Below are 57146 nucleotides of genomic sequence, written 5' to 3'. Positions count from 1 at the left end.
ATCATCGCGCGGATCATCGACCGGCCGAGCTTTCCGGCGGCGAACAGCAGCGGGTGGCGATCGCCCGGGCCTTCGCCAATGCGCCGCGCCTCCTTCTCGCCGACGAACCGACCGGCAATCTCGATCCGAAGACGTCGGACCATGTCTTTGATGCCTTGACCCGGCTCGTGCGTGAGACGCGCCTCGCCGGGCTGGTTGCGACACACAATCTCGCTCTGGCAAAGCGGATGGATCGCACTGTCACGCTGAGAGACGGCAAGATCGTGCCTTACGAGGGCGCCTGAGGCGGCCGGCCATCGCAAGGCGCATGGCTGAACGACGTCGTGCCGTTTCGGCAGCACGTCTTGCCGACGAGTTCAAATCCAAACGACTCTCTCCGGACATCGCCGATTGAGCGCGCATGCCACTGGGCTTTTGCGCCCTTGGCGCATCGGCAGCCTGCACATGCTCTCCTCGGGCGGCTCCTGTCACAATCGGCGCCGCGCGCCTCCGTGCGTTCAGTGTCCAAACGTTGGCCTGAGGGTCGCGACGCCTCCGCTGACGGGCGTTCTGTGCCAGTGCCCTGACTTTTCATCTGCGGAAGTTCTGCGGCTGCGAGCCTTCCGAAAGAGCAGAAGCGCACGCCGTGAAAAGCCCAACAGGCACCGGGGTTGACAGAAATCAAAAAGCAGAACAAGATGAGAACAAAGAGGGAGTATACGATGAATATGTTCGCTTCTGAGCTTCTGTCTTTCGCTGCGACCGTGGTGCTGACGGCCTCTTTATACGTTCTGAGCCTTGGGTTGTTCGCGCCCCTTTGAGGCCTTTTCCGCGCGAACGGCGGCACCGGTTCGTCGGCTGCGATTCCGCAGGGACGTGCGGTTGCTGGTGAGCAACCGGTGGCTCCTTGGCCGGTCTCATGATGTTGGTCTCGGGTTGGGTGCGGGACGGCCGAGTGGGACGCGATGGCCGTGTCGACCAGGGGCAATCAATCCGCGGTGCCGGATTTTCGCTGCGACACGGGGAGACCACCTGACGGCTCTGTGTCCGGAATGGCGTTCGGCGCCGTGAAGGTGAAGAGCAGGAATTGTGTGACCTGGCCAAGCGGGTTGAAATTGTCGTCTGAGGCAAGGACGAGCGAAGGCTGGCCGTCGATCATCGGGCCAAAGCTCGCAGCCTCGATGTTGTCGAGGTCGAGGCCGAAGGTTCCTTCATCGAGGATGAGCCAGGGCGTCTTTCGCACCGCGCGGACATCGCGATCCGCAATGCTTTCGAGGCTGGAAATGTCGTCCGCCTCGTCGAGGTCGACGACATAGAGGGCGATGTGGTTGCCGACGCCTGCCGCATAAGCGCGTTCGACGACGAGGAGCCGACCGTCGGCGAGTGCGAGAGCTTCTGAAACGCCGTTGTCGGCGCCGCCGAGCGGGAATGCGGGGGCGCGAAAAATGGGATCGGTCTCGTAGACATACTCTGCGGCGACGTTGCCGGAGGCGAGGTCGAAGACGATGATGCGCGACGGGCTTCCAACGTAGAGCGTCGCCTGGCTGCCGTCCTGAATGAGCGCGTTTTCGGTGATGGCGTAGAGGCGTGTGTTGTCGGGGGAGAGGGCGATCGCCTCAAAGCCGAGATTGTCGCGCACACCCTGGGTGCCGTCGGGGCGGGTGACATCGTGGTGGGTGCCCGTGGGATTGGGCAGATAGGCGTCGGGCAAAGAGAGCTGGCCGCTCGCGCGGCCGTCGAGGTCGGAAATGAAGATCGCCGGAGTGCCGTTCTCGTCGCCTTCGCTCGACCAGTAGAAATGTGTACCGTCGGCGGCGAGCCTCAAAGCCTCTGGATCGATTTCGCCTGCAGAGAACTGGCCGCCACCCGGCGGCCTGAGGACATGCATCGACGTGACGTCCATTCCGTGGATGCCGTCGGCGTCGAGGGTCAGGCGGAGCGTGTAATATCGTGCCAGTCCACGCTGCGCTCGGTCGTCTGAGAGTGCGTAAAACGTGTCGTTCGCCGCATCGTAGTCGAGGCCGGAGATTCCCCCAAAAGGCGTTCCTTCGACCTCAAGGTTTTTCGGCAATGTCAGGGCCCCGCGGAAGACGGGTGGGGGCAGGCTGCCGGCCTCTTCTGCCTCTCCCGGGCTCAACGCCGCGATGGCTCCGAGAATGACGAGGAGGAGAGGGAGGCGGGAGAGAGGGGAGAGTGAGGGCACGATAGATCTTCGGGCGATTCGTACTGTTCCTAGGAAATGCAACTTGGCGACGGATCCATGACGGGACCATCGCGGGTTGGCTGACGTGGCGTCGCAGCGGGGTGGGGCGGAACGGCGACTGAGAGAGATGGGTGGGGACGAGGGTCGCTCGTGCCTGTCGCTCGGTCGCCAGCGGCGATAAAAGAGGCGTGGAGGAGTTCACCCTTGGCACCGCATTTTATCCATCTCAATTGTCATTCGGCCTTTTCGCTGCTGGAGGGCGCGCTCCCGGTCGCAAAGCTCATCAAGCTCGCCAAGAGTGCGGGCATGCCCGCTGTGGGCGTGACCGATTCGGCCAATCTTTTCGGCGCGCTCGAATTCTCTCAAAAAGCCTCCGGCGCGGGGATCCAGCCGCTCATCGGCTGCAAATTGCCCGTGGCGTTGTCGGAGAACATCGAGCGGCGCGCCGAACCGCACTTCCGGGCCGCCGGGCGTGAACATCTCTTCCTGCTCTGCGCCAACGAAACTGGCTGGCAGAACCTCGTTCATCTCGTCACCGCCTATTATCTCGGGGAAGATTCCGCCGGGCTGCCGCTGACGGCGCCGCTCTTGCAGGCGTATGGCGACGGGCTTCTGGCGATGACGGGTGGCCATGACGGCGTGCTTTATCCCTCGATCTTCGCCAATCGCCCGGAGGATGCCGCCGGGCGGCTGACGGCGCTTCAGACGATTTTCCAGGACCGGCTTTATGTGGCGATCGAGCGCCATGGAATGCAGATCGAGACAGCTGCCGAAGCGGGTGTTCTGGACCTTGCCTATGCGCGCGACGTGCCGATCGTTGCGACGAATGAACCGTTCTTCGCCAGCGAGGACGATTACGAATCGCATGATGCACTGCTGGCGGTCGCGGAAGGCCGCGTCGTCTCCGAAGACGATCGCCGGCAGCTCACCCGCCAGCACGGCTTCTTGTCGGCCGAGGCGATGGCCGAGAAATTCGCCGATCTCCCGGAGGCGATAGAAAACACCGTCGAAATCGCCATTCGCTGCCAGATGCGGCCGAAGACGCGCCGTCCGATCCTGCCGCGTTTCGTCGGCGGGGCGGCTGCCGATGCCGAGACGGCGGAGGCGCACGAGGCGGCCGAGCTGCGCGAGCAGGCCGAAGCGGGCCTGAAGGCGCGTCTCGCCAAGCATGGCTGCGCGCCGGGCCTCAGCCTCGAAGACTACGAGAAACGTTTGAGTTTCGAGCTCGGCATCATCGAGAAGATGAAGTTCCCGGGCTACTTCCTGATCGTTTCCGACTTCATCAAATGGGCGAAGGAACACGGCATTCCGGTGGGGCCGGGCCGCGGCTCGGGCGCTGGTTCCGTGGTCGCCTGGTCGCTGACGATTACCGACCTCGATCCCTTGCGGTTCAATCTCCTCTTCGAGCGCTTCCTCAATCCGGAGCGTGTGTCGATGCCGGACTTCGACGTCGATTTCTGTCAGGAGCGGCGCGACGAGGTCATCACCTATGTCCAGGAGCGCTACGGCAAGGCGCAGGTAGCCCAGATCATCACCTTCGGAACGCTGCAGGCGCGCGCTGCGCTGCGCGATGTCGGCCGTGTGCTCGAAATGCCGTACGGCCAGGTCGACCGGCTCTGCAAACTGGTGCCGGCCGATCCGTCAAACCCGGTCACTCTGGCCCAGGCCGTCGCCGACGAACCGCGCTTTCAGGAAGAGATCGAGCGCGAGCCGGTGGTCGGTCGTCTGATCGACATCGCCACGCGGCTCGAAGGGCTTTATCGCCACGCCTCGACGCATGCCGCAGGTATCGTGATTGGTGACCGCCGGCTCGAGGAGCTGGTCCCGCTTTACCGCGACCCGCGCTCCAACCTGCCCGTCACCCAGTTCAACATGAAATGGGTGGAACAGGCCGGTCTCGTCAAATTCGACTTCCTCGGCCTCAAGACGCTGACTGTGCTCGACAAGGCGGTGCGCCTTTTGCGCAAGCGCAAGATCGATTGCGATCTCGCGGCTTTGCCTCTCGATGATCCGACGACTTTCGCCATGCTCGCCCGCGGCGAAACGGTTGGCGTGTTCCAGCTGGAAAGTCAGGGTATGCGCCGCGCGCTCGTCGGGATGCGCGCCGACCGCTTCGAGGACATCATCGCTCTCGTCGCGCTCTACCGGCCGGGACCGATGGACAACATCCCGACCTACAACCGGCGCAAGCATGGCGAGGAAGAGCCGGATTACCTCCTGCCGGAACTCGAGCCGACGCTGAAGGAGACCTACGGCGTCATCATCTACCAGGAGCAGGTGATGCAGATCGCCCAGCTCCTGTCGGGCTATTCACTCGGTGAAGCCGATCTTCTTCGTCGTGCCATGGGCAAGAAGATCAAGGCGGAGATGGACGCCCAGCGCGAGCGCTTCGTGGAAGGCGCCAAGGCGCATGGCGTGAAGGCCGCCGATGCTGCGATGGTCTTCGACCTCGTGGCGAAATTCGCAAGCTACGGCTTCAACAAATCCCACGCCGCAGCCTATGCCCTCGTGGCCTATCAGACGGCCTATCTGAAGGCCAATCATCCCGCAGAATTCCTGGCGGCGTCGATGACGCTCGACATGGGCAACACCGACAAGCTCAACGAATTCCGGCTGGAAGCGAAGCGCCTCGACATCCAGGTGCTTCCGCCCGACATCAACCGCCCACGTACGTTCTTCGACGTGGAGGAGGGCGCCATCATCTATGCTCTGTCGGCCTTGAAAGGCGTCGGCCAGCATGCGGTCGAGCATATCGTCGAAGCCCGACGCGACGGGCCTTTCGCCGATCTCGCCGACTTCGTCGCGCGCACGGATCCGAGAGTGATCGGTCGACGCGCGATGGAATGCCTGGTCCAGGCGGGTGCATTCGATTCGCTCGGCCTCGATCGCGCGACCGTCTTTGCCAATGTCGGGCGGCTTCTGCGGTCGGGGACCGAGCATCATGCGCGCCAGGAGGCGGGCGTGGTCGATCTCTTTGCTGCGCCGACCGATGCGCCCGAACTCAACCTTCTGCCGGCCGACCCTTGGATGCAGTCGGAAAAGCTCATGCGCGAGCTTGCCGCTGTCGGAGCCTATCTGTCCGGGCATCCGCTCGATGCCTACTCCGACATCGTCAGAAAGAAGGGCGGCAGTTCATGGAAGGATTTTGCCGACAAGGTGAGGCGGCTCGGCGCGGAGGCCGGCCTCGTCGCCTCGACTGTCGTGCGCAAACAGGAAAAGCGGACGCGCTCCGGCGGGCGCATCGGCATTCTGACTCTGTCTGATCCCTCGGGACAGTTCGAGGCGGTGCTGTATCAAGAACAGCTTTTCGAATGGCGCGACAAGCTCGAGCCGGGCCGCTCTTATCTCTTCCGCCTGACCGCAGAAATGGAAGACGAGACGGACGATCTCAGGGTGCGTATTGTCGGCGTGGAGCCGCTTGAGGAGATGGCCGCACAGCTCAGCATGGCGTTGACGGTTTATTTGAACGACAGCGATCCCGTCGAACGTCTGGCAAGCCGGTTGAATGGGCCTGGCCAGTCACAGGTGTCACTGGTGCTGCTGCGGCGGGACGAAAATCGGGAAATCGAGATCCGATTGCCCGGGCGCTATCAGGTCACACCGCAAGTCGCAAGCGCAATCAAGGCAGTACCGGGTGTCGTTCACGTTGACCTTCAATGATGTGAGAGCGTGCAGGAGAGGGCGGCGCGTCCTCTCCTGACCGCACGAGGTGCGGTTTTAGACTTTTTGTTCGCAATCGCGCGACGCTGCTGGACCCTCTTCAACTTGCGAAGCGCGTCTCGCATGCCCATTTGGGCGTTGCAAAAAAGCCGCCCGCCCCTTATAGGGCCGGCCATCACACACGCAGGGTATTTGCTTTAGAGGCATCCGGTGGCGGTCTGCCGTCCGTCCCTGCGGAGGTACAACCGGAGACGAAAAATGGCGCTTCCTGATATTTCTATGCGCCAGCTGCTCGAGGCTGGCGTTCATTTCGGTCATCAATCTCACCGCTGGAACCCGAAGATGGCTCCGTACATCTTTGGTGAGCGGAACAATATCCACATCATCGATCTCGCCCAGACGGTGCCGATGTTCTATCGCGCTCTGCAGGCCGTGAGCGATGTGGTCGCGCAGGGCGGTCGCGTGTTGTTCGTCGGCACGAAGCGGCAGGCGTCTGAGGTCGTGGCCGATTCGGCACGCCGGTGCGCCCAGTATTACGTCAACTCCCGTTGGCTCGGCGGCATGCTCACCAACTGGAAGACCATCTCCAATTCCATTCAGCGGCTGAAGACGCTGGAAGGGATGCTCGAGGAAGGCGTCCAGGGCCTTACCAAGAAAGAGCGTCTGTCTCTGACGCGCGAACGCGACAAGCTTGAGCGCGCGCTTGGCGGCATCAAGGACATGGGCGGTATTCCAGATCTCCTCTTCGTCATCGATACGAACAAGGAATCGATCGCCGTCGCTGAGGCACGCCGGCTCAACATTCCGGTCGCCGCAGTCGTCGACAGCAACAGCGACCCCCAAGGCATTTCCTACCCGATCCCGGGCAACGACGACGCGGGTCGCGCGCTCGCCCTTTACTGCGATCTTGTCACGCGGGCAGTCCTCGACGGCATTTCGCGTGGCCAGGGCGACATGGGCGTCGACATCGGCGCCTCTGAAGAGGTGAACGAGGCTGCGCTGGAAGATGCCAGCTTCGGCGGTGAAGTGCCCGAGGCCGGACCGGTGACCGAGGAAAGCGCCGCCAACCGCGATGTGCTCGTCGCGGCGGAAGCCGAGGCCGCCAATCCGGATCCCGAATCGAACGTGCAGACAGACAAGGCGCCGCCGTCGCCGGGCAAGGCCGGTGAAGTCGAGCCGCTGTTTGCGCGCCCTGAGGGCGACGCGGACGATCTGAAGAAGATCAATGGGGTCGGCCCGGTTTTGGAGCAGAAGCTGAATCAGCTCGGAATCACCCGCTACGCGCAGATCGCCGGTCTCGATCAGGCGGACACGGAGCGTCTCGACGCTGCGCTCGGATCCGCCGGCCGCGTCGAGCGCGAGGACTGGATCGCGCAGGCGACAGCGCTGGTGAAAGAACAGGAAGCCGCGGCCTAAGGCTGCGCACACGCAAGAGAGGACATGATCGATGGCTGTAACGGCCCAGATGGTCAAGGAGCTGCGCGACAAGACCGGCGCCGGCATGATGGACTGCAAGACCGCGTTGCAGGAGGCGGATGGCGACATGGATGCCGCCGTCGACTGGCTGCGCGCAAAAGGTCTGGCGAAGGCTGCGAAGAAGGCAGGCCGCGTCGCCGCGGAAGGTCTCATCGGTATCGCCGAGGCGGACGGTAAGGCCGCCATCGTCGAGGTGAACTCCGAGACCGATTTCGTTGCCCGCAACGATCAATTTCAGGCGCTCGTGTTGAAGGTCGCGGAAGCGGCCCTCTCCACCGACGGCTCTGTCACCGCAGTCAAGGCAGCCGATATGGCAGGTGCCGGAAAGAGCGTCGAAGGCGCTCTGACGGACGCCGTCGCCACGATCGGCGAAAACATGGTGCTGCGTCGCTCGGCGGTTCTTGAGGCTAATCCGGGTGTCGTTGCCACCTACGTGCACGCAGCTTCCGCGCCGGGCCTTGGCAAGATCGGTGTCCTGGTCGCGCTGCAGTCGAACGGCGACAAGGAAAAGCTTGCCGCTCTCGGCCGCCAGATTGCGATGCATATCGCGGCTGCTAGCCCGCTTTCCGTCGATGTCGATGGGCTTGATGCGGACGTAGTTGCGCGTGAGCGCGCGGTTTTCGCTGAGCAGGCACGCGAATCCGGCAAGCCGGCCAACATCATCGAGAAGATGGTCGATGGCCGGATGCGCAAGTTCTACGAGGAATCGGTGCTTTTGAAGCAGGCTTTCGTCATCGACCCGGACAAGTCGGTCGAGCAGGCGATTGCCGATGCTGAGAAAGACGCCGGCGCTGCGATTGCTCTGACCAACTTCGTTTGCTTCCGCCTGGGTGAGGGCGTGGAGCGCGAAGAAGAAGACTTCGCCGCCGAGGTTGCCGCTGCTGCCGGCAACCGCTGAATAGGCCCGCGCACTCTTCGCGCGGCGCAAAGAGACAGGGGCGCGAACGTGTCGGGCCGCAAACCGAGTAAGGAATGCAGGCATTTATGAGCGAACGTCCGCGCCCCAAAAGAATTCTTCTGAAGCTTTCCGGCGAAGCGCTGATGGGCAATCAGCCCTTCGGCATCGACGACAATGTCGTCCGCGCCTTCGCCACGCAGATCGTCGCTGTCCACAATGCGGGCACTGAGCTTGCGATCGTCATCGGCGGCGGCAACATCTTCCGCGGAGTGGCCATTGCCGCAGGCGGCGGAGACCGCGTCACGGGCGACCATATGGGCATGCTCGCGACGGTGATGAACGCGCTTGCCGTTGAAGCGGCGATCGAGCGCTTGGGCGTTTCAGCCCGCGCCATGTCGGCGATCGAAATGCCCTCCGTCTGCGAAACTTACGTGCATCGGCGTGCCGCATGGCACATGGACGAGCGACGTGTGGTCGTGCTTGCGGGCGGTACAGGCAATCCCTTCTTCACGACGGATTCCGGTGCGGCGCTGAGAGCGCTTGAACTGGAGTGCGATGCGCTCCTCAAAGGCACCCAGGTCGACGGTGTCTATTCGGCTGATCCACGTCTGGATCCGACCGCGACCCTCTACGAGACGGTCAGCTACCAAGAGGTCATCGCCAAGGATCTCCAGATCATGGACACGGCGGCTTTCTCGCTTGCTCGCGATAACAGCTTGCCGATAATTGTATTCAACATTCACCAGCCGGGGGCACTCGCCCGCATCGTTGCTGGGGAGGCCGTCGGAACCCTCATTTCCGGCGACGGCAAAAACGAAATCCGGGGAAAACCATGAGTGAAGGCGTCGATTTCAAGGACATCAAACGACGGATGGACGGGGCCGTCTCCGTGTTGCGCACCGAGCTTGCGGGTCTGCGCACCGGCCGGGCTTCTCCGAACCTTCTCGATCCGATCACTGTGAATGCTTACGGCTCGCAGATGCCGATTTCGCAGGTCGGCACGGTGAGCGTTCCTGAATCGCGCATGCTTTCGGTGCAGGTGTGGGACCAGTCGCTCGTCGGCGCAGTCGATAGAGCGATCCGGGATTCCAACCTTGGCCTCAACCCGATCATGGAAGGCACTCTTCTGCGCATCCCGATCCCCGAGCTCAACGCCGAGCGCCGGCAGGAGATGGTGAAGGTCGCCCACAAATATGCCGAGAACGCGCGCGTAGCCGTCCGCCATGTCCGCCGTGACGGCATGGAGGTGCTGAAGAAGTCCGAAAAGGACGGCGAGATCAGCCAGGACGAGAGCCGGGGCCAGTCTGACCGTATTCAGTCCCTTACGGACGAGCATATTGCCGCAATTGACGACATGCTCGGCCATAAGGAAAAGGAGATTATGCAGGTCTAAAGACGGTTGCGCCTTCGCGCTGGCCACCGGACCTCTGGTTGCGTTAGCCTCTCGCGATAGCACTCGTTCAGCCGGTAGGGGCACTGGCTTTACGTTTTCCGCTTATGATTGGCGCAACTGGAGCGCGAGCACGCAGGCGGCACAGAGGCATGGGCACACTAGCGCAGATCGATCCGGTGCCGCGCGCGCGGTCCGGCGGGGAAATTCCCGCGCACGTTGCCATCATCATGGATGGCAACGGCCGTTGGGCAAGCGCCCGTGGCCTGCCCCGGATCGAAGGTCATCGCCGTGGGGTCGAATCCGTTCGCCGGACAGTGCGCCATGCGGGCGATCGCGGTGTACGGGTCCTGACCCTCTTCACATTCTCCTCAGAAAACTGGTCGCGACCGCGCAGCGAGATCAACGACCTTTTCAATCTTCTGCGCTTCTTCATTCGCAACGATCTCGCCGAGCTGAAGAAGAACGGCGTTCGCATCCGCGTCATCGGGCGCCGCGAAGGCCTGCCGAAGGATATTGCCGCTCTCGTCGAGAAGGCTGAGACGGAGACGCGAGGGAATGACGGTCTCGTGCTGCAGGTCGCCTTCAATTATGGCGGCCGCGACGAGCTGGTGCGCGCCATGCGGCGGATCGGCGAGAAAATGGTTCGTGGCGAGATCGACCCGGCCGACTTCTCAGAACGCGTCTTTGCCGAGCATCTCGATACGGCCGGCATCTCAGATCCGGATCTTCTGATCCGCACGTCCGGTGAAGCGCGCATCAGCAACTTTCTTCTCTGGCAGCTCGCTTACACGGAATTCGTCTTTCTCCCGGTCTACTGGCCGGATTTCGACGAGAACGAATTCGACGCTGCAATCGCCGAGTTTCACAGTCGCGATCGCCGTTTTGGAGGGCTGACAGGTGTCTGAGAGCAGGGGCATTTTTTCATTCGACAAGAGCGATCTTCCGACGCGGGTGGTCTCCGCGGCGATCCTGCTGCCGCTCGCGATCCTGCCGACATGGTTTGGCGGCATTGCCTTTCTTCTTCTCGTTCTCGTTCTGGCGCTCCTCGTTTTCTACGAATGGACGCGCATGAGCGAATGCGAGCAGCCTCAGGCCTGGCGGATCGGTGAGGGGCTGCTTTTGGCTTTCGCGCTTCTCGTCACCTTCGGTGGCTTGCCGGGGGGTGGGATCCTGCTTCTGTTGCTGCCGCTCGTGGCGGTCCCGCTCGTCGCCTCAGGGACGGTTCTGTTCGATCAAGGCGTAGCGAGCGGCCAAAGCGCCGGCGCGCGCGACCGGCGGCCGCTTTGGCTCGCTCTTGGCGTTCTTTATGCCGGCATTCCGAGCGTGGCCCTCTTGGCTCTGCGCGCAGATGCCGAAACGGGCCGCCTCGTGCTCTTCTTTTTGCTGTTCGTCGTCTGGGTCACAGATATCGCGGCTTATTTTGGTGGGCGCGCCCTCGGCGGGAAGAAGCTCTGGCCGCGCGTGTCGCCGTCGAAAACCTGGTCGGGCGCTGCGACCGGCGCGGCCGGCGCGCTCGTCGTGGGTATTTTGTTCGCGGTTTTCACCGAATCTCGATGGCCATCCGCGATCGGCGCCGCATTGATCCTGTCGGTCGCGGCGCAGCTTGGAGACCTCGGGGAATCGGCGATGAAACGTCGGTTCGGCGCCAAGGATTCCGGCCGTCTTATCCCGGGGCACGGTGGTCTAATGGACCGGATCGATGGGCTTTATGCGGCGGCCGTCGTCGGCGTCCTGCTGGCGCTCAGCGGTTTCGCCGCCCCCATTCCAGATTGGACACAGTAAAATGGCACGTATCGTCACCATTCTCGGCGCCACAGGTTCCATCGGAAAGAGCACTGTGGACCTCATGGAGCGCGATCTCGCGCGCGAGGGCGGCCCCGCGTTCAAGGTGCGTGCGGTGACGGCGGGGACGAAGGTCGACGAGCTTGCGGATGTCGCCCGTCGCGTCAAAGCCGAAAGCGCCGTCATCCGCGACAAGAGCCGTTATGGCCGCTTGAAAGAAGCGCTGGACGGGTCGGGAATCAGGGTGTCGGCCGGTGATGACGCCGTCTGCGAGGCGGCGGCCGAGCCTGCCGATCGGGTCCTGTCCGCGATTGTAGGAGCGGCTGGTGTCGCGCCCACGGCAGCGGCGATTCGCGCTGGCAACGACATTGCCCTAGCCAACAAGGAATGCCTCATCTGCGCTGGCTCGTCGTTCATGGCGCTGGCGCGCGAAAAGGGTGTGCGCATTCTGCCGGTCGATTCGGAACACAACGCCATTTTTCAGTTGCTGGTCGACGTCGATCCGGCGTCGGTCGATCGGCTCGTCCTGACCGCTTCGGGCGGGCCGTTCCGCGCCAAGACCGCCGACGAGCTTGCCAAGGTGACCGTCGATGAAGCTCTGCATCATCCGACGTGGTCGATGGGGCCAAAAATTACCGTCGATTCGGCAACCTTGATGAACAAGGGGCTGGAATTGATCGAGGCGCGGCATCTCTTCGGCTTCCCGCCGGAGCAGCTTGGCGTCCTCATTCATCCGCAATCCAAGGTTCATGCCTTCGTCGTCTTCAGAGACGGCTCCTGGCACGGTGAGCTTGGCGCGCCCGACATGCGCCGCCCGATCGACTACTGTCTCAACTGGCCGGACAGGGCAGAGCGGGCGACAAGCCATCTCGATCTCGCCGAGGTCGGGATGCTCTCCTTTGAAAAGCCCGATTCGGAGCGCTTTCCCGCACTGAGGATCGCCCGCGAGGCCATGGTCGCAGGCCGCGGCGCGCCCACTGTGTTGAATGCGGCCAACGAAATTGCCGTTGCGGCCTTTCTCGATCGGCGCATTGGGTTCGTGACGATCCCGCAGCTTGTGGAGCGCGTGCTGGAAGAGGCCGACAAGGCCGGGCTGATGCACGAGCCGGAGACGGTCGAGGCGGCACTTGTTCTTGATGGCCAGGCGCGCGATCTCGCTGCCGGGCGTCTGCTGGCGGCCTGAGCCCGCAACGAACGGCGCGTCAGACGAGGCGATGCCGATCAACGACACGGATAAGGAGGAAGCACACACATGCTAGAAACCCTGATTTCGGCTGGTGAGGTCGCTTTCTTCTACGTCGTGCCGGCGCTCGTCGTGCTGACGGTTGTCGTGTTCATCCATGAGCTCGGGCATTTTCTCGTCGCGCGCTGGTGCGGGGTAGAAATCTCGACATTCTCCATCGGCTTCGGGCGCGAGCTTTTCGGTTTCGATGATCGACACGGCACGCGCTGGCGGGTGAGCGCGATTCCCTTGGGCGGCTATGTGAAGTTCGTCGGCGACGAGAACGACGCGAGCTTCCCGGATCCTGAGGTTTTGGCGGCGACGACGCCTGAAGAACGCGCGGGCCTCTTCCATTTCAAGCCGGTCTGGCAACGGGCGGCCGTCGTGTTTGCCGGACCATTTGCGAATTTCATTCTCGCCGTCGTTCTCTTTGCGGCCGTTTTCGGCACGATCGGCAAGCCGGTGACGACGCCTCTGGTGGAGATCGTCAACCCGGGCAGCGCCGCGGAAGAGGCAGGCTTCGAGCCCGGCGACACGATTGTCGCGATTGACGGAAGTCATGTTGAGACGTTCACGGACGTTCAGCGCGTTGTCGCGCTCGCCTCCGGCGAGACGCTTCATTTCGCGGTCGAGCGCGATGGGCGTGAGATCGAACTGACTGCCACTCCGCAGCGTCAGGAAATTCCTGACGGGCTCGGTGGGACGCAACGCATCGGCGTCTTGGGCGTCTCCCGGGCGGCCGATGTGAAGCTGGAGCGGTTTGGCCCGATCGGTGCGATCGGCGAGGGCATGCGGGAAACCTATGTGGTGGTAGAACGCACGCTGACCTATGTCGGTCGTATCTTCAGGGGGCGTGAAAACGCCGACCAGCTGAGCGGTCCGCTGCGCGTGGCGCAGGTCTCTGGCGTGGTGGCCGAATCGGGCGGCATCCCGGGCCTCGTTCATCTCGCCGCGATTCTCTCCGTTTCGATCGGTCTCTTGAACCTTTTCCCTGTTCCGATGCTCGATGGTGGGCATCTTGTGTTCTACCTGATCGAGGCGATACGCGGCCGGCCGCTCGGGCCACGAGCCCAGGAGATGGGTTTTCGCATCGGCTTCGCGCTCGTCATCATGCTTTTCGTCTTCGTCACCTTTAACGATATCGTAAGGATGACCGGGATTTGAGCGCCGTTGCCGAATGGCCACTTGACCATCAAAAACGGCCGTATCGCTTGGGTTGCCAGTTGCTTCGCGCCGGTATCCCTGCGATACGAACGGCACAATCCGCGGCCCTTCACGCGTATCTGGGCGGCTCCGCAGACAAGAGACCGGGCAAAACGGCACATGAAACATAGATCCTTAGCGGGCTTCATCCGCGGCGCAGTTTTCGCCGCACTGACGATCATGGCGACGGGGCTTGTCTCCGGTCCCGGCTTCGTCTCTCAGGCTGAAGCTGCTGTCGTCAGCTCTGTTGCAGTGAATGGAAATCAGCGTGTCGATGCTGACACCATTCGCGCCTACCTTCTCGTCAAGCCAGGTCGCAGCTTCTCGGCGGAAGACGTCGACGAATCGCTGAAGGCGCTGTTCGAGACGGGGCTGTTCTCCGATGTTCAGATCAATCAGCGCGGCAGCACCCTGGTGGTGAGCGTTGAAGAGAATCCGATCATCAACCGCATCAATTTCGAGGGTAACAAGAAGTTCAAGGACGACCAGCTGAAGGGCGTCGTGAGCTCCCAGCCGCGCGGCGTGTTCACGCGCGCCAAGGTGCAGAACGATGTTCAGCGCATCCTCGAGCTCTATCGCCGGTCTGGTCGTTTCCAGGGCTCCGTGACGCCGAAGGTCATCGACCTGCCGGAGAATCGCGTCAACCTCGTCTATGAGGTTTCGGAAGGCCCGAAGACGGGCGTGTCCCGCATCACCTTCATCGGCAATCAGCATTACAGCGACGGGCGTCTGCGCAACGTCGTTCAGACGCGCGAGAGCGGTCTTCTCAGCTTCCTGCGCTCTGGCGACACGTATGATCCCGATCGTCTGTCTTCGGATGAGGAGCGGCTGCGCCGCTTCTACCTCAACCGTGGCTTCGCCGATTATCAGCTCGTCTCGTCCGTCGCCGATCTCGACCGCGAGCGGAATGCTTTCTTCGTGACCTTCACGATGGATGAGGGCCCGGAATACCGGTTCGGCCAGATCCAGGTCGACAGCATCATCCCGGGTATCGATCCGCAGTCTCTTATGCGTCTGGTTTCCACCGACGAGGGCGATGTCTATTCGAGCGAGAAGGTCGAGAAGTCGATGGAGGCGATCACCATCGAACTCGCCAGCTCGGGCTATGCGTTTGCCCAGGTGCGGCCGCGTGTCGATCGCGATCCGGTCAACCATACGATCGGCATCACCTATATCGTCGACGAGGGGCCTCGCGCTTATATCGAGCGCATCGAAATCTCTGGGAACGACCGCACCCGCGATTACGTCATCCGCCGCGAGTTCGATATCTCCGAGGGCGACGCCTACAACCGCGTTCTCATCGACCGGGCCGAGCGTCGCCTGCGCAACCTCAACTACTTCGACAAGGTTTCTGTCGGCGCACAGCCGGGCAGCGCGCCTGACCGGGTCATCGTGACGGTCGAGGTCCAGGAAAAGGCGACCGGCGAGCTCTCCTTTGGTGCCGGCTATTCGACGAGCGACGGCATCCTTGGCGACATTTCGCTCACCGAACGCAACTTCCTGGGTCGCGGCTATTTCGTCCGTGCGGCGGTCGGCGCTGGCGAGTCTTCCAAGACCTACGAATTCGCGTTCACCGATCCGTACTTCCTCGGACGGCGTGTCTCCGCTGGCTTCAACGTCTATCGCAAGGACTACGAGGACAACGACTACCGCTCGTACGACTACACCACGACGGGTGGCGGTATCACTTTCGGCTTCCCGATCACCGAGGACTTCACTGTTCAGCTCGGCTATAAGATCGAGCAGCAGGAGATCGATGTTCCGAACTTCGATATCGACACGGATCCTATTTCGGAGTGCTCGAGCTCCTCGAAGGCCGTGTGTTTGGCCGAGGGCGACACGTTGGTGTCTTCCGCGGTGTGGAGCATGATCTATGACACGCTCGACAACCGCCTCGATCCGCGTGACGGCGTGTATGGCAAGCTGACCCAGGAAATCGCGGGTGTCGGCGGTGATGTGAGCTTCGTTCGTACGACCGCTTCTGCCTCGCTCTATCGCGAGCTTCTGGTTGATCAGGAAGTCATCGGCATGCTGCGTGTCCAGGGTGGCAACATCACGGGCCTTGGCGAGGATGTGCGGTTGCTCGACGCCTTCTATAAGGGCGGCGAGACCATTCGCGGCTTCGAATCCTCCGGCATCGGTCCTCGCGATATCGCCTCTGATGATCACGATGCTCTCGGTGCGAAGTACTTTGCAGCGGCGACTGCTGAAGTCGTCTTCCCGTTCCCGGCTCTGCCGCGCGAACTCGGGCTGCGGGCGGCTCTCTTTGCCGACGCGGGTACCGCTTGGGACACCGACATCAGCGAAGCCGACGTTCCGGGTATCGATGTCGTCGATGAAAATGGCATCCGCTCATCGGTCGGCGCCTCGCTTCTGTGGGCCTCTCCGCTTGGTCCGATCCGCGCCGACTTCGCTTATGTGCTGAGCAAGGAAGACTACGACGAGACGCAGTTCTTCCGCATCGGCGGCGGCACCAAATTCTGATCCCAAGGCCGGCCTTGTGCCGGCCTAACCTTTTTTGACCATGACAGATCGCACGCGCTTCTTTCCGCCCTTCGGGCCGCTCCGCCTCGGTGACGTGGCAGAGCTTTCCGGCGCCACGCTGTTGCGTGGCGATCCGGAGTCAGAGATCACTGGTTTTGCACCAATCGAGATGGCCGGGAGAGGGGATCTGACCTTCCTCGACAATCCGAAATATGTGCGCCATCTGGACGGGACGCATGCGACCGCCTGCCTCTGCGCGCCGCGCTATTCCAGCAAGGTTCCCGAAGGTGTCGCGATCCTCGAAACCGGTGAGCCTTACCGCGCTTATGCGCGCATTCTGGCCGCCGCTTTTCCCGAGGCGGTTGCGCCCAAAAATTTCGCCAGCACGTCGGATGAGCCGCTTATTGCCGGCACCGTTCATCCCACTGCGCGTCTTGAAGAAGGCGTGCGGGTGGAAGTTGGTGCGATTGTCGGTCCCAACGTCGAAGTCGGCAGTGGCACCGTCATCGGGGCGGGTTCCGTCCTTGCTCATGATGTGGCCATCGGACGCGACTGCATCATCGGGCCGAATGCCACCGTGCAGCATGCGCTTCTCGGAAATCGCGTGCGTCTCTATCCGGGCGTCCAGGTCGGCCAGGATGGCTTCGGTTTCGCCATGGGCGCCGGTGGCCATATGAAGGTCGCGCAGATCGGGCGTGTAATCATCCAGGATGACGTCGAGATCGGCGCCGCGACCACCATAGACCGTGGTGCGAACCGCGACACGGTGATCGGCGAAGGCACCAAGATCGATAATCAGGTTCAGATCGGCCACAATGTCGAAATCGGGCGGCACTGCGTCATTGTCGCCCAGGTGGGGATTTCCGGCTCTGCCAGGATCGGAGACTTTGTTGCGATTGGCGGAAAAACCGGCATAAACGGCCATGTCACGATCGGCGATGGAGCGCAGATTGCCTCCGTGAGCGTCGTCCATGGCGACGTTCCTCCGGGCGCGCGTTTTGGGGGTGTTCCTGCGCAACCGGTCAAGGACTGGTTCCGCGAGGTGACGATTCTGCGCCGTATCGCTCGGCGTGAATTGGGGCTGGACAAAGACTGACGACGCCGAAGAGAGGGCGTCGTAATCGGAGAAGATAATGAACGAGATGCCGACGCAGTTGGAGGCGACAGACATCCACGGGATTCTGCAGGCCTTGCCGCATCGCTACCCGTTTCTCATGGTCGATCGAATTCGCGACATTCGTGGCGATGAATCGGGTGTCGGCATCAAGAACGTGACGATGAACGAGCCGCATTTCCAGGGGCATTTCCCTGGATATCCGATCATGCCGGGCGTGCTCCTGATCGAAGGCATGGCGCAGACCGCGGCAGCCCTTTGCGTTCTCTCCTCAGAGACGAAGGCGCCGAAGCGCGTCTTCTTCATGACCATCGACAAAGCGAAGTTCCGCCACCCTGTCACGCCGGGCGACACGGTCGAGTATCACGTCAACAAGCTGAAGCGCCGCGGTACGATCTGGAAATACGCGGCCGTTGCGGAAGTGGCGGGCAAGAAGGTGGCCGAGGCGCAGGTGAGCGCCATGGTCCTCGACGAGTAGCGCGTGGCTTCCATCCATCCAAGCGCGATCGTCGCCGACGGCGCGAAGCTCGCCGAAGACGTCGAAGTCGGTCCGTTCTGCGTGGTCGGGGCCGGGGTTGAACTCCGTTCCGGTGTCGCGCTGCGCTCGCATGTCGTCGTCGACGGTGCGACGACGATCGGCGAATGCACCACAATCTTTCCCTTTGCGTCGGTCGGCATGCCGCCGCAGGACAAGAAATTCCAGGGTGAAGAAAGCCGGCTAGAGATCGGTGCGCATTGCGTTATTCGCGAGCACGTGACGATCAATCCCGGGACGGAGGGTGGGGGGCTCGTCACGCGCATCGGCGATCGCTGCCTGCTTCTTGTCGGAGCGCATGTCGCCCATGATTGCATCATCGGCAACGACGTAATCCTGGTGAACAATGTGCTCCTCGGCGGGCATATCTCGATTGCTGATTTCGCCATCATCGGCGGCGGCGCGGCTCTGCACCAGTTCGTGCGTGTCGGCGAACATGCCTTTGTCGGAGGAATGTCGGCAGTCGAGAACGACGTGATCCCCTTCGGTTCCGCCATCGGCAATCGCGCGAATCTCGGAGGGCTGAATATCGTCGGCCTGAAGCGGCGCGGTTACGAGCGTGAGGCCATTCATTCGTTGCGGCGGGCCTACCGGCTCCTGTTCGCGCAGGAAGGTACGCTGCACGAGCGCCTGCGTGATGTGGCGCAGGAATTCGCCGACGATGCCAATGTCCAGAAGATCGTCTCGTTCATCGAGGAGGGCGGAAGCCGCGCCATCTGCACGCCGCGCGGAGGCCGCGAGGTCTGAACGTGGTGGAGATGTCCAAGGGCGGCCCGCTTGGTATCCTCGCCGGCGGCGGGGGACTTCCCAGCTTGGTGGCGCAGGCGGCCGCGCGCGCAGGGCGTCACCCGTTGATCTTTGCCCTTGCCGGAGATGCTGAAGAGCGCAAGACGACCGGCTTCCCGGTTTTCCGCATCCGGTGGGGTGAGATTGGCCGCCTGGAGCGTTTGCTCAAGGAGCACGATTGCAAAGAGGTGGTGATGGTCGGTGCTGTGAAGCGGCCGGAGATCAAGGACATCCGTCCAGATTTCGGCGCTTTGCGGCTGATGCCGCGCATCATAAGTGCCATTCGCTCCGGCGATGACAGCGCGCTCAAATCTGCAGCCGGCATCTTCGAGGAGTACGGCGTAGAGCTTCTCGATCCCCTTTCAGTTGCACCTGAACTTGCCTGCCCGCCCGGTCTTCTCGTCGAGGGAAGGGTGGCGCTCGATACCGATGAGCTTGCCAAGGCTGCAGAGGCCGCGCGCATGATCGGCGATCTCGATATCGGGCAGGCGGCGGTCGCATGCGGGCGCCGCGTGGTTGCGCTCGAAGGTGCGGAAGGCACCAACGGCCTCTTGTCACGCGTGCGGGAAATGCGGCTGACGAAGCGCATCCCGAGGCATGGTGGGATTCTGGTGAAATGCATGAAGCCGAGCCAGGACCCGAGGCTCGATATCCCGACCATAGGCCCGGAGACGGTGGAAATGGCTCGTGAGGCGGGCCTTGACGGAATCGCATGCGAGGCGGGCCGCACCATGCTCGTTGGCCGCGATGAGACGTTCGCGACCTTTCGTGCGGCCAGGCTCTTTCTCTACGGCATTCGCCGACGCCCATGACCGCGCGTCCGCTTCGCATCGCCCTCGTCGTTGGTGAAGCTTCGGGCGATCATCTCGGCGCCGCTCTGCTGAAAGAGATCCGCTCCCGGCATCCCGAGACGGTGTTTTTCGGGGTCGCGGGTGAGCGTATGACAGACGCTGGCGTCGAGAGCCTGTTCCCGCTCGGCGATGTGGCCGTGATGGGCTTTGCCGCGGTGGTTGCACGCCTCCCGCGGATCATCGGCCGCGTTCGGGAAACTGTCGCTCATATCGTGGCGGAGCGGCCGGACGTTCTCGTCATCATCGACAGCCCAGGTTTTACGCAAAGCGTCGCAAAGCGCATCGCGCGCCAGCTGCCAGATCTTCCGATCGTCAATTACGTATCACCCTCAGTCTGGGCCTGGCGGAAGGGGCGGGCGCGCAAGATGGCGCGTTACATCGATCACGTGATGGCCCTGCTGCCGTTCGAGCCGGAGGTCCACAAACGCCTGGGCGGGCCGCCTTGCACCTATGTCGGCCATCCGTTGATTGAAAACCGTGAGAAACTTCGCCCGGCGTCTGGAGAAAGGGCCGGCCTCGATGCCAAACCGCACGTTCTCATTCTGCCGGGCAGCCGTCTCAGCGAAGTGAAGCGGCTGATGGAGCCGTTCGGTGAAACGGCGCGCTTGATCGCGCAGTCAAAGCCCGACGTGCGTTTCGTGTTACCGGCCGTCACCCATCTGCGGCCGGAGATCGAAAGACGTGTGGCGGATTGGCCTGTGAAGGTGGACCTGGTCGTCGGCGAAGAGGCAAAGCTCGCGGCCTTCCGACAGGCGAGCGCCGCGCTCGCGGCCTCTGGAACCGTGACGCTCGAGCTTGCGCTCGCCAAAGTGCCGATGGTTGTCGCCTACCGTGTGGAATGGCTGGCGCGCAGCCTCAAATGGCTTTTGAACGTGCACTCGATCGTGCTCGCCAATCTCGTGCTCGGCGACAATACGGTGCCTGAGTTCCTGGACGACGCCGGCTCTCCCGAAATGCTCGCCCGAGAGATTCTTGCGCTGTTGGAAGAGGGGCCGGCACGTGAGGCGCAGATGTCCGGTTTCGCGCGCCTCGATGCGCTGATGGAAACGCCGGATGGCCAGACGCCGAGCGAGCGAGCTGCGGATATCGTTCTCGACTATGCGCAAAAAGGAAAGGCGGCCAGTGGCCGCCCTTCCAGCATTTCGCAGTGAGGCGAGGAGGCCTCAGGCTTTCCGGTCGGACAGATTGACGTAATCGCGCTTCGGCGAGCCCGTGTAGAGCTGACGCGGACGGCCGATGCGCTGGCTTGGATCCTCGATCATTTCCTTCCACTGGGCAATCCAGCCGACGGTGCGAGCGACGGCAAAGAGAACCGTGAACATCGTCGTCGGGAAGCCGAGGGCCTTCAGCGTGATGCCCGAATAGAAGTCGATGTTCGGGTAAAGCTTCTTTTCCAGGAAATACTCGTCGGTCAGCGCGACGCGTTCGAGCTCCATGGCCACATTCAGAAGCGGATCGTCCTTGACGCCGATTTCTTCGAGAACCTCGTGGCAGGTGCGCTGCATGATGCGCGCGCGCGGGTCGTAGTTTTTGTAAACCCGGTGCCCGAAGCCCATGAGCCGGAACGGGTCGTTCTTGTCCTTCGCACGACCTACGAACTCCGGAATCCGCTCCGGCGTGCCGATCTCCTGCAGCATGTTGAGGGCGGCCTCATTGGCGCCGCCATGCGCCGGGCCCCAAAGGCAGGCAATGCCCGCAGCGATGCAGGCGAACGGATTGGCGCCCGAGGAGCCGGCAAGGCGTACCGTCGAGGTGGACGCGTTCTGCTCGTGATCGGCGTGGAGGATGAAGATCCGATCCATGGCGCGCGACAGGATCGGGTCGACCTCGTATTCCTGGCAGGGAACCGCGAAGCACATCCGGAGGAAGTTCGACGCGTAATCGAGGTCATTCTTCGGATAAACGAACGGCTGGCCGATATGATATTTGTAGGCCATCGCCGCGATGGTCGGCACCTTGGCGATCATTCGCAGCGATGCGACCATGCGCTGATACGGATCGGCGATATCGGTGGAGTCGTGATAGAAGGCCGACATGGCACCGACCATGGCCACCATGATCGCCATCGGATGCGCGTCGCGCCGGAAGCCCTGGAAAGAGCGGGACATCTGCTCGTGCACCATCGTGTGGTGCGTGACGCGGTAGTCGAAGTCTGCTTTCTGCTCCTTCGTCGGCAATTCACCGTAGAGAAGCAGGTAGCAGGTTTCGAGAAAATCGCCGTGCTCGGCAAGCTGCTCGATCGGGTAGCCGCGGTAAAGAAGGGTACCTTCGTCACCGTCGATGTAGGTGATTTCAGATTCGCAGGCGGCCGTTGAGGTAAAACCAGGATCGTAGGTGAACCGCCCTGTTTCTCGATACAACGATGAGATGTCGACGACCGATGGCCCGATTACTCCCTCGCGAACCGGGAAGTCCCAGTTCTCGTTACCGATGCTCAAGGTCGCCTTGGAGTCGCTCATACACTTCACCCCTTTGTGGATCGACACAAGACTCCAGCATGCGCAACTTGGGCTGCGCCTCCCCCCGGAAGAGTCCGCGTCGTGGATGTTTAGCTGTCCGAGTGCTATCGGCTTTTGCGCTGCACCGCAAGATGAGAGCAGGCGCTGAGCTTACGTGAAGGGCAGGGCGTTGCCTGAGGTGGCAGCGCCCCACCATGAAGCTTACGCAGCGCTCGCCTGATCGCCGATGCGGGCGAGCGTCTCGTCGCGTCCAAGGGCGAGCATCACGTCGAAGATCCCTGGCGAGGACGTCGAACCTGTCAGTGCAGCGCGCAGCGGCTGTGCGAGCTTGCCGAGCTTGACGCCCTCAGATTCTGCGAGATTACGCACCGCTTCTTCGAGGGGATCGGTTTCCCATGCGCAATGGCTGAGGGCATCGCGCAGAAGACCGAGGCGACGGCGAGCATCGTCGTCGAGAAGGCCTGCTGCCTTGGTGTCGAGCGTCAATGGCCGCGCCGCAAACAGGAAGGCCGCGTTGTTGGCCAGTTCGACCAGCGTCTTCGCACGCTCTTTGAGACCCGGCATGAGTTGCATGAGCTGCGAACGCTGCGCCGCACTCAACTCTGCGGGAAATGCCGGCGGCGTCTCCATCTCGGGGAGGATCTTGAGCATGTCGGCAACGAGCCGCTCGTCGTCCGCCTGGCGGATATAATGGCCGTTCAGATTTTGCAGTTTGACGAAGTCGAAGCGCGCCGCGCCCTTGCCGATCGCGTCGAGATCGAACCATTCCGTCGCCTGCTCGGAGGAGAAGATCTCCTCGTCGCCATGGCCCCAGCCGAGGCGTGCGAGATAGTTGCGGAGCGCCTCGGGCAGGTAGCCCATCGCCCGATACGCTTCGACGCCGAGCGCCCCATGACGTTTGGAGAGTTTGGCGCCGTCCGGACCGTGAATGAGCGGGATATGCGCCCATTGCGGCACCTGCCATCCGAGCGCTTCGTAGATGATGCCCTGTCTGGCGGCATTGGTGAGATGGTCGTCGCCGCGAATGACGTGCGTGACACCCATATCGTGATCGTCGATGACGACGGCCAGCATGTAGGTGGGCGTTCCGTCCGAGCGCAGGATGATGAAATCGTCGAGGTCGCGGTTCGGGAACGTGACGCGGCCCTGAACGTGATCTTCGATGACCGTCTCTCCGTCCTGCGGAGCCTTGATGCGGATGACCGGCTTGATACCTTCCGGCGCTTCGGACAGATCGCGGTCGCGCCAGCGCCCGTCATAACGGGGCGGGCGACCCTCGGCGCGTGCCGTCTCGCGCATCTCCGCCAGCTCTTCCTGGGAGGCATAGCAGCGATAGGCGTGGCCGCTCTCAACGAGCTGCCAGGCCACCTCGGCATGGCGGTCCATGCGGGCGAATTGTGAGATCGGTTCACCGTCCCAATCGAGGCCGAGCCAGGAGAGCCCGTCCAGGATGGCCGCAATGGCGGCATCGGTCGAGCGCTGGCGATCGGTGTCCTCGATCCTGAGCAGCATTTTACCGCCGCGGCCCCGCGCATAGAGCCAGTTGAAGAGCGCCGTGCGTGCGCCGCCAATGTGCAAAAAGCCGGTTGGCGAGGGAGCGAAGCGGGTAATCGGATGAGATGACATGGTGGTTTTGGCTGGCAAAAGGGCGGGGCGATTGGTGGATGCCCGGCCCGCGTGTAAGATGGCCTCGGTCTAGCCACAGCGCCGGGTGCTTGCAAGCATGGAACCGAGCGGCGGACAGTCAAGCGCGGCGGATGGGGAGCGGCCTTCGCAGGACGATCGCCGTATCGAAGGCTTCGTGCCGCCTGGCCGGCTCAGGCGCTTCCGCTACGGCGTGGCGTCTCACACCGCGCATCTCAGAGCACTGGCTGCCCGCGATTTCGAGGAGCGGCGCGGCTTTCTCTTCCTGGCGGTTGGCTTTTCTTGTGGCGCGGCCGCCTATTTCATTTTGCCGCGCGAGCCTTTGCTTTCCGCGCTTCTGCCCGCAGCCCTGGCTGCGGCGAGTGCCGCATGCCTCGCGTGGTGGCGCGGTGGCGGCGCCTATCCGTTGGTGCTCCTCGCCTGTTTTCTGGCCGGGATGTCCGCAGGCAAGCTTCGCGTTGAAAGCCTTCGCGCGCCGGTGCTCCAACATCCGCTGAGCACTGAAGTGACCGGCCGGGTGGTGGCTGTCGAAACCCGCGCTGAACGAACGCCGCGGGTCGTCCTCGACCAGGTGCGCATTGAGCGTCTTTCGGCCGAAGAGACGCCGCACAGGGTCCGGCTCACCTTGCGCACCGATCTGCCGCCGATTGGCGCAAGGGTGAAGGGGGCGGCGCGGCTGGCACCGCTGCCGGGCCCGGCGATCCCTGGGGGCTACGATCCTGCTCGGGCGGCGTTTTTCGATGGGATCGGCGCGTCGGGTTTCGTCTTCGGCACTCTGACGGTCGTCGAACCACCGAGCGGCGTCCATGTGTTCCTGGCGATTGCGGCCATCCGCCGAGCGATCGCAGAGCGGATCACCGACGCGGTGGCAGGCCCGCCCGCCGCAATCGCGGCAGCACTTCTCGTCGGCGATCGTGGCCAGATCGCGGATGCGGACGTCGACGCTCTGCGGATCGCGGGGCTTGCGCATATCCTCGCGATTTCGGGCCTGCATATGATGCTGATTGCCGGCACGGCCTTCTGGCTCGTGCGTGCGGTGCTGGCGTTGTCGGAACATATGGCGCTCGTTCTCCCGATTCGAAAAATCGCAGCGGCCGTAGCACTCGCCGTCGGCGCCTTCTATTTGTCGATCTCCGGTGGCAACGTGGCGACGATCCGCGCCTTCGTGATGCTTGCGGTCATGCTGACGGCCGTTTTTCTGGATCGTCCCGCTCTCTCACTGCGCAACCTCGCGATTGCAGCTTTCGTGGTCGTCGCGCTCCAGCCCGAGAGTGTGCTCGAACCGGGCTTCCAGATGTCCTTTCTGGCCGTCGCCGCCTTGGTGGCAGCCTGGGAAGCCTGGCGCGACCGTCCGCGCCAGGATCTTGCTGAACCCGCCCACGGGCTCTCGCGGCTTCTCCGCAGGCCTGTCGTGGCGATCGGTGCCGTCTGCTTGACCACGCTCGTCGCCGGTCTCGCCACATCGCCGTTCGCGGCTTTCCATTTCGGACGGCTCGCGTCCTACTCTCTCCTCGGCAATATCATTGCGATGCCGCTCGTCTCGCTCATCGTGATGCCGGCGGGGCTCATCAGCCTGATTGCGATGCCGTTCGGTCTGGAAACCGTGCCGTTGACCGTCATGGCCTGGGGCATCGATCTCGTCCTCGCTTCGGCGCATTTCGTAGCGTCATTGTCGGGCGCCACCGTTATCGTCCCGCCGTTTCCCGCGATCGCGCTCATTCTGATGTGCGGCGGGCTTCTGTGGCTCAGCCTCTGGCGCTCGCAGCTGCGCCTCTACGGCGTCGCACCACTCTTGCTGGGGGCGCTGCTTGCATGGCTTCTCGGCGCCAGGCCCGACCTTCTGGTGGATGAGGCGGGGAGGGCGGTTGCTGCCCGTGACGTCGCCGGACACCTCCAAATCGTCGGTGCACGGCAAGGCTCCTTCCTTGACGATGTCTGGCGGGAGGGCGAGGCGGAAGCCGCGGGAACCTCAGGCTTTCGTTGCGACGCCGAAGCCTGCGTTCTGGAGATGCCCGAAGGACTGACCCTTTCGCGCGTCACCGATCCGGTGGCCTTTTCGGAAGATTGTCGTCGCGTCGAGATTATCGTCACGCAGCTGCGCGCACCAAGAGATTGCGCCGCGCGCATCGTCATCGACCGCACCGCGCTCGCCACCCATGGAGCGCACGCTCTCTTTATGGAAATCAACCCCCCGGACGGTGTGGCTCCGCACCTTGACCTTCGCACATCGCGCCCATCCATCCGGCGACCGTGGCAGGGGTCGCCGGCACTCAAATGACGTCGAGGCCAGAAAGGCTGAGAAGCGCTCAGTAGCGGCGCAAAAGCCCTACGAGGCGACCCTGGATGCGGACCCTGTCCGGACCGAAGATGCGGGTCTCGTAGGCGGGGTTGGCAGCCTCAAGCGCGATCGATGCGCCTTTGCGGCGCAGCCGCTTCAAGGTCGCCTCTTCGTCGTCGATCAGCGCCACCACCACATCTCCACTGTCGGCACTGTCCTGACGACGAATGACCACGGTGTCCCCGTCGAGAATGCCGGCCTCGATCATGGAATCGCCGCGCACTTCGAGCGCGAAATGCTCCCCCTTCGAAAGGAGGTCCGGCGGCACGACGATGGAATGGCTCTGATTCTGAATGGCGGAGATCGGAACGCCGGCCGCAATCCGCCCCATGACCGGGACGCTCGCGCCTCGCTCACTCTCTTCGATGGCTTCTTCCTCAACGGGTTGGGGCGCCTTGCCGAGCCGGCCTTCGATTACGCTCGGCGTGAAGCCTCGCTGCTGCGGTCGCCCGAAACTCGGATTGACCGCATCGGGGAGGCGCAGAACTTCCAGCGCGCGTGCCCGATTCGGCAGCCGCTTGATGAAGCCACGCTCTTCCAGGGCGGTGATGAGGCGATGAATCCCGGATTTCGATTTCAGATCGAGCGCGTCCTTCATCTCGTCGAACGAGGGCGGCACGCCCGATTCCTTCAGTCTTTCATTGATGAAGAGCAGAAGCTCGAGCTGCTTCTTTGTCAGCATTGCCGTCCCCTCGCGATGCGAGTCGCGTCTCGTGTACAAATCACGAACGCACACTACCTGTTCATGGCGTGTTCCACAAGTCTTGGGGGCCGTGCGGGAGGTTACGAGAGGGCTTGCGCGAGATCGATGACGGCAACCACATCGCCGGCCCGGGCCGCTGGAGCAAAGGGAGAGCGAATGATGAGGGCGTCCGAACGGGCAAGCGTCGCAAGAAGAGACGAATCCTGCTCGTCAGCGACGGTGACGGCTGTCCGCCCCTGCCACTCAACGAAGCGCGCCCGTAGATATTGCTGGCGGTTGCCGACCTCAGGCAACGCTGCTGCAAGTGGCAACAGGCGTGTTGGCTCGCCGCCTTCGGCACCCTGCATCGCCCCGATAAGAGGCTTCAAAAAGACGAGTGCGCAAATGAGGGCGGAGACGGGGTTTCCGGGCAGGCCGAGCACCCGGGTGCGCCCGAGCGTACCGAACATGACCGGTTTGCCCGGCCGCATGGCGACCCGCCAGAAATCGACCTTGAGACCTTGCTCGGCGAGCGCCGGTTGGACGAGATCGTGGTCGCCGACCGAGGCGCCACCGATCACCACCAGGATATCGGCATCCGCCGCGCCTGCTGCAGCATCGGCAATCGCCTGTTTGTCGTCGACGGCGACGCCGAGATCGCGTGCGAGACCGCCACAGGCCACAACCATCGAGGCAATCGCCACGCCGTTCGAGGAGACGATCTGGTCTGGGCCTGGCTCTTCTCCGGGTTCGACGAGTTCGTCGCCGGTCGAAAGGATGGCCACGATTGGCCTCTGGCGTACCGGAACGATTGCATGGTTCATCGCTGCAGCAAGCGCCGTTTCGCGCGTCCCGATCCGGCGTCCGGCATGAAGAAGCGTCTCGCCCTCCCGGAAGTCGAAGGCCGCGGCGCGTATGTGCCGGCCTGCCGCCACCGGCTCCAGAACCTCGATGCGGTCGCCGTCGGCGCCGGCGTTTTCCTGAATGAGGATGGCATCGGCCCCGTCGGGGACAGGCGCTCCGGTGAAGATGCGAACCGTCTCCCCCATGCCAAGAGTTCCGGCAAAATGGGAGCCCGCGCGTGCTTCGCCGATCTGGCGCAGCCATGCGCCTGAGGGCGTATCCTGAGCGCGTACGGCATAGCCATCCATCGCAGACGCACGGAACGGCGGTTGGTTACGTCTCGCTGCAAGATCGCGCGCAAGCACCCGGCCGCGTGCTTCCGTCAGGGGGACACTCTCTTCCCCGAGGCGCGTGACGCCTTTGAGCATGCGGGCAACGGCATCTTCGACCGAAATCAGGCTCATGGGTCGGAACGCCAATCGCCGGAAGCGCCGCCGCTCTTCTCCTCCAGGCGAATATCGCCAATCGTCATGGCCCGGTCGACGGCCTTCGCCATGTCGTAGATGGTGAGACAGGCGACGGAAACCGCTGTGAGCGCTTCCATTTCGACCCCCGTCTTGGCATCCACACGTGCCATCGCACGCACCCGAAGGCCGGGAAGCTTCTCGTCGGGCAGAATATCGACGGCGATCTTCGACAAAGCCAGAGGATGACAGAGCGGGATGAGATCGGAAGTGCGCTTGGCAGCCATCACGCCCGCAATACGCGCGGTCGCGATGACGTCGCCCTTCTTCATGTCGCCCTCGCGAATGAGGCGCAGTGTCTCCGGCGCCATGCGAACGCTTCCGCTCGCGACGGCGATGCGCGTCGTCACCGCCTTGTCTCCGACATCGACCATTTCCGCGCGCCCATCGTCGGAAAGATGGGTGAGGTGATCTTTCATTTGGCGGCCTGCGGAGCCGGCGAGGCGAGGAGCCGGCGGGTTGCCTCGGCCACGTCGTCGGAGCGCATCAGGCTTTCGCCGACGAGGAAGGCGTGGATGCGGCAGGCTTTCAGGCGAGCGATATCCGCAGGCGAAAAAATACCGCTTTCTCCGACAATTAGCCGATCTTCCGGAATCAGTTTCGCAAGCCGTTCGGAAGTCGTCAGATCGGTGTGAAAGCTGCGCAGATCCCGGTTGTTGATCCCGATCATCGGCGAAGCGAGGGTGAGCGCGCGCTCGAGCTCCGGCTCGTTATGGACTTCGATAAGCACATCCATGCCATATTCGAAGACGCTGTCTTCGAGGGCTTTTGCTTCATCGTCGGAGACCGCAGCCATGATGATCAAGATGCAGTCCGCCCCCCAGGCGCGTGCCTCAGCCACCTGATAGGGCGTGAACATGAAGTCCTTGCGCAACGCCGGCAGGGAGACGGCCGCGCGTGCCGAGGTCAGAAATTCTGGCGCCCCCTGGAAGGACGGGGCATCGGTCAGAACGGAAAGACAGGCGGCGCCGCCGTCCTGATAGGCTTGTGCAAGTTCAGGCGGATTGAAATCCGGCCTGATCAGTCCCTTTGACGGGCTCGCTTTTTTGATCTCGGCAATGAGGCCAGGCTGGTCTGCCTCTGCCTTGCGACGCAGAGCGGCCAGAAAACCGCGCGGCGCTTCCTGATCGGCGAGGCGGGCTTTGAGCTCCTGAAGCGGGATGGCAGCCTCCGCGGCTTCGATCTCTTGCCGCTTGTAGCCTTCGATTTTCTTGAGGATGTCGTTCACGAGGCTGGGGCCGTTTCGTTGGAGACACGCAGGAGCGCTTCGAGCGCAGCTTTTGCCTTACCGGAATCGATCGATTCCTCGGCCATGTCGGCGGCTTCCTCGACGAGCTCGGACTTGCCGGCGACGATCAGAGCGGCTGCGGCATTGGCAACGACCACATCGCGGTAAGGACCGAGCTCACCGTCGAGAAGATCGCGCAGGGCGGCCGCGTTTTCCTCTGCCGTGCCGCCTTTCAGATCCTCCGGCAGCGCTTCTTTGACATCGAAATCCTGCGGATGGACCTCGAAGGTGCGGACATGCCCTTCCTTGAGCTCCGCGACATAGGTGCGTCCGGTGGTCGACACCTCGTCGATGCCGCCGGCATCCCCATAGGTGCCGTGCACCACCCATGCCGTTTCCGCGCCGAGATTTTTTAGCGCGTTGGCAATGGGTTCGACCCATTCCTTAGAGTAAACCCCGAGCATGTAGCGCTTCACTTTCGCCGGATTTGCAAGGGGTCCGAGGATGTTGAAGATCGTTCGCGTGCCGATTTCGACGCGTGAGGGACCGACATGGCGCATGGCGGCATGATGGTTCGGCGCGAACATGAAGCCGATGCCGGCCTCGCGGATACAGCGTGCGATACCTTCGGGCTTGAGATCGACATTGACGCCGAGTGCCGTGAGGCAGTCGGCGGCACCCGAGCGGGAGGAAAGGGCGCGGTTGCCGTGCTTGGCGACAGGAACGCCGACACCCGCAACGACGAGCGCTGCACCCGTCGAGATGTTATACGTGCCGGAGGCATCGCCGCCCGTGCCGACGATATCGATGGCGCCTTCGGGAGCCTCGACCGGCGTCATGCGAGAGCGCATCGATGTGACGGCGCCGGCGATCTCCTCGATCGTTTCACCGCGCACTCTGAGGCCCATCAAGACGGCACCGATCTGTGTCGGCGTCGCTTCGCCCGACATCATCACGTCGAAGGCCTGCTGCGCTTCGGCTTCGGTCAGGCTTTCACGATTGGCCAGCTTGGCAATCAGCGGCTTGAGATCGCTCATGAGAGCACCTTGGGGCTGGCGTCTGCCGCGCCCGTCGTCTGACGGAAACTTGCGGCGAGCTTCAGGAAATTGTCCAGAATGCGATGACCGTGTTCGGAGGCGATGCTCTCGGGGTGAAACTGCACCCCGTAGACCGGATGAGACCGGTGCTGCACGCCCATGATCACGCCATCGGCTGTATGCGCCGTCACCTCGAGGCTCTCCGGCATACTCTCCGGCAAGATGGTGAGAGAGTGATAGCGGGTCGCCTGGAACGGTCCGTTGATGCCGTGAAACACGCCCGCGCCCTCATGTTCGATAAGGGACAGCTTGCCATGCATGAGAGACGGTGCGCGCACCACTTCGCCACCATAGGCCTGACCAATCGCCTGATGGCCGAGGCACACGCCGAAGATCGGCATCTGGCCGTTCGCCTTCTTGATCAAGTCCAGCGAAACGCCGGCTTCGTTCGGGGTGCACGGGCCGGGGGAGAGAATGATGCCTTCGGGCTTGGCAGCGAGCACGTCTTCCGTCGACCATTCGTCATTGCGCAGAACCTTTGTCTCGGCGCCGAGTTCGCCAAGGTAATGCACGAGATTCCAGGTGAAAGAATCGTAGTTATCGATGACGATGAGCATGGGCGGCTCGCGTTTGTCTGTCATCTGCACGGATTAGGCGGGGAGGGCGCGGTGGTCAAGAAACGCCGCGCCGCACGGATGCAAGTGGCCGCTCAGACGCCGGAGACGCGCTATTGTCCGCGGCCGGCCTGGTTGGCGAAGCGGCGCGCCTCTTCGGCCGCGCGAAACAGCGCTTTTGCCTTGTTCACGCATTCCGCCTGTTCTGAATCCGGATCGGAATCGGCGACGATCCCGGCCCCGGCCTGAACATAGATGGTGTCATCTTTGACGACCGCGGTTCTCAAGACGATGCAGGTATCCATGTCACCGTCGGCCGTGAAATAGCCGACGCAGCCGGCGTAAGGACCGCGCTTCGATTCCTCCAGCTCGTCTATGATCTGCATCGCCCGGATTTTTGGTGCTCCGGAAACGGTGCCGGCCGGAAAGCCGCCGGCGAGGGCATCGATCGCGTCGCAATCCTTGCGCAGATCGCCTTCCACGTTGGAGACGATGTGCATCACCTGGCTGTAATGCTCGAGGAAAAATTTGTCGGTCACGTGCACCGAACCGATCTCGGCGACCCGCCCGACATCGTTGCGCCCGAGATCTAGGAGCATGAGATGCTCCGCGAGTTCCTTCGGGTCTGCCAGAAGCTCTTCGCCGAGGCGCTTATCCTCCGCCGCAGTGGCGCCGCGTGGTCTCGTGCCTGCGATCGGCCGGATGGTGACCTTGCCGGCGCGCGCCCGCACCAGGATCTCCGGGCTCGAGCCGACGATGGAGAAGCCGCCGAAATCGAGAAAATACAGAAACGGTGCCGGATTGACCCGCCGCAGAGCGCGGTAGAGCGAGAAGGCGGGAAGCGGGAAGGGCGTTTCGAAACGCTGCGACAGCACCACCTGAAAGATGTCTCCGGCGGCGATATATTCCTTCGCGCGGCGAACCTTCTCTTTGTAGGCTTCCGGAGTGGTGTTTGAGGTGGTGTCCGAAGCGAGCGGCACGTCGGCCGTTTCGACGCCGCGCTCCAGCGGTCGATCGAGCGCGTCGACGATTTCCGTGAGCAGATTGACGGCCGTTTCATACGCCGCCCGCGCCGCGACGCCGGGTGTCGGCCTGACGGGCGTGACGACGGTGAGCTCATCCTTGACCGCATCGAAGACGACAACGGCCTGCGGACGCATCAAGACGGCATCAGGCAGGTTGAGGCTGTCCGGTGGAACGTTCGGCAAACGCTCCATCTGACGCACCATGTCGTACCCGAGATAGCCGAAGACGCCGGCGCCCATCGAAGGCAGATCCTCCGGCACATCGACCCGGCTTTCGGCAAGGAGGGCGCGCAGAGCCTGCAGTGGCGGTTCGTCGAGTGGGGTAAAATCATCAAGATCGGGCGCGTGTGCGATTGCGGCCTGGCTTCCCTCCGCCTTGAATATGAGATCAGGTTGAAGCCCGATCATCGAATAGCGCCCCCGCACGGCACCGCCTTCGACCGATTCCAGGAGGAAGGAATTGGCGCGCCCGGCGGCGAGCTTCAGAAAGGCGGAGACGGGTGTCTCGAGATCGGCAACGAGACGGGTGTAAAGCAGTTGCGCTTTGCCCTCGCTGTAAAGCTGCTCGAAGGCGCCGAAGGCTGGCTCGACTTGCATGTTATTGCTGGCTTTCTCCAACGATCTGCCCGTAGATCGCCTGATTGACGGAGATCGATCGCTCGTTGATCAGATGGGCATTGTAGGCCTGCAAGAGGTCGCCGGCGATGGCTTCCCCGAGGCTGTCCCGCAATTGCGTGGCCCCTGCCGCTTCCTCGAAATACGCGGGCACGGTGACGCTGTCGACGTGCAGGAGGATCCGGTTCTGCGGATCTTTTCCTTCCGCGTTGGCCACGTGATTCTGCGGTCCGGCAAAGGCTTGCGCGACGGCATTCGGGCTGAGGGGGCTGTCGGGCTGCTGCGAGGCCGTGCGCGTCACACCTTCCGCCGTCTCGACGTCCTTGCCGATTTCGGAGGCGATCTCGGATAGCGGTGTCCCGCTCTTGAGACGGTCGAACAGGGCATTGGCGCGGTCGCGGATACGGGTGGCGCGTTGATCGGCCTGCCATGCGGCGACGACCTCCGGCTTGACCTCGTCGAGGGTGCGGTCGCGAGCCGGTGTGGTTTCGGTCACGTCGTAGAAATAGAACGTGTTCGTGCCGACATGGATTGGGTCGTTCTCAAGCCCGACATCGCTTTGAAAGGCGTCGGCGATCAGATCCCGGCCACCCGGCACGGAGACTTCGTTTCCGTCCGGCCCGGTCCCGTCCGCAGCGACCGCGTCGATCTTCTGGTAGGGAAGGTCGAGCTTCTGGGCGACTTCCTGAAGCGTTGCGCCACCGGCGCGTTCGTCCTCGATCTGATCGTAGAGCGAAAGAACCTCGTTGGAGCTTTGGCGCTCGGCCATCTCTTTTCGCAGTTCCGGCTCGACCGCAGAGAACGGTTGGGTGGAGCCTTCCTCGACATTCACAACCTTGATGATTGCCGGTCCGAGACGGGCGTCCAGGACCGGAACCGTTGCCCCTTCCTCTGCGGCAAAGGCGGCGTCAGCGACGCTCTGGTCCACGATTTCGGCCTTTGATTTCAGGCCGAGGTCAACGGCTGTGAGATTTCTCTCGCTTGCAACCTCTTCAAGCGTCTTGCCGGAGGAGATTTCGTCGGCAGCCTTCTTGGCATCTTCGGGATCGTTGAGCCGCAGCTGGAGAACGCGCCGCCGCTCGGGCGTCGAAAAGCGTTGAGACTGGCTGTCGTATTCTTTCCTGACATCTTCCTCGGAAATGGAGGCAGGATCTGCGATGGCGGCCGGCTCGAGCGCGATGATGCCGAGGGAGCGGTATTCCGGCGCTCGAAATTGCGACTGATTGTCCTCAAAGAAGGCCTGAAGGGTTGCATCGTCCGGCTCGCCCACCGCTTCGATCGCGCTCGTATCGACGATCACGTACGAGATCGTCCGCGCCTCGTTCTGATAGCGATAGAAGGCATCGAGCATCGGCTTCGGCGCGCTGACGTCACCGGCTATGGCGGAGGCGATCTGCCGGCGCACCATGCGCTCGCGCATATCGGCGATATAGTCTTCTTCGCGCAGTCCCGCGTTGGCGAGGAGGGTCCGGAAGCGCTGCCGGTCGAAGCGGCCGCCAACCCCCTGGAAAGTCGGATCGGAGGCGATCTCCTGAGCGAGCTTATCGTCGGAGACGCCGAGATTGTATTGCGAGGCCTGGTCGTCGAGGGCGGCTTCTGAGACGAGTTGCGAGAGAACCTGTTGAGGCAGGCCGATGTTGCGAGCCTGCTCCATCGTCATCACTTGGTTCATCTGCTGCGAGAATTGCTGCATGCGCTGGCGCAGCGCGCGGTCGAACTGGACCGCCGTCACCTCTTCGTCACCGACAGAGGCAAGCGTGCCCCGGCCATAGCCGCTGAACTGGTTCGCCACGCCCCAGATACCAAAGCTGACTACCAGCAGCCCCAGGAGCAGCTTGGCCATCCAGCCGCTTGTCGCTTGACGCATTCGATCGAGCATGGAACACCCTCGGCCCAACAAAAACGCCGGGCAAGAGCGCCCGGCCCGCGCATCATAGGCATCGGTCGGTGCCCTGCCAAGCACAGCGCCGCCGCCACTTCAACCCACAGGGACGACGCATCATGAAATGGGTGATCGGCAATTGGAAAATGAACGGCCTTTCGGAGAGCCTTCATGAGGCCCGTTCGATCGGAGACGGCATCGGCGGCTGGACCGGCAAAGTCGTTTCTATGGTCTGCCCGCCCGCGACTTTGATTGCACGCATGGCCATGCATTGTGCTGGCACGCCTCTCGAATTCGGTGGCCAGGACTGCCATGCGAAAGCCTCAGGCGCGCATACTGGGGATATCGCCGCCGAGATGCTGCATGACGCGGGTGCACGCGCAGTGATTCTCGGACATTCGGAACGCCGCACGGATCATAGCGAGACGAACGAAGAGGTGCGCGCGAAGGTCGATGCCGCATGGCGCGCTGCCCTGACGCCGATCGTCTGCGTCGGTGAAGTCGAAGCGGAGCGGGATGCGGGCCGTGCCGAAGCCGTGGTGGAAGAACAGCTCGCCGCCTCCCTGCCGGATGCCCTTCCGGCCCAGGAGAACGAAGACCTGATCGTCGCCTATGAACCGGTCTGGGCGATTGGCACCGGCCGTGTACCGACCGAGGCCGATATCGGTGCCATGCACGGCCAGATTCGCGCGCATCTTGTTAAGCGCTACGGCGAGGCGGGTCACCGCGTCCCGATCCTTTACGGAGGCTCGATGAAGCCGGACAACGCCAAAGCGATCATGTCCATCCCCGACGTCGATGGCGGTCTTGTCGGCGGCGCGAGCCTCAAGGCTGAGAGCTTCTTGGCGATCGCCGAAGCGGCTGCGGCAGCAGAAGCGGCCTAACCGCCTTTAAGTCGACACCGGCCTCGTGTAGAAGGCCGACCAAATTCCAAAAACGGCAATTGATCTGATGACTACTGTTGTGATCGTCATCCACCTGATGGTGGTTTTGGCCATGATCGCCCTTGTACTCCTGCAGCGCTCGGAAGGCGGTGCGCTCGGCATCGGCGGGGGCGGCGGCATGATGAGCGGCCGCAGCGCCGGCAATCTTCTGACGCGCTCGACCGCAATTCTGGCTGCGGCGTTCTTCGCGACTTCGATCGGGCTGACGGTCCTGGCGAGGCTCGATAGCGGGCCGAGCGACATCTTCGAACGCTTGCAGAACCGACCTGTCGCGCCGGCGACGACCACCGAGCCGAATGCGCCCGCGGCGCCTGCAGACACGTCCGGCGATCAGCCCGTGACGCCGCCGAGCGCGCCGAGCGGAGCGCAGGACGGACCGGGCGTCCTTGACGCTCTGAAGAGCTTGTCGAACTCTCCGCAGCCGATGCAGCCAACGTCGCCTTCGACGTCCGGCCCGCAGACGCCTCCGGCTGAAACGCCCTCTGAGGCTCCTGCCGATACGGCGCCCGAGCAGACTGCTCCCGAACAGACATCTCCTGCGCCTTCGGATGCTTCGTCCGACGCATCGTCGGCAGGCGACGACACGGGTAGCCCGGCAAGCGAGGCATCGCCTTCGGATGAGGCTGTGCCGTCCAATGCGGAAACTCCGGCGAGCGAAGACGCCCAGTCGGGCACCGGCAATTCGGCTGGTTCGCAGAATCCGGATCAGCCGCTCGGAGGCTCGGCCCAGTAATGCTGTTTGTCTCTTGGGCACCCGCCGCGTTCACCGCGGCGGTGGTGCCTTTGCGTCACAGCCGTGCCCTTCTGCACGGCTGTTTCATTTTCGACTCCACGAATCGTTCCAGCTTAGGTAAGCGTTGAGGCCCATGGCGCGGTACATCTTCATCACCGGCGGCGTGGTCTCCTCCCTCGGCAAAGGTCTCGCATCCGCAGCGCTCGGCGCGCTGCTGCAGGCCCGTGGCTATAAGGTCCGCCTCCGCAAACTCGACCCGTATCTGAATGTGGATCCGGGTACGATGAGCCCCTATCAGCACGGCGAGGTCTTCGTGACCGACGACGGCGCTGAGACCGATCTCGATCTTGGCCATTATGAGCGTTTCACCGGTCGCTCGGCCAATCAGCAGGACAACATCACGACCGGGCGGATTTATCAGGAAATCATCGCCAAGGAGCGGCGCGGCGACTATCTCGGCGCCACCGTTCAGGTGATCCCGCACGTGACGGATGCCATCAAGGAATTCGTCCTCGACGGCAACGAAGATTACGACTTCGTTCTGTGCGAGATCGGCGGAACCGTCGGCGACATCGAAGGCCTGCCGTTCTTCGAGGCGATTCGGCAGCTCGGCAACGAGCTGCCGCGTGGTCAGGCGATCTTCATCCATCTGACGCTGATGCCGTTCATTCCGGCGGCCGGCGAATTGAAGACGAAGCCGACGCAGCATTCCGTGAAGGAGCTGCGTTCGATCGGCATTCAGCCCGATATTCTCCTGGTGCGCTGCGACCGCCCGATCCCGGCCGCGGAGCGGCGCAAGCTCGCGCTTTTCTGCAATGTGCGTGAGAGCGCGGTGATCACGGCGGAAGACGTCGGCTCGATTTACGATGTGCCGCTCGTCTACCATCGCGAGGGGCTCGACGCCGAGGTGCTGGCCGCTTTCGGCATCGACTATGCCCGCGGCATGGAGATCACGCGCTGGCAGGACATCTCCGACACCATCCACAATCCGGAAGGTGAGGTGACGATCGCCATCGTCGGCAAATATACCGGCTTGAAGGACGCCTATAAATCGCTGAGCGAGGCGCTGCAGCACGGCGGCATCGCCAACAAGGTGAAGGTCAACCTCGAATGGATCGAGAGCGAGATCTTCGAGAAGGAAGATCCCGCACCCTGGCTCGAGCGCGTCAACGGCATTCTCGTCCCGGGCGGATTCGGTGAGCGCGGAGCGGAAGGCAAGATCGCTGCGGCGACCTTCGCACGCACGCGCAAGGTTCCTTATTTCGGCATCTGCTTCGGCATGCAGATGGCGGTGATCGAAGCTGCCAGGAATATGGCTGGCCTTGAGAACGCCAATTCGTCGGAGTTCGGAGCTACCGACGAGCCGGTCGTCGGGCTGATGACGGAATGGCTGAAGGGCAATCAGCTGGAGAAGCGGGCAGAGCAGGGCGATCTCGGCGGTACGATGCGACTTGGCGCCTATCCGGCCTCTCTGTCGGAGGGGAGCCGCATCGCGTCGATCTATGGCCGCAAAAACATCTCCGAGCGCCATCGCCACCGCTACGAGGTGAACATCGAATACCGAAAGCGGCTGGAAGAGGCGGGGCTCACCTTCGCCGGCATGTCACCCGACGGGCTGTTGCCGGAAACGGTGGAGCTCGCCGAGCATCCCTGGTTTATCGGAGTGCAGTACCATCCCGAGCTGAAATCGCGTCCGTTCGAGCCGCATCCGCTCTTTGCGTCCTTCATCGCCGCGGCCGTAGAGCAGAGCCGGCTGGTTTGATCTCGCAGGCGCGGGCCATTCCGGTGCCGCGCTTGTCCGAGCTTTTGCTGGCACCTATGCCTGCGGCCCTGAAATGATTGCCGAAAGACCACCATGCGTCCGATCGATCACCTCGTCTTGCCGGTTGCCGCGCTTGCTTCGGCGCGAGAGCGTCTGACCGAGCTCGGCTTCCAGGTCTCGCCGGATGCGCGGCATCCTTTCGGCACAGGCAACGCCCGCGTATTCTTCAAGAACCGCACCTATCTTGAGCCGATTGCCACGCTCGATCAGGCCGTGGTCGACAAGGGGATCGCCGAAGGGCTCGTCTTCCTCGACAGGATCGCGAAGGCGAGCGCACGTGCCCCGGAAGGCTTCGCGATGCTGGCCTTGAAGGGCGACGATGCGGAGGAAGCTCTGGACCTCTACCGGCAGAAAGGCTTTGGCGTCGGCGATCTCTTTTCGTTCGTCGGCAAGGCGCGCAACGATGCCGGCGAAGAAACCGAATATGGGGTGCGTCTTGCTTTCGCGGCCGATCCGAAAGCGCCGGAGGCCGCGATCTTCGTCTGTCAGCCTGTCGGCATGAGCGTGAATACCGGCACGCATTATTGTGACCACCCAAACGGATCAGAAGGCGTCGTCGCCGTCGCTGCGGTCGCCAAAAACCCGGCCGACTTTCATGTCTTTCTTTCGGCGGTGACCGGACAGCGTGAGCTGCGCGCAACGTCGTTTCTCGTCGAGGCGGAGCTTGGTTCGCAGAGGCTGCTCCTCATGACGCCGGCGGGGTTTGAAAACCGTTACGGCGCCACCGCTCCCGACCCAGGCGACGGCTTCGTCTTCGCTGCCTTCGAGGTCCTGGTCGACAATCTCGATAAGACGCGCGAGTTTGCGCCAGACGGGGTGCGCCATGGAGAGCGGCTGGTCGTGCCGCCGGCGCCAGGTCTCGGAACCGTCCTTGCTTTCGTGGAAAACCGATGAACGACACCGTGCAGCGTTTAGTCCCCAATGCGGTCGTTGAAGCCGGCAGCGTTAACTTCGGAAATCACCTGCCGTTTTCGCTTATCGCGGGACCCTGTCAGATGGAGAGCCGCGATCACGCCTTCGATATGGCGGGCGCGCTCAAAGAGATGACGCAACGGCTTGGGATCGGCCTCGTCTACAAGACGAGCTTCGACAAGGCGAACCGTACGAGCCTCTCCGGGCGCCGGGGCGTCGGGCTGGAGGCGGCGTTGCCGGTTTTCGCCGGCATCCGCAAGGAGCTCGACCTGCCGGTTCTGACCGACGTTCATGAGCGTGGGCAGTGCGCCGAAGTCGCCGAGGTCGTCGACATTTTGCAGATCCCAGCCTTCTTGTGCCGGCAGACGGATCTTCTCATCGCCGCCGCAGAGACCGGCCGTGTGGTGAACGTGAAAAAGGGCCAGTTCCTGGCGCCCTGGGACATGAAGAACGTTGTCGCCAAGCTCATGGCGAGTGGCAATCCAAACGTCCTTCTGACCGAGCGCGGCGTTTCCTTCGGCTACAATACCCTGGTGTCCGACATGCGCGCGCTGCCGCAAATGGCGGAGACCGGAGCACCGATCATTTTCGATGCAACGCATTCGGTGCAGCAGCCGGGCGGGCAGGGCGGCTCCTCAGGGGGCGATCGCCGCTTCGTTCCGGTACTTGCCCGCGCGGCAATCGCGGTGGGCGTTGCCGGGCTCTTTGTCGAGACGCACCAGGATCCCGACAACGCGCCCTCTGACGGGCCGAACATGGTGCCGCTTTCTGACATGGAAGCGATGCTTGAACGGCTGATGGCGCTCGATGCTGTGGTGAAAGCCTCGCCGAGCGGTAGGTAAGGTCTCGTCACGGCCGCGGCGAAAACGTGGCCGTGCCTTTTCCATGCCGAGATGCCGGAACGCTGGTCCGGGCCGCGCCGTATTGCCTCCAAACCTTTGACGAGATCGGGCCAAGCGCTGCACGTTCTGGCGGAATGCGGCCGTTTGCCGACAGGCTTTCATTATCTTTTTTTCATTCGTGCAGGTTCCCCATCTCCCTTAGCTTGGGGCCGCGAATGGTTGGGTGAGATCAACTCCAGCCAAGATCGACGCGAAAATGGGATGGTATTGATGCGCGTGCTTCTCGTTCCGGTCGCTCTCGCGATTTCCCTTGTGTCCGCGGCCTTTCTGATGGGGCGGCAGGCCGATGTGCAGACGACGCCGGCAATCGATGCTCCCCGACACGAGATTCGGATGGCCACCGGGCAAAGTCCGCATTTTTGGGTCGATTGGCCGTCTGAAGGCTGCGCGGCTTCCAAACGGGTTGTCGTCACCTATCGCGGTGAAACGTCGTTCTTCTGCGCTGACGATCTCGGACGGTCGAGCTAAAAGGTCCGCGACACGCGGAACGAAGGGCGTGAGCTGCGCGTCAGCTCTGCCGCCAGGGGGCTTTTGTTGCGCGCTCACATCGAATAGGAAAACGCCCTGAAGGGGGATCCCATATGACTGCGATCATAGACATTATTGGCCGCGAAATTCTCGACAGCCGCGGCAACCCGACCGTAGAGGTCGACGTGCTTCTTGAGGACGGATCGACGGGACGCGCCGCTGTGCCGTCCGGAGCCTCGACCGGCGTCCACGAAGCCCACGAGCTGCGCGACGGCGACAAGTCACGTTACGGCGGCAAAGGCGTTTTGAAGGCCGTCGAGGCGGTCAACAGCGAGATTTTTCAGGCGATCGGCGGCCGCGAGGCCGAGGAGCAGATCGCCATCGACCGCGCCATGATCGAGCTCGACGGCACAGAGAACAAGGGCCGGCTCGGCGCCAACGCCATTTTGGGCGTTTCTCTTGCTGTTGCCAAGGCTGCTGCGGCTGCCCGGGCTCTGCCGCTCTATCGCTATGTGGGCGGCGTCGCGGCGCGCACCCTGCCGGTGCCGATGATGAACATCGTCAATGGTGGTGCGCACGCCGATAACCCGATCGATTTCCAGGAATTCATGATCATGCCGGTCGGCGCCGACACCTTTGCCGACGCTCTGCGCATGGGCTCCGAGATCTTTCATCGCCTGAAGGCGTCCCTTCACGATGCTGGACACAACACCAATGTCGGTGATGAAGGCGGCTTCGCGCCGGGGCTCGCCTCGACCGACGAAGCGCTCGGTTTTGTCGTGAAGGCGATCGAGGCAGCCGGCTACAAGCCGGGCGAAGATGTCTACCTCGCGCTCGATCCGGCATCATCCGAGTTCTTCAAGGACGGAAAATACGTGCTGGAAGGCGAGGGGCGCACGCTCTCGCCGGCCGAGATGGTCGACTATTATGCTGATCTCGTCGCTCGCTATCCGATCGTCTCGATCGAAGACGGAATGGCCGAGGACGACTGGGACGGCTGGAAGATCATGACGGACAAGCTGGGCGACAAATGCCAGCTGGTCGGTGACGACCTCTTCGTGACCAACGTCAAGCGCCTGAAGCGCGGCATCGACGATGGCATCGCCAATTCGATCCTCGTCAAAGTCAACCAGATCGGCTCGCTGACGGAGACGATGGAAACGGTCGAGATGGCGCATTTTGCCGGCTACACCGCCGTCATGTCGCACCGTTCCGGCGAGACGGAAGACGCGACGATCGCTGACCTGGCCGTCGGCACCAATTGCGGACGCATCAAGACGGGCTCGCTGGCGCGCGCCGATCGGACCTCGAAGTACAATCAGCTTCTCAGGATCGAGCAGGATCTCGGCGCTTCTGCGCATTATGCGGGTCGCGCAGTTCTGAAGAAGTAATTTGCCGAAGGCCCGCTGCGCGTGACGTGGCGGGCCTTCAAAACTCAGGCCGCGAGCACCTCGAAAACGGCCGTATCGATCGTAAATGAGCCGTCGTCCTCGATGGCGAAGTGGCGGGTGACATGGCCGCTCGCCGACTTTTGCAGGAGACGAATCGCGGACGAGAATTCCGGTTCGGTTCCGATTCGCTCCACCCAGGACGCGAAGTCGAGCCGCAGCCGCGCGCCCATGCTGCGGCGGAGTGAGAAGCCCGCGCTCTGCAGTTCCCGCAGCCATTCTGAGATTGAATAGTCGCGCACATGCGAGGGGTCGCGCAAAAGCTCCACCGCCTGCAAATGCGTGTCGAGGAGCGGCGTGCCCGGAGAGACGACGTCCATGAAAATGGCCGTCGAACCTTCCTTCAGAATACGGCGCGCCTCCTGTAGAGCGCCTGGAAGATCGGTCCAGTGATGGGCGCTGAAGCGGCTTGCGACGAAGTCCGCCTCGCCATCGCCGAAGGGCAGGGTGTGGATGTCGCAAACTTGCGTCTCGATATTGGGAAGTCCGCGATTTCGTGCCGTCTCCGCCACAGCCGAGAGCATCTCCTGGGAGAGATCGCAGGCGACGACGCGGCGGGCGAAGCCCGCCATCGTGTAGCTGACATGCCCGCCGCCAGCACCAAGATCTATGGCCGTTTCCGGGTTAAGCTCGGCGATGCGTTCGGCAAGATAGGCAAGATCGGAGCCGCTCGCATGCACGGCGCTTGCCACATATGACGCGGCGCGAATGCCGAACTGGCGGTCGATGAGTACGTTCTGTGACATGCTCGAGGCCATGGGAGGTCCCTCTCAATCAGGCTTTTTGGGAACGCATGCGTCATATGCCGTCAGATGCGGCCACGAATCCAGTCTCCTTGTTCCTCCTTTCTGAACGCATGATGACGGGGGAGCTCGCCGCTGCGGGGAAGAAGGGAGACGAAAGGGCACCGGGCATCCGCGCCATCGGCTTCGATGTCTTAACGTGACAGCAAGAAAGGCGCCCCGAATTGGGACACCTCAATACCGGCTGTCACACCGTTTCTTTACCCTGGGTCTCTAGTGTCCAACTCGTGGGGACGGAAGGGTTCTGCGTACGTCCCCGCCGATCACCTCCAGTCTGAGTGAGCGTTGGGGTAGAGCGGCCGATGGCAACCCGGCAGCGTAAACAGTCGAAGCTTAAGCCGCTTGCCCTTCCGTTGGGCTGCCTCCTTGTGCTCGCCTATTTTTCCTATCATGCCGTTGAAGGGCATTATGGATTGGAGGCACTGGAGACGCTGGAAGCGCGCAAGGTCGAGCTCAACAAAGAGCTCGACGAGCTACTTGCGAAGCGCGCCAAGCTCGAGCGCCGGGTCGCTCTTCTGCGTCCAGATAGCCTCGACCGCGATATGCTCGATGAGCGCGCACGTCAGGCGCTCAATCTCGTTCATCCCACAGATATCGTGATTTACGACGCAGCTGACGGCAGCTGAGCATCGGCTTTTGTCGAGGCGCTTTTTCCCCTTCCTCCGGTCCGTGGGACGGCATGCAACCCTGCCTGTCTTGCGAAACGGGTTTCCCCGCCCATTTTCCCGTAATAGTGTGCGGCAGAAATTTCAGGAGGACTGGAATGGCGGCAGCCAAGACCCCGTCACAGACGGGGACCGGCCAGCGTAGGTCACGCTCGCGCTCGCAAAACTCTTCCGCGAAGACCCGCGGGAAGGCGAATGAGAACGGAAATCCCCCGGTAGGTGCAACGGCCGAGCGGCCGAACACCGAGACCGCTGAGAAGTCGGCGTTCGATCCGATCGTCTTTTCCAAGGACGAGGATCTGAAGGCCTATCGCGAGATGCTTCTCGTGCGGCGATTCGAGGAGAAGGCAGGCCAGCTTTACGGCATGGGCCTGATCGGCGGATTCTGCCATCTCTATATCGGCCAGGAGGCCGTCGTCGTCGGCATGCAAATGGCGTTGAAGGAGGGGGATCAGGTCACCACCACCTATCGCGACCATGGGCACATGCTTGCGACAGGTATGGACCCAAAAGGCGTCATGGCGGAGCTGACGGGTCGTCGCAGCGGCTATTCGCACGGCAAGGGCGGCTCCATGCATATGTTCTCGCGGGAGAAGAACTTCTTCGGCGGACATGGCATCGTCGGCGCCTCGGTGCCGATCGGGACGGGCCTCGCCTTCGCGAATCGCTATCGCGAGAACGATTGCGTCTCGATCACCTATTTCGGCGATGGCGCAGCCAATCAGGGACAGGTCTACGAGAGCTTCAATATGGCGAAGCTCTGGAGCCTTCCCGTCATCTACGTGATCGAGAACAATCAGTACGGCATGGGCACATCGGTAGCGCGCGCTTCGGCCACGACTGAATTGTGCAAGCGGGGCGAATCCTTCGATATCCCGGGCCACCAGGTGGACGGGATGGATGTGCGGGCCGTGAAGGCCGCCGGTGATTTTGCCGCCGAGCATGCCCGCTCCGGCAAAGGCCCGATGATCCTCGAGATGCTCACCTACCGCTATCGCGGCCATTCGATGTCGGATCCGGCCAAATATCGCTCGAAGGAGGAGGTGCAGAAGATGCGCACCGAACACGATGCGATCGAGCAGGTGAAGAAGCGGCTGATGGAAAGCCACGGCATGAGCGAAGATGACGTGAAGGCCGTGGACAAGGAAATCCGCGGCGTCGTGAACCAGGCGGCGGAATTCGCCCAGAACGATCCCGAGCCCGATCCGTCCGAATTGTGGACGGACGTGTACGTAGAAGCGTGAGGCCCTGCTGAATGCCGACCGAGATTTTGATGCCGGCCCTGTCGCCGACCATGGAGGAGGGAAAACTCTCCAAATGGACGGTGAAGGAGGGCGACGAGGTCGCCGCCGGAGATGTGATCGCCGAGATCGAAACCGATAAGGCGACGATGGAGGTGGAAGCCGTCGACGAGGGCAAGATTGCCAAAATTCTCGTCGAAGAGGGCACCGACGCCGTCAAGGTCAATACGCCGATCGCGCTGTTGCTCGGCGAAGACGAAAACGAAAGCGATCTCGAAAAAGCCGCCTCTGGAGACAAGGGAAGCAAGGCCAATGGCGGCTCTGCTCCCGCGACGCCGGAGCCCGAGGCTAAGGGGAAGGAACCTCAAAAGGAGGACGAAAAGCTCGGCCGCAAGGACGGACCCGTCTCCGTGCTCGTGGCGATGGACAAAGCCGAGCCGCCAGAAGATCCGGACGTGCCCGAAGGCACCGAGTTCGAAGAACAGACGGTGCGTGAGGCGCTGCGTGACGCCATGGCCGAGGAGATGCGCCGCGATGGCGATGTCTTCGTCATGGGCGAGGAAGTGGCCGAATATCAGGGTGCCTACAAGGTTACCCAGGGGCTTCTCGACGAGTTCGGCGAACGCCGCGTCATCGATACGCCGATCACCGAGCATGGTTTCGCCGGCCTTGGCGTGGGGGCGGCGTTCGCCGGCCTGAAGCCGATCGTTGAATTCATGACCTTCAACTTCGCCATGCAGGCGATGGATCAGATCATCAATTCGGCCGCGAAGACGCTTTATATGGCAGGCGGTCAGATGGGCTGCCCGATGGTCTTCCGTGGGCCGAATGGTGCCGCCGCCCGCGTTGCTGCGCAGCACAGCCAGGATTACGCGGCCTGGTATTCGCAGATCCCGGGCCTCAAAGTCATCCAGCCGCATACGGCGGCCGACGCGAAGGGTCTTCTGAAGGCGGCGATCCGTGATCCAAATCCCGTGATCTTCCTGGAAAACGAGATCCTTTACGGCCAGTCGTTTCCTGTTCCGAAGCTCGATGATTTCGTCCTGCCGATCGGCAAGGCGAAAATCGCGCGCAAAGGCTCGGATGCGACGATCGTGTCCTTCGGCATCGGCATGACCCATGCCCTGAAGGCGGCGGAGCAACTGGCCGAACAGGGCATCGATTGCGAAGTGATCGACCTCAGAACGTTGCGGCCGCTCGATATCGAGACGGTCATCCGTTCCGTGAAGAAGACCAATCGCTGTGTGACGGTGGAAGAAGGCTGGCCGCAGAACTCGATCGGCTCCTGGATCGCCTCGCAGCTGATGGTGAAGGCCTTCGATCACCTCGACGCGCCAGTCTTGTCGGTGACCGGCAAAGATGTGCCGATGCCGTATGCTGCCAACCTTGAAAAGCTCGCTTTGCCGAGCGCCAAGGAGGTGGTCGAAGCCGTGAAAGCGGTGAGCTATGCCGACTAGGCTGGCATTCGGAGTTTTGGGCGGGGCTTCTCTTGCGGGCCCCGCTTGCTCCGATTCCAGCCATTTTATGTGGAGCTGAAAACGAGCGATGGTTGAGCCCGCGGAAAGACAGGCGACCTACGCCGATCTTCAGGCGGTCCCGTCGCATCTCGTCGCCGAGATCATCGACGGGACGCTCGTCACGCATCCACGGTCGACACCTCGGCACAGCGTCGCCTCGTCGGTGCTGGGCATGAAACTGGGCGGCTTTCAGCTGGGCGGTGATGGACCGGGGGGATGGGTCTTTATGGACGAACCCGAACTACACCTCGGCCACAATGTTATTGTGCCGGATATCGCCGGGTGGCGCCGCGAGCGCCTGTCGGTGCTGCCTGAGACGGCATATCTGGAGACGGCGCCGGACTGGGTTTGCGAGGTGATCTCGGCCTCGACCGAAACCTATGACCGGGTGTCGAAGCGCAGGATTTATGCCGGTGCCGGTGTCTCGCATCTCTGGCTGCTCGACCCGCGCTCCAAGGTTCTGGAGGTCTTCGCGCTCGCCGGCGACAGCTGGCTGCTCGTCGGCACCTTCCGCGACGGGGACAATGTCGCTGCGCCCCCGTTTGACGTCATGACGTTTCCGCTGAGTGCGCTCTGGCCGCTCGATGTCGAGGGCGAAGTCTCGCCCAACGCGCAATAAAGAATTTCCGGAGAACCGGTTTATGTCGATCAATATCCTGATGCCCGCCCTGTCGCCCACCATGGAGAAGGGCAATCTCGCCAAATGGCACGTCAAGGAGGGCGATGCGGTCGCTCCGGGCGATGTCATTGCCGAGATCGAGACTGACAAGGCGACCATGGAAGTGGAAGCCATCGATGAGGGCACGGTCGCCAAGATCCTGGTCAGCGAGGGAACCGAGGACGTCGCGGTCAACGATGTGATCGCCATTCTCGCCGAAGAGGGCGAGGACGCAGATGCCGTGGAAGCTCCGGCAGAGGAAGCCCCGGCCCCCGCAAACGGCACGGGGGCTGATGCTTCGCCTCCAGAGCCGAAAGAGACTGAGGGCGGTGAAGCGGTCCCGCGCGAGGGGCTGCATGACGCCGACGCTGCGGAAAAATCGAAACCATCTCGCGAGACGGAGAAGTCGAACGGCAAGTCGTCCGGCCGAATTTTTGCCTCGCCGCTGGCAAAGCGCCTCGCGAAGGAGAAGGGCCTGGATCTGTCGGCGCTTTCGGGTTCCGGCCCTCACGGGCGTATTGTCAAACACGACATCGAGGAAGCGGTCGAAAAGGGGGAAGGCCAGGCCGCTGCCCCGGCTGCCGCAGAAACGGCACCCGCATCCGCGCCGAAAACGCCGGCACCGGCCGGCATGGGCGACGAGCAGATCCGCAAAATGTTCGTCGAGGGCAGCTACGAAGTCGTGCCGCACGATTCTATGCGGCGCACCATTGCCCGCCGCCTGGTCGAAGCGAAGACCACGATCCCACATTTCTATCTGACAAGCGATTGCGAGATCGATGCGCTCCTGAAGCTGCGTTCCGAGATCAATGCGGCCGCACCCGCTATCGACGACAAGCCGGCCTATAAGCTGTCTGTGAACGACTTCGTCATCAAAGCGATGGCCATGGCGCTGCAGGCCGTGCCGGAGGCGAACGTCACCTGGACGCAAGAAGCGATGCTGAAGCACAAGGGATCCGATGTCGGCGTCGCCGTCTCGATCCCGGGTGGCCTGATCACGCCGGTGATCCGCGATGCGGAGAAGAAGACCCTTTCTGTCATCTCGAACGAAATGAAGGATATGGCGGGCCGCGCGCGGCAGCGGAAGTTGAAGCCTGAGGAATATCAGGGTGGAACGACTGCCGTCTCCAATCTCGGCATGTACGGCATCCGTGATTTTGCGGCCGTGATTAATCCGCCTCACGCGACTATCCTGGCCGTCGGTGCCGGCGAAAAACGCGCCGTCGTGCGCGAGGACAGGGTCACGGTCGCCTCGATCATGACGGTGACATTGTCGACGGACCATCGCGCAGTGGACGGTGCGCTGGGAGCCGAGATGCTTGCCGCTTTCAAGCGTTATATCGAGAACCCCATGACGTTGCTGATCTGAGCGGCACGGAGTTGATGCGTCTCATAAGTGACCGCCCGCGATTGCGGGCGGGACTGGCGGTTGCCGGCATCCTTGCCGTGACGGCCGCCATCCTCCTCGCCATGGGGCGGATCCCGATCTGCGAATGCGGTCGCGTCGAGCTCTGGTACGGAGATCCGAACGGACCGGGGAATTCCCAGCACCTGTCGGATTGGTACACGCCCTCGCATATCATCCACGGCTTCTTGTTCTACGGCGCGCTGTGGCTCCTGGCCCGGAACTGGTCGGCGATCAGGCCGATCGGAGTGCGTTTGGTCCTGGCGACTCTGGTCGAAGCGGCCTGGGAGATTGTCGAAAACTCGCCCTGGATCATCGATCGCTACCGCGAGGTGACGATCGCCGCCGGCTACAATGGCGACAGCGTCCTCAATTCTCTGTCGGACATCGTAGCGATGATGGCGGGCTTCTGGTTCGCACGCATATTGCCCGTATGGGCGACCGTGTTGATTGCCGTTGCCATGGAGCTCCTGGTCGGATGGCTGATCCGAGACAATCTCACATTGAATGTCTTGATGCTGTTGTGGCCGCTCGATGCGGTGCGCGAGTGGCAGGCGGGCGCGGCACCTCTTTGAAAGCTCGGCGGAAGCTATCTGGAGGGGCGGATCGAGCCGGTGATAATGCTGTCGTCGCGCTCGTCCCTTGCCGCCACAAGCGCTCCGGCATCCATCCTCTGCATCGCGAGTTCCGTCGCGAGTTTGTCGAGGCTATAGCTGGTGAGCTTGACACCGGCGACTGAGACGACGGCAATCAGCGCTGCAATCAGCGCATATTCGCTCGTACTGTTGCCGGCGTCGTCGCGCCAAAATCGTCTTGTGGAATCGCCCATATCCCATCCCCCTGGGTTCTCCACAAGATAGAGAAGAAGCCTTGCAGGATGGTAAACCGCGTGTTTCCGGCAACGGTGAAAATGCGCGGAAAATGGTGCGGCAGCTTTTGTCGCGCCCAGAACGTTGCATGCAGCAGGCTGAGATAGCGTGTTGTCGCGTGAGAGGGTCCCGGATGTTTCTGTCGGTTTTCGATATCTTCAAAATTGGCATCGGTCCGTCGTCGTCGCACACGATGGGGCCGATGGTGGCGGCGGGACGCTTTCTCAACCTCATCCGTGATGGCGATTGGCCGCGTCCTGCCGGCGTCGAGCCAGCGCGGCTCGCCGTCAGCCTGCACGGCTCGCTCGCGTTCACAGGCAAAGGCCACGGCAGCGACCGCGCGATCCTTCTTGGCCTGATGGGCGAGAGCCCTCGAGACATCGATCCATTCCGCATCAATGAGATCATTGCAGGGGTTCACGAAACCGGGATGGTGACCCCGGCGGGGCACCCGGCCTACCAGTTCAATCCCGGAAATGATCTTGTCTTCGACTTCGACACGCCGCTCCCTGGCCACGCGAACGGCATGCGGTTTTCGGCTTTTGCCGCCGATGGGCGCCGGCTCGTGCAACAGATCTATTATTCGGTCGGTGGCGGTTTCGTCGTCACCGATGAGGAACTGGCGCGCACCTCCGCTGACGATTCCCCGGTTACCGACACCTCTCCCGTACCTTATCCCTTCGCAAGTGCCAGGGAGATGCTGGCGATGGGAGAGAGCTCGGGGCTCAGCATCGCAGAGATGAAAGAGGCAAACGAACTCGCGCGCGGGCAGGAGAGCCAGGCTCTCGTCTCGGGCTTGGAGCGCATCTGGGACGAGATGCGCGCCTCGGTGGAGCGCGGGCTTTCGGGCGAAGGCGATTTGCCCGGTGGCCTTGGCGTCAAGCGCAGAGCGCGCGAACTCCATGATCGTCTGCAGCATGAGAGCGGTGCCAACGCGCTCCAGCCGCACCGCGTGATGGATTGGCTGAGCGTCTATGCCATGGCGGTCAACGAGGAGAACGCCGCCGGCGGCAAGATCGTCACCGCCCCGACGAACGGGGCGGCGGGGGTCGTCCCGGCGGTCGTCCATTATTACCTCGACCATTGTATCGGAGCATCGCGGGAGGGTGTGCGCACCTTCATTCTGACGGCGGCCGCGATCGGCGGCATCATCAAGCACAACGCGTCGATCTCGGGCGCTGAGGTCGGCTGTCAGGGGGAGGTGGGTTCGGCCTCTGCGATGGCGGCGGCTGGGCTCGCGGCGGCCCTCGGCGCCACCAATGCTCAGATCGAGAACGCTGCCGAAATCGCGCTTGAACACCATCTCGGCATGACCTGCGATCCGATTGCGGGACTCGTTCAGGTCCCCTGCATCGAGCGCAATGCGCTCGGGGCGGTGAAAGCTGTCACCGCCGCGTCTCTCGCCATGCGCGGCACCGGGGACCATTTCGTCCCCCTCGACAAGTGTATCGAGACGATGCGTCAGACCGGCCGCGACATGCACGAGAAGTACAAGGAAACCTCGAAGGGCGGTCTCGCGGTCAACGTCATCGAGTGCTGACGCCTCGGCTCTGCGTGCCCATGCGGGCCGTGGCTTGGTGTATCGCCCCGATCGTACGATTTTAGCCTGAAGCGACTGTTGAAGCTGGGGAGGGTGCCGGCTTTCCCCTTCACGGACGTTGCCGTCGGGACTAAATCGAAGGCATGGCGCTGCATCTTCTGAAGCTCTGTGTGGGCGCGGAATCAATCGACGACCTAAAGAACTGGATCGAACGGCGGCTTGCTGAGCGCGAGCAAGCTGGCGAGCCGGCTGAGCATGCCCATGTCACCCGCATGGTGCCGCGTCGCCGCGACGAGCTTCTGGCCGGCGGCTCCCTCTACTGGGTCATTAAAGGCAATGTGCAGGTGCGACAGCGCCTCTCGGATATCCGAGTCTTTCAGGACAGCGAAGGCGTTCAGCGCTGCCGTCTCGTGCTCGATCCGGAACTGGTGCCGACCGCCTGGCAGCCCCGGCGTGCCTTCCAGGGATGGCGCTATCTGAAGCCTGAAGATGCTCCTGCCGATCTCGGCGGCGATGTCGACGGCTTCGGGGAGCTTCCCGCAGACCTACGTGGCGAGCTGGCGGCGCTCGGCCTGCTGTAAGCGCTTTAGACCGCGATATTGTCGATGAGACGCGTGCCCCCCAGCCAGGCGGCTGCAAGGAGGCGGGCCGGACCATCCGAAAGCTCTGCGAGGGGCTGCAATGTCTCGCTGTGTCGGAGCGAAATGTAGTCGACGCGAAAACCCGCCTCACTCAGCCGCTCTTGGACGTCATTGACGGTGCTGCCGGCAGGGGCGCCTGCACGCAGAGCCTCTGCTGCCCCTTGCAGAGAGGAATAGATCAGCGGTGCCCTCCGGCGTTCTTCAGCACTCAGATAGGCGTTGCGCGAGGACAGGGCGAGCCCGTCGGCCTCACGTGCGGTCGGCGCCGCAACGATGCGCGTGGGCAGCCTCAGATCGCTCACCAGCCGCCGGACGACGAGCAGCTGCTGATAATCCTTTTCTCCGAACACCGCCTCGTCGGGAAAGCACGAGATCAGAAGCTTCGAGACGACGGTGGCGACACCCTCGAAGAAATGTGGGCGGAAATCGCTTTCCAGCCCTTCGCTCGGTCCGGCCACTTTGACTGTCGTGGCGTAGCCTGCGGGATACATTTCCTCGGCACTCGGCGCGAAAACCAACGGCACGCCGACCCTTCCAAGCGCCTCCAGGTCCGCTTCCGGGCGCCTTGGATAGCGAGAGAAATCCTCTTCGGGTCCAAACTGCGTCGGATTGACGAAGATGCTCACCACCACCCGGTCGCAGCGTTCTGCCGCAAGCTCCACGAGTTGGAGATGACCGGAATGCAAGGCGCCCATCGTGGGCACCAGTGCGATCGTTTCGTCAGCGGCACGCCAGCTGTCGATCCGGTCCCTGAGATTGGCGATACTCGTCGCGATATCGGGATGCACGTCGATCCTCGGATATGTGAAAGCTGCCGAAGCGGTAATCGGCCATGCTGACTTGCGCAAGGTGCCGCGCAGACCACATCCTGCGAAAAGGAGATGCGCAAGGCGATGACCAAGGGCAAAGACATCACGACCCCCGGACGGGATCTTCCGTCTGAGAAAAGCCGCTCGAGCCGCGGCGAAATCGACGCATTTTTGAAACAGGCGAACAGCCTTGCACCGGTGAGCGGCGATGCGCGCGGCCGCCTGGTCTTCGCGCTCGATGCCACGATGAGCCGTCAACCTACCTGGGATCTCGCCTGCGGCTTGCAGGCCGAAATGTTCAAGGCCGCGGCCGATGTCGGCGGGCTGACCGTGCAGCTTGTCTTTTTCCGCGGCTTCGGCGAATGCCGTGCCTCCCGCTGGGTTGCCGACCCAGAGGCCTTGCGGGACTTGATGGTCCGGATCGGCTGCCGCGGGGGCAAAACTCAGATCAAGAAAGTGCTCGCGCACACCCGCCGCGAGACCGAGAAGAGGCCGATTGCCGCTCTCGTTTATGTGGGCGATGCGATGGAAGAGGAGGTCGACGAATTGTCGAATATCGCCGGCGAACTCGGTCTCCTCGGCGTGCGCGCGTTCATGTTTCACGAAGGGCGGGACCCGCGTGCCGAAGCGGCGTTCCGCGAGATCGCGCGCCTGACGCGGGGCGCCTATCTGCCGTTCAATTCAGCCTCAGCGTCAGAGCTGAAAGACCTGCTTGGGGCGGTCGCGACTTATGCTGCAGGCGGCCTCAAAGCCCTGGAAGCATCGGGCTCGTCTGCGGCGCGTCGGCTGTTGCCATCGCTGAAGTGAGCCCACGATGATCAGAGGCCTTTTCATCCTGATCGCGGCTGTGGCCGCGATCTATCTGCTCTTTCGCGTCTTCTTGACGGCGTCTCCGGCAAGGCTTGCGGGGACGGTGCGTCTAGGGGCGGGGATCGCTCTAGGGCTCGTTGCCCTCGGCCTTTTGATCGTGGGCCAGTTTGCATTTGCCCTTCCGGTCGCGATCTTTGCGTTCTCGCTTTTGCGCAAGAGCTGGGCACGGCGAGGAGGGGCTGCAAGGAACCAGTCGACGGTGCGCTCGGCCGGGTTTGAGATGACCCTCGATCATGCGACCGGCGAGCTCGATGGCACGGTTCTGGCCGGGCGCTACGAGGGGCGGCTCTTGTCGGAACTCACGTTTGAGGAACTCACCTTGGTCGCCCGCGATATGACGGGCGACCCGGAATCACTCAGGCTTCTGGAAAGTTATCTCGACCGGGCGCATCCCCGATGGCGAGACGACATGCAGGCTGATGCCGACATGGGGGCAGGCCCGGCGCGCAGCGCGAGCGGAATGAGCACGCAGGAAGCCTATGATATTCTTGGGCTTCAGACGGGCGCCGGCGAGGCGGAAATCCGCCAGGCCCATCGACGGCTGATGAAGCAGGTCCATCCCGACCGCGGCGGCTCCGCCGCTCTGGCTGCCAGAATCAACCAAGCCAAAGAGTGGCTTTTGAGAGAACACCGCTGAACTCCGTTTACGCAACGAACACTCCAGAGGACGGGGTCAGTTCGGCAGGGCGAGGCAGGAGAAGGACTTGCGCTTCAAGCTTGCGCAGGCAGCGCGCGCTTCGTTCTTTCCGGAAAAGCCGGCGAAGCGGGCGCGGTAGAGCGTCTCACCGCTCTTCTCGACCGGCTGCGTGAACGGGGTCGCCGAGGCGAGCACTGTTCCACCATTGCGCTTGGCTTTGTCCAGGAGGGTGCGTGCGCCTTCCTCGCTCGGCGTTGCGCCGATCTGGATGTGCCATCCGCCAGGTGCAAGGCGCGGTTCCGAATAGCCCCTGCGCGTCCGGACCGAAACGAGCGGCTCCTCGTCTGCCGCACCTTCAGCTGCGTGCAAGGCGGGTTGCCCGAGAGCTGCGGCGCGGCGGTCTGCCATCCGCGTGAGGGCGGCAATCGGATCTTCTCCGGCAGTGTCGGATGCATAGGCGAGGCGAGCGACCTCCGTCGCCTCCTCGATGCGTGCGGCGATCGGATCGTAGCCGCTTGCGAGCTGCCGCGGCGCTGCGGGCCTGTTGGCCGGGGCCGAGACTGCGAGGATCGCGGCCTGCGCTGAGTCACCGCTGCTGATGCCGGGAGCGGCCGAAGCAAACGCCATCGTAGGTGCGAGTGCGGGCCGTGCATGCGGAAGCCGCGACGGCTCGGGAACATGCGCAACGACCATCGGCGCGGTCCGGAGGCCAGGCTTGGCATCGTCGAGGTAACGATGGATGAGATCGACCATATGAGCGTTTCGGGAGGCGCCGCTGCGTCCGCCCATCACCACGGCAATGATATGGCGACCGTCGCGCTCAACCGACGTGACGAGGTTGAAGCCCGAGTCACGAGTGTAGCCGGTCTTGATACCGTTCATGCCGTTCACCTTGCCGAGAAGGTGATTGGTGTTGCGGTATGTGCGTCCCTTCCAGGTGAAGGTGCGGGTGCCGAAATATTTGAAATAGCGGGGGAAGCGATCGTGGAGCGCGAGGCCGAGGCGGGCCATGTCGTGCGCGGTGGTCATCTGTTCGGAGTTGGGCAGGCCGTTCGCCGTGCGAAAGGTGGTGGAGATCATTCCGAGGCTATGGGCTTTCGAGGTCATCTTGCGGGCGAAAGCCGCTTCGGAGCCCGAGATGTTCTCAGCCACGACCACTGCGACGTCGTTTGCCGACTTCACGCAGAGAGCCTTGATGGCATCTTCGACCCGGATCGTCTGACCCGGGCGCAAGCCGAGCTTGGAAGGCGGACGGCTTGCCGCTTCCTTGGAAACCTTGAGCTGGCTGTTGAGGCTGAGACGACCGCTGTCGAGCTCCTCGAAGAGGAGGTAGAGGGTCATCATCTTCGTCAGGGATGCAGGATAACGCAGCTCATCGGCGCGATCCTCATAAAGGATACGCCCAGTCTTCGCGTCCATCACGAGACCAGCGTATTTCTCATTGGCCGAGGCGCTGCCTGCGAACGCAACAAGGAAAACCGCCACGGCAATGGTCACCCATGTGCCCGAGCGCAAGATTCCTTCGACCGGATTTAGACGACCCTGTCTCAATTTTGACCCCACTGACGTCAGCCGCACGGGAGCCTATGACGCCGTTACCCCTTGATCCTCCGTGCTTATGCTTGCCCCAAGCTAGGAGGAGCGTCGTTACCGGACGGTAAACAGACGCCATTTTGATTGCACTGAATTGCGTGCGAATGGCAACCGGGCGGGAGCCTTTTTCATGTTGCGTTGCAACATATCGCTTGCGAATTTTGTGCGATGCACATATATGGAAGTCACGCACCAGCGGAGCCGGACGATGGGCCCGTGTAGCGCCACTTACTTGGGGGTTTGTGATGACCAACGCATTTGAAGATTTGCAGAAAATGAGCACGCTCGGCATGGATAAAGCGATGCAGAGCTTCGGTTTGGTGTCGAAGCGGATGCAGGCCATTGCCGCGGAGACGGCGGACTATTCCAAGAAGTCGTTCGAGGATACGGCGGCTCACGTGGAAAGCCTGATGGGCGTCAATTCGCTCGACAAAGCGATCGAAGCCCAGACGCAATATGCGCGGTCGAGCTACGAGGGTGCTGTTGCTCAGGCGACCCGCATCGGCGAGCTCTACGTCGACCTCGCCCGCGACATGATCAAGCCGTTCGAGGACTTCGCCGCAAAGCGCGCCTGAACGAGGCGCCAGACTTTCCAGTCTCTCAAAGCCCGGCCTTGGTCGGGCTTTTTTGTTGCCCGGTTTGTGCGGGGGCATGTCGCCTGTGACATGTCCCACGCGACCGGGCGTTTTTTATTTCCTGCATCTCCACCCCTACCCACCGCCCCATTACGGCTCTAACATTCTAGCCGTGCCTACCTAAATAAGGCTGGCAGGAGGGTATGATCAGGGGAGACCGAGGCGTTTCATGGCCAAAGACGACCGCGACGATTCCGGCAACAAAAATGGCACCGGGACGGTTGTCGTCACGAAGACGAAGCCGAAAACCCAGCGTCCGAACCTCTATCGCGTCCTTCTCCTGAACGACGATTACACGCCGATGGAGTTCGTCGTGCACGTTTTGATGCGTTTCTTCCAGAAGAACCAGGAAGCGGCGACGCAGATCATGCTTCACGTGCACAACAACGGCGTCGGTGAGTGCGGCGTGTTCACTTACGAGGTGGCAGAGACAAAAGTGACTCAGGTGATGGACTTTGCACGCCAGCACCAGCATCCTCTGCAATGCGTAATGGAAAAGAAGTAGCGAACGGAGTCGATCGGAAGGGCTATAACGTGCCATCATTTTCCCGCTCACTGGAGCTGGCGCTGCACAGAGCGCTCGCTTCCGCAAACGAACGTAGTCAGGAATACGCAACGCTTGAGCATCTGCTCTTGGCGCTCGTCGATGACAAAGACGCCGCCGCCGTCATGCGCGCTTGCGGTGTCGATCTGGACCGGTTGAAAGCTGATCTGACGGAATACGTCGATACAGAGCTTGCCAACCTCGTGAGCCAGACGGAGGACGATTCAAAGCCGACAGCCGGCTTCCAACGCGTCATCCAGCGTGCCGTCATCCACGTTCAATCCTCCGGCCGTGAAGAAGTGACGGGAGCCAATGTGCTCGTTGCGATCTTCGCGGAGCGTGAGAGCCATGCGGCCTATTTCCTGCAAGAGCAGGATATGACGCGCTACGACGCGGTGAATTATATCTCGCACGGCATTGCGAAACGTCCCGGCCTTTCGGAGCCGCGGCCGTCGAAGGGCGCTCCGGAGACCCCGGGAAAGGCCGCGCCGGACGAGGAGGGCGAGGCTTCCGCTGGCAACGCGCTCGACGCCTGGTGCGTCAACCTCAACGAAAAGGCCATCCGCGGGAAAATCGATCCCTTGATCGGCCGTGAAGGCGAGGTGCGGCGGACGATCCAGGTCCTGTGCCGGCGCTCGAAGAACAACCCGCTCTATGTCGGCGATCCCGGCGTCGGAAAGACGGCCATTGCCGAGGGGCTGGCCAAGCGCATCGTGGAAGGCAATGTGCCGGACGTTCTCAAGGACGCCACGATCTTTGCCCTCGACATGGGCGCTCTTCTTGCTGGCACGCGGTATCGTGGCGACTTTGAGGAGCGTCTGAAGCAGGTCATCAAGGAGATCGAGGCGTTTCCGGGCGCGGTGATGTTCATCGACGAGATCCATACCGTGATCGGTGCTGGTGCCACGTCGGGCGGCGCGATGGATGCGTCGAACCTCTTGAAGCCGGCTCTGGCTTCCGGTTCGATCCGCTGCATCGGCTCCACCACCTACAAGGAATATCGCCAGTTCTTC

General features: G+C 62.6%; 52 protein-coding genes (2 of these 52 running past the window's edge). 37 read left to right on the top strand and 15 right to left on the bottom strand.

Annotated elements, in window-relative coordinates; genetic code table 11:
* A protein-coding gene (locus tag NYQ83_RS01920) for an ABC transporter ATP-binding protein (RefSeq protein ID WP_234627852.1) crosses the window boundary here: on the top strand, positions 1-284 show its end. 418 nt of this gene lie to the left of the window's left edge; the window shows 284 of its 702 coding nt (coding positions 419-702); its start codon lies off the left edge, out of view; it ends in the stop codon at positions 282-284.
* A gap of 683 nt (positions 285-967) precedes the next feature.
* Here the strand turns inward: NYQ83_RS01920 and NYQ83_RS01915 are convergent.
* A complete protein-coding gene (locus tag NYQ83_RS01915) occupies positions 968-2182 on the bottom strand; it encodes an esterase-like activity of phytase family protein (protein WP_261211899.1) in 1215 nt (404 codons plus the stop codon).
* Between the two features lie 204 nt (positions 2183-2386).
* Between NYQ83_RS01915 and dnaE the strand changes: the two genes are divergently transcribed.
* The 15 genes from dnaE to lpxB all read left to right on the top strand — a co-directional run bounded on the left by dnaE (position 2387) and on the right by lpxB (position 20737).
* Positions 2387-5842: a DNA polymerase III subunit alpha gene (gene dnaE / locus NYQ83_RS01910; RefSeq protein ID WP_261211897.1), complete on the top strand. Its 3456-nt coding sequence runs from the start codon at positions 2387-2389 to the stop codon at positions 5840-5842.
* 258 nt (positions 5843-6100) lie between these two features.
* Positions 6101-7258, top strand: a complete 1158-nt coding sequence (locus NYQ83_RS01905) for a 30S ribosomal protein S2 (RefSeq protein WP_128293950.1) — start codon at positions 6101-6103, stop codon at positions 7256-7258.
* Positions 7259-7289: 31 nt separating this feature from the next.
* Positions 7290-8216 (top strand): translation elongation factor Ts, encoded by a 927-nt coding sequence (gene tsf, locus NYQ83_RS01900; RefSeq protein ID WP_261211894.1) that lies wholly within the window; start codon positions 7290-7292, stop codon positions 8214-8216.
* Between the two features lie 86 nt (positions 8217-8302).
* Positions 8303-9052 carry a UMP kinase gene (gene pyrH, locus NYQ83_RS01895; protein WP_261211892.1) on the top strand — a complete coding sequence of 250 codons (750 nt, stop codon included), beginning with the start codon at positions 8303-8305 and terminating at the stop codon, positions 9050-9052.
* Positions 9049-9609, top strand: a complete 561-nt coding sequence (gene frr, locus NYQ83_RS01890; RefSeq protein ID WP_261211890.1) for a ribosome recycling factor — start codon at positions 9049-9051, stop codon at positions 9607-9609. Before pyrH ends, frr begins: the two co-directional genes overlap by 4 nt.
* Positions 9610-9758: 149 nt before the next feature.
* A complete protein-coding gene (locus NYQ83_RS01885) occupies positions 9759-10514 on the top strand; it encodes an isoprenyl transferase (RefSeq protein ID WP_261211889.1) in 756 nt (251 codons plus the stop codon).
* Positions 10507-11391, top strand: a complete 885-nt coding sequence (locus NYQ83_RS01880; RefSeq protein ID WP_261211888.1) for a phosphatidate cytidylyltransferase — start codon at positions 10507-10509, stop codon at positions 11389-11391. Before NYQ83_RS01885 ends, NYQ83_RS01880 begins: the two co-directional genes overlap by 8 nt.
* Before the next feature lies 1 nt (position 11392).
* Positions 11393-12574, top strand: coding sequence for a 1-deoxy-D-xylulose-5-phosphate reductoisomerase (dxr, locus tag NYQ83_RS01875; RefSeq protein WP_261211887.1), 1182 nt, complete (start codon positions 11393-11395; stop codon positions 12572-12574).
* Between the two features lie 69 nt (positions 12575-12643).
* Entirely contained in the window at positions 12644-13777 is a 1134-nt protein-coding gene (gene rseP, locus NYQ83_RS01870; RefSeq protein WP_261211886.1) for an RIP metalloprotease RseP, read from the top strand.
* Positions 13778-13936: 159 nt separating this feature from the next.
* The gene (gene bamA / locus NYQ83_RS01865; RefSeq protein ID WP_261211882.1) at positions 13937-16300 is read left to right on the top strand and encodes an outer membrane protein assembly factor BamA; all 2364 of its coding nucleotides are present in this window, start codon (positions 13937-13939) and stop codon (positions 16298-16300) included.
* Positions 16301-16340: 40 nt separating this feature from the next.
* Positions 16341-17396: a UDP-3-O-(3-hydroxymyristoyl)glucosamine N-acyltransferase gene (gene lpxD / locus NYQ83_RS01860; protein WP_261211878.1), complete on the top strand. Its 1056-nt coding sequence runs from the start codon at positions 16341-16343 to the stop codon at positions 17394-17396.
* 37 nt (positions 17397-17433) lie between these two features.
* The gene (gene fabZ / locus NYQ83_RS01855) at positions 17434-17892 is read left to right on the top strand and encodes a 3-hydroxyacyl-ACP dehydratase FabZ (protein ID WP_128293959.1); all 459 of its coding nucleotides are present in this window, start codon (positions 17434-17436) and stop codon (positions 17890-17892) included.
* Between the two features lie 3 nt (positions 17893-17895).
* On the top strand, positions 17896-18696 hold the full coding sequence (gene lpxA, locus NYQ83_RS01850; RefSeq protein ID WP_128293960.1) for an acyl-ACP--UDP-N-acetylglucosamine O-acyltransferase: 801 nt from the start codon (positions 17896-17898) through the stop codon (positions 18694-18696).
* 11 nt (positions 18697-18707) lie between these two features.
* Positions 18708-19547 (top strand): LpxI family protein, encoded by an 840-nt coding sequence (locus NYQ83_RS01845; RefSeq protein WP_261213889.1) that lies wholly within the window; start codon positions 18708-18710, stop codon positions 19545-19547.
* Positions 19544-20737 (top strand): lipid-A-disaccharide synthase, encoded by a 1194-nt coding sequence (gene lpxB, locus NYQ83_RS01840; protein WP_261211866.1) that lies wholly within the window; start codon positions 19544-19546, stop codon positions 20735-20737. Before NYQ83_RS01845 ends, lpxB begins: the two co-directional genes overlap by 4 nt.
* Positions 20738-20749: 12 nt before the next feature.
* Here the strand turns inward: lpxB and gltA are convergent, their stop codons facing one another.
* Together gltA and gltX are read right to left on the bottom strand one after the other, a co-directional pair.
* The gene (gltA, locus tag NYQ83_RS01835) at positions 20750-22045 is read right to left on the bottom strand and encodes a citrate synthase (protein WP_128293963.1); all 1296 of its coding nucleotides are present in this window, start codon (positions 22043-22045) and stop codon (positions 20750-20752) included.
* A gap of 201 nt (positions 22046-22246) precedes the next feature.
* Entirely contained in the window at positions 22247-23671 is a 1425-nt protein-coding gene (gene gltX, locus NYQ83_RS01830) for a glutamate--tRNA ligase (protein ID WP_261211860.1), read from the bottom strand.
* A 97-nt stretch (positions 23672-23768) separates the two neighbouring features.
* On the opposite strand from gltX, the gene NYQ83_RS01825 reads away from it, so the two are divergent.
* Positions 23769-25967, top strand: a complete 2199-nt coding sequence (locus NYQ83_RS01825; RefSeq protein WP_261211858.1) for a ComEC/Rec2 family competence protein — start codon at positions 23769-23771, stop codon at positions 25965-25967.
* Between the two features lie 28 nt (positions 25968-25995).
* On the opposite strand, the gene lexA is transcribed toward NYQ83_RS01825, so the two are convergent.
* The 8 genes from lexA to NYQ83_RS01785 form a co-directional block, all read right to left on the bottom strand.
* Positions 25996-26709 (bottom strand): transcriptional repressor LexA, encoded by a 714-nt coding sequence (gene lexA, locus NYQ83_RS01820; RefSeq protein WP_261211856.1) that lies wholly within the window; start codon positions 26707-26709, stop codon positions 25996-25998.
* Positions 26710-26810: 101 nt separating this feature from the next.
* Positions 26811-28016: a gephyrin-like molybdotransferase Glp gene (glp, locus tag NYQ83_RS01815; protein WP_261211845.1), complete on the bottom strand. Its 1206-nt coding sequence runs from the start codon at positions 28014-28016 to the stop codon at positions 26811-26813.
* Positions 28013-28495 carry a cyclic pyranopterin monophosphate synthase MoaC gene (gene moaC, locus NYQ83_RS01810; protein ID WP_261211843.1) on the bottom strand — a complete coding sequence of 161 codons (483 nt, stop codon included), beginning with the start codon at positions 28493-28495 and terminating at the stop codon, positions 28013-28015. The genes glp and moaC overlap by 4 nt, the downstream gene beginning before the upstream one ends.
* Entirely contained in the window at positions 28492-29304 is an 813-nt protein-coding gene (gene trpC / locus NYQ83_RS01805; protein WP_261211841.1) for an indole-3-glycerol phosphate synthase TrpC, read from the bottom strand. Before trpC ends, moaC begins: the two co-directional genes overlap by 4 nt.
* Positions 29301-30341: an anthranilate phosphoribosyltransferase gene (trpD, locus tag NYQ83_RS01800; RefSeq protein ID WP_261211835.1), complete on the bottom strand. Its 1041-nt coding sequence runs from the start codon at positions 30339-30341 to the stop codon at positions 29301-29303. The genes trpC and trpD overlap by 4 nt, the downstream gene beginning before the upstream one ends.
* Positions 30338-30958, bottom strand: coding sequence for an anthranilate synthase component II (locus NYQ83_RS01795; RefSeq protein WP_261213888.1), 621 nt, complete (start codon positions 30956-30958; stop codon positions 30338-30340). Before NYQ83_RS01795 ends, trpD begins: the two co-directional genes overlap by 4 nt.
* 110 nt (positions 30959-31068) lie before the next feature.
* The gene (gene trpE / locus NYQ83_RS01790) at positions 31069-32577 is read right to left on the bottom strand and encodes an anthranilate synthase component I (RefSeq protein WP_261211833.1); all 1509 of its coding nucleotides are present in this window, start codon (positions 32575-32577) and stop codon (positions 31069-31071) included.
* Between the two features lies 1 nt (position 32578).
* The gene (locus NYQ83_RS01785) at positions 32579-34462 is read right to left on the bottom strand and encodes a peptidylprolyl isomerase (RefSeq protein ID WP_261211831.1); all 1884 of its coding nucleotides are present in this window, start codon (positions 34460-34462) and stop codon (positions 32579-32581) included.
* Between the two features lie 134 nt (positions 34463-34596).
* On the opposite strand from NYQ83_RS01785, the gene tpiA reads away from it, so the two are divergent.
* The 7 genes from tpiA (at position 34597) to eno (ending at position 41649) form a co-directional block, all read left to right on the top strand.
* Positions 34597-35361, top strand: a complete 765-nt coding sequence (gene tpiA / locus NYQ83_RS01780) for a triose-phosphate isomerase (RefSeq protein ID WP_261211829.1) — start codon at positions 34597-34599, stop codon at positions 35359-35361.
* A gap of 67 nt (positions 35362-35428) precedes the next feature.
* Complete coding sequence (secG, locus tag NYQ83_RS01775; protein WP_261211827.1) at positions 35429-36154, top strand: preprotein translocase subunit SecG; 726 nt, start codon at positions 35429-35431, stop codon at positions 36152-36154.
* 133 nt (positions 36155-36287) lie between these two features.
* Positions 36288-37916 (top strand): CTP synthase, encoded by a 1629-nt coding sequence (locus NYQ83_RS01770; RefSeq protein WP_261211826.1) that lies wholly within the window; start codon positions 36288-36290, stop codon positions 37914-37916.
* Between the two features lie 93 nt (positions 37917-38009).
* Positions 38010-38870 carry a VOC family protein gene (locus NYQ83_RS01765; protein WP_261211824.1) on the top strand — a complete coding sequence of 287 codons (861 nt, stop codon included), beginning with the start codon at positions 38010-38012 and terminating at the stop codon, positions 38868-38870.
* Positions 38867-39730 carry a 3-deoxy-8-phosphooctulonate synthase gene (kdsA, locus tag NYQ83_RS01760; RefSeq protein WP_261211822.1) on the top strand — a complete coding sequence of 288 codons (864 nt, stop codon included), beginning with the start codon at positions 38867-38869 and terminating at the stop codon, positions 39728-39730. The genes NYQ83_RS01765 and kdsA overlap by 4 nt, the downstream gene beginning before the upstream one ends.
* 51 nt (positions 39731-39781) lie before the next feature.
* Complete coding sequence (locus NYQ83_RS01755) at positions 39782-40258, top strand: hypothetical protein (protein WP_261211821.1); 477 nt, start codon at positions 39782-39784, stop codon at positions 40256-40258.
* A gap of 113 nt (positions 40259-40371) precedes the next feature.
* Positions 40372-41649, top strand: coding sequence for a phosphopyruvate hydratase (eno, locus tag NYQ83_RS01750; RefSeq protein ID WP_261211819.1), 1278 nt, complete (start codon positions 40372-40374; stop codon positions 41647-41649).
* A gap of 44 nt (positions 41650-41693) precedes the next feature.
* Here the strand turns inward: eno and NYQ83_RS01745 are convergent, their stop codons facing one another.
* Positions 41694-42464: a class I SAM-dependent methyltransferase gene (locus NYQ83_RS01745; protein ID WP_261211812.1), complete on the bottom strand. Its 771-nt coding sequence runs from the start codon at positions 42462-42464 to the stop codon at positions 41694-41696.
* 347 nt (positions 42465-42811) lie between these two features.
* Between NYQ83_RS01745 and NYQ83_RS01740 the strand changes: the two genes are divergently transcribed.
* From NYQ83_RS01740 to NYQ83_RS01715, 6 genes are all read left to right on the top strand, one after another.
* Positions 42812-43135 carry an FtsB family cell division protein gene (locus NYQ83_RS01740; RefSeq protein WP_092812511.1) on the top strand — a complete coding sequence of 108 codons (324 nt, stop codon included), beginning with the start codon at positions 42812-42814 and terminating at the stop codon, positions 43133-43135.
* 137 nt (positions 43136-43272) lie between these two features.
* Positions 43273-44418, top strand: a complete 1146-nt coding sequence (gene pdhA / locus NYQ83_RS01735) for a pyruvate dehydrogenase (acetyl-transferring) E1 component subunit alpha (RefSeq protein ID WP_092812509.1) — start codon at positions 43273-43275, stop codon at positions 44416-44418.
* Positions 44419-44429: 11 nt separating this feature from the next.
* On the top strand, positions 44430-45872 hold the full coding sequence (locus NYQ83_RS01730; protein WP_128293981.1) for a pyruvate dehydrogenase complex E1 component subunit beta: 1443 nt from the start codon (positions 44430-44432) through the stop codon (positions 45870-45872).
* 88 nt (positions 45873-45960) lie between these two features.
* Positions 45961-46551 (top strand): Uma2 family endonuclease, encoded by a 591-nt coding sequence (locus NYQ83_RS01725; RefSeq protein ID WP_261211805.1) that lies wholly within the window; start codon positions 45961-45963, stop codon positions 46549-46551.
* 22 nt (positions 46552-46573) lie between these two features.
* Positions 46574-47959, top strand: a complete 1386-nt coding sequence (locus NYQ83_RS01720) for a pyruvate dehydrogenase complex dihydrolipoamide acetyltransferase (protein ID WP_261211804.1) — start codon at positions 46574-46576, stop codon at positions 47957-47959.
* Between the two features lie 14 nt (positions 47960-47973).
* Positions 47974-48570, top strand: coding sequence for a DUF2585 domain-containing protein (locus NYQ83_RS01715; protein ID WP_261211803.1), 597 nt, complete (start codon positions 47974-47976; stop codon positions 48568-48570).
* A gap of 14 nt (positions 48571-48584) precedes the next feature.
* Here the strand turns inward: NYQ83_RS01715 and NYQ83_RS01710 are convergent, their stop codons facing one another.
* Positions 48585-48824, bottom strand: a complete 240-nt coding sequence (locus tag NYQ83_RS01710; RefSeq protein WP_261211802.1) for a Flp family type IVb pilin — start codon at positions 48822-48824, stop codon at positions 48585-48587.
* 173 nt (positions 48825-48997) lie between these two features.
* Between NYQ83_RS01710 and NYQ83_RS01705 the strand changes: the two genes are divergently transcribed.
* Positions 48998-50404, top strand: coding sequence for an L-serine ammonia-lyase (locus NYQ83_RS01705; protein WP_128293985.1), 1407 nt, complete (start codon positions 48998-49000; stop codon positions 50402-50404).
* Between the two features lie 143 nt (positions 50405-50547).
* Entirely contained in the window at positions 50548-50985 is a 438-nt protein-coding gene (locus tag NYQ83_RS01700) for a DUF1489 family protein (protein WP_128293986.1), read from the top strand.
* A 5-nt stretch (positions 50986-50990) separates the two neighbouring features.
* On the opposite strand, the gene panC is transcribed toward NYQ83_RS01700, so the two are convergent.
* The gene (gene panC / locus NYQ83_RS01695) at positions 50991-51839 is read right to left on the bottom strand and encodes a pantoate--beta-alanine ligase (protein WP_409976972.1); all 849 of its coding nucleotides are present in this window, start codon (positions 51837-51839) and stop codon (positions 50991-50993) included.
* A 99-nt stretch (positions 51840-51938) separates the two neighbouring features.
* Here panC and NYQ83_RS01690 point away from each other — a divergent pair, with 99 nt between their 5' ends.
* Together NYQ83_RS01690 and NYQ83_RS01685 are read left to right on the top strand one after the other, a co-directional pair.
* Positions 51939-52661 carry a VWA domain-containing protein gene (locus NYQ83_RS01690; protein WP_261211800.1) on the top strand — a complete coding sequence of 241 codons (723 nt, stop codon included), beginning with the start codon at positions 51939-51941 and terminating at the stop codon, positions 52659-52661.
* A gap of 7 nt (positions 52662-52668) precedes the next feature.
* Positions 52669-53361: a DnaJ domain-containing protein gene (locus tag NYQ83_RS01685; protein ID WP_261211796.1), complete on the top strand. Its 693-nt coding sequence runs from the start codon at positions 52669-52671 to the stop codon at positions 53359-53361.
* A 36-nt stretch (positions 53362-53397) separates the two neighbouring features.
* On the opposite strand, the gene NYQ83_RS01680 is transcribed toward NYQ83_RS01685, so the two are convergent.
* Positions 53398-54876, bottom strand: coding sequence for an SPOR domain-containing protein (locus NYQ83_RS01680; protein ID WP_261211795.1), 1479 nt, complete (start codon positions 54874-54876; stop codon positions 53398-53400).
* A 323-nt stretch (positions 54877-55199) separates the two neighbouring features.
* Between NYQ83_RS01680 and NYQ83_RS01675 the strand changes: the two genes are divergently transcribed.
* The 3 genes from NYQ83_RS01675 to clpA all read left to right on the top strand — a co-directional run.
* Positions 55200-55529 (top strand): phasin family protein, encoded by a 330-nt coding sequence (locus tag NYQ83_RS01675; protein WP_092812491.1) that lies wholly within the window; start codon positions 55200-55202, stop codon positions 55527-55529.
* A gap of 229 nt (positions 55530-55758) precedes the next feature.
* Positions 55759-56094, top strand: coding sequence for an ATP-dependent Clp protease adapter ClpS (gene clpS, locus NYQ83_RS01670; protein WP_092812489.1), 336 nt, complete (start codon positions 55759-55761; stop codon positions 56092-56094).
* A 29-nt stretch (positions 56095-56123) separates the two neighbouring features.
* On the top strand, positions 56124-57146 hold the 5' portion of the coding sequence (gene clpA / locus NYQ83_RS01665; protein WP_234627894.1) for an ATP-dependent Clp protease ATP-binding subunit ClpA. Its footprint extends 1395 nt past the window's final position; 1023 of the gene's 2418 nt are visible here — the first part of the coding sequence; it begins with the start codon at positions 56124-56126; the stop codon falls past the right edge of the window.

This window comes from Afifella sp. JA880, assembly GCF_025379905.1.
GTDB lineage: Bacteria > Pseudomonadota > Alphaproteobacteria > Rhizobiales > Afifellaceae > Afifella > Afifella aestuarii.
This window is presented reverse-complemented; position numbering and strand designations above follow the sequence as displayed.

Coding starts and splice junctions, on each gene's coding strand:
- NYQ83_RS01905 (WP_128293950.1), top strand. CDS start 6,101: ATGGCGCTTCCTGATATTTCTATGCGCCAGCTGCTCGAGGCTGGCGTT.
- tsf (WP_261211894.1), top strand. CDS start 7,290: ATGGCTGTAACGGCCCAGATGGTCAAGGAGCTGCGCGACAAGACCGGC.
- pyrH (WP_261211892.1), top strand. CDS start 8,303: ATGAGCGAACGTCCGCGCCCCAAAAGAATTCTTCTGAAGCTTTCCGGC.
- frr (WP_261211890.1), top strand. CDS start 9,049: ATGAGTGAAGGCGTCGATTTCAAGGACATCAAACGACGGATGGACGGG.
- NYQ83_RS01885 (WP_261211889.1), top strand. CDS start 9,759: ATGGGCACACTAGCGCAGATCGATCCGGTGCCGCGCGCGCGGTCCGGC.
- dxr (WP_261211887.1), top strand. CDS start 11,393: ATGGCACGTATCGTCACCATTCTCGGCGCCACAGGTTCCATCGGAAAG.
- rseP (WP_261211886.1), top strand. CDS start 12,644: ATGCTAGAAACCCTGATTTCGGCTGGTGAGGTCGCTTTCTTCTACGTC.
- bamA (WP_261211882.1), top strand. CDS start 13,937: ATGAAACATAGATCCTTAGCGGGCTTCATCCGCGGCGCAGTTTTCGCC.
- lpxD (WP_261211878.1), top strand. CDS start 16,341: ATGACAGATCGCACGCGCTTCTTTCCGCCCTTCGGGCCGCTCCGCCTC.
- fabZ (WP_128293959.1), top strand. CDS start 17,434: ATGAACGAGATGCCGACGCAGTTGGAGGCGACAGACATCCACGGGATT.
- NYQ83_RS01845 (WP_261213889.1), top strand. CDS start 18,708: ATGTCCAAGGGCGGCCCGCTTGGTATCCTCGCCGGCGGCGGGGGACTT.
- lpxB (WP_261211866.1), top strand. CDS start 19,544: ATGACCGCGCGTCCGCTTCGCATCGCCCTCGTCGTTGGTGAAGCTTCG.
- gltA (WP_128293963.1), bottom strand. CDS start 22,045: ATGAGCGACTCCAAGGCGACCTTGAGCATCGGTAACGAGAACTGGGAC.
- gltX (WP_261211860.1), bottom strand. CDS start 23,671: ATGTCATCTCATCCGATTACCCGCTTCGCTCCCTCGCCAACCGGCTTT.
- NYQ83_RS01825 (WP_261211858.1), top strand. CDS start 23,769: ATGGAACCGAGCGGCGGACAGTCAAGCGCGGCGGATGGGGAGCGGCCT.
- lexA (WP_261211856.1), bottom strand. CDS start 26,709: ATGCTGACAAAGAAGCAGCTCGAGCTTCTGCTCTTCATCAATGAAAGA.
- glp (WP_261211845.1), bottom strand. CDS start 28,016: ATGAGCCTGATTTCGGTCGAAGATGCCGTTGCCCGCATGCTCAAAGGC.
- moaC (WP_261211843.1), bottom strand. CDS start 28,495: ATGAAAGATCACCTCACCCATCTTTCCGACGATGGGCGCGCGGAAATG.
- trpD (WP_261211835.1), bottom strand. CDS start 30,341: ATGAGCGATCTCAAGCCGCTGATTGCCAAGCTGGCCAATCGTGAAAGC.
- NYQ83_RS01795 (WP_261213888.1), bottom strand. CDS start 30,958: ATGCTCATCGTCATCGATAACTACGATTCTTTCACCTGGAATCTCGTG.
- trpE (WP_261211833.1), bottom strand. CDS start 32,577: ATGCAAGTCGAGCCAGCCTTCGGCGCCTTCGAGCAGCTTTACAGCGAG.
- NYQ83_RS01785 (WP_261211831.1), bottom strand. CDS start 34,462: ATGCGTCAAGCGACAAGCGGCTGGATGGCCAAGCTGCTCCTGGGGCTG.
- tpiA (WP_261211829.1), top strand. CDS start 34,597: ATGAAATGGGTGATCGGCAATTGGAAAATGAACGGCCTTTCGGAGAGC.
- secG (WP_261211827.1), top strand. CDS start 35,429: ATGACTACTGTTGTGATCGTCATCCACCTGATGGTGGTTTTGGCCATG.
- NYQ83_RS01770 (WP_261211826.1), top strand. CDS start 36,288: ATGGCGCGGTACATCTTCATCACCGGCGGCGTGGTCTCCTCCCTCGGC.
- NYQ83_RS01765 (WP_261211824.1), top strand. CDS start 38,010: ATGCGTCCGATCGATCACCTCGTCTTGCCGGTTGCCGCGCTTGCTTCG.
- kdsA (WP_261211822.1), top strand. CDS start 38,867: ATGAACGACACCGTGCAGCGTTTAGTCCCCAATGCGGTCGTTGAAGCC.
- NYQ83_RS01755 (WP_261211821.1), top strand. CDS start 39,782: ATGCCGGAACGCTGGTCCGGGCCGCGCCGTATTGCCTCCAAACCTTTG.
- eno (WP_261211819.1), top strand. CDS start 40,372: ATGACTGCGATCATAGACATTATTGGCCGCGAAATTCTCGACAGCCGC.
- NYQ83_RS01745 (WP_261211812.1), bottom strand. CDS start 42,464: ATGGCCTCGAGCATGTCACAGAACGTACTCATCGACCGCCAGTTCGGC.
- NYQ83_RS01740 (WP_092812511.1), top strand. CDS start 42,812: ATGGCAACCCGGCAGCGTAAACAGTCGAAGCTTAAGCCGCTTGCCCTT.
- pdhA (WP_092812509.1), top strand. CDS start 43,273: ATGGCGGCAGCCAAGACCCCGTCACAGACGGGGACCGGCCAGCGTAGG.
- NYQ83_RS01730 (WP_128293981.1), top strand. CDS start 44,430: ATGCCGACCGAGATTTTGATGCCGGCCCTGTCGCCGACCATGGAGGAG.
- NYQ83_RS01725 (WP_261211805.1), top strand. CDS start 45,961: ATGGTTGAGCCCGCGGAAAGACAGGCGACCTACGCCGATCTTCAGGCG.
- NYQ83_RS01720 (WP_261211804.1), top strand. CDS start 46,574: ATGTCGATCAATATCCTGATGCCCGCCCTGTCGCCCACCATGGAGAAG.
- NYQ83_RS01715 (WP_261211803.1), top strand. CDS start 47,974: ATGCGTCTCATAAGTGACCGCCCGCGATTGCGGGCGGGACTGGCGGTT.
- NYQ83_RS01710 (WP_261211802.1), bottom strand. CDS start 48,824: ATGGGCGATTCCACAAGACGATTTTGGCGCGACGACGCCGGCAACAGT.
- NYQ83_RS01705 (WP_128293985.1), top strand. CDS start 48,998: ATGTTTCTGTCGGTTTTCGATATCTTCAAAATTGGCATCGGTCCGTCG.
- NYQ83_RS01700 (WP_128293986.1), top strand. CDS start 50,548: ATGGCGCTGCATCTTCTGAAGCTCTGTGTGGGCGCGGAATCAATCGAC.
- NYQ83_RS01690 (WP_261211800.1), top strand. CDS start 51,939: ATGACCAAGGGCAAAGACATCACGACCCCCGGACGGGATCTTCCGTCT.
- NYQ83_RS01685 (WP_261211796.1), top strand. CDS start 52,669: ATGATCAGAGGCCTTTTCATCCTGATCGCGGCTGTGGCCGCGATCTAT.
- NYQ83_RS01675 (WP_092812491.1), top strand. CDS start 55,200: ATGACCAACGCATTTGAAGATTTGCAGAAAATGAGCACGCTCGGCATG.
- clpS (WP_092812489.1), top strand. CDS start 55,759: ATGGCCAAAGACGACCGCGACGATTCCGGCAACAAAAATGGCACCGGG.